Origin of the sequence: Pseudomonas sp. NBRC 111138 (genome assembly GCF_001320835.1) — a bacterium.
GTDB lineage: Bacteria > Pseudomonadota > Gammaproteobacteria > Pseudomonadales > Pseudomonadaceae > Aquipseudomonas > Aquipseudomonas paracarnis.
In genome coordinates this window covers 1-57,671 of the sequence record NZ_BCBO01000068.1, presented here as the reverse complement: position 1 = coordinate 57,671, position 57,671 = coordinate 1, and the positions used below count along the sequence as shown (strand labels likewise).

The window sequence follows — 57,671 nt, the reverse complement described above, 5'->3', positions numbered from 1 at the left end:
CCGCCCGCCGAAGGTGCGTACCAATACCCGCTGTTGATCAAACGCCTGTTGATGTCCGGGACTCGCTACGAGAAAACCCGGGAAATTATCTATCGCGACAAGCTGCGCTACAGCTACCCGACGCTGATCGAGCGCGTCGCTCGCCTGGCCAATGTGTTGACCGAAGCCGGGGTCAAGGCCGGTGACACGGTGGCGGTGATGGACTGGGACAGCCACCGTTACCTGGAGTGTATGTTCGCCATCCCGATGATCGGCGCGGTGATTCACACTATCAACGTGCGCCTGTCGCCAGAACAGATTCTGTACACCATGAACCACGCCGAAGACCGCTTTGTGCTGGTCAACAGTGAGTTCGTGGGGCTCTACCAGGCGATTGCCGGGCAGCTCACTACCGTCGACAAGACCTTATTGATTACCGATGGTGACACCCACACCGCCGAGCTGCCCAACCTGGTAGGTGAGTACGAAACCCTGCTGGCCGCCGCCAGCCCCACCTATGACTTCAAGGACTTCGACGAAAACTCGGTCGCCACCACCTTCTACACCACCGGCACCACCGGCAACCCCAAGGGCGTGTACTTCACCCATCGGCAACTGGTGCTGCACACCATTGGCGTAGCGACCATCATGGGCAGCGTCGACAGCGTGCGGCTGCTGGGCACCAACGACGTGTACATGCCGATCACGCCGATGTTCCACGTACACGCCTGGGGCTTGCCGTATGTGGCGACCATGCTCGGGCTCAAACAGGTGTACCCCGGCCGCTACGACCCGGAATACCTGGTGGAACTGTGGCGCAAGGAGAAGGTGACGTTCTCCCACTGTGTGCCGACCATCCTGCAAATGGTGCTCAACGCCAAGGCTGCGCAGAACGTGGATTTCGGCGGTTGGAAAATCGTCATCGGCGGCAGCGCCCTGAACCGTTCGCTGTACGAAGCCGCCAAGGCCCGAGGCATTCAACTAACCGCCGCGTACGGCATGTCCGAGACCGGGCCGCTGGTATCCTGCGCTCACCTCAATGATGAGTTGATGGCTGGCAGCGAAGATGAGCGCACCACCTACCGCATCAAGGCCGGTGTGCCGGGGCCGTTGGTCGAAGCGGCAATCATGGACACCGACGGTCGTTTCCTGCCCGCCGATGGCGAAACCCAGGGCGAACTGGTGCTGCGCGCGCCGTGGCTGACCGAGGGTTACTACAACGAGCCGCACAAGGGCGCCGAGCTATGGTCCGGTGGCTGGTTGCACACCGGTGATGTGGCTACGCTGGATGCTTTTGGCGTGATTGATATCCGTGACCGCATCAAGGATGTGATCAAGACCGGCGGCGAATGGATCTCCTCCCTGGCCCTCGAAGACCTGGTCAGCCGTCACCCCGCCGTACGGGAAGTGGCGGTGGTAGGCATTGCCGATCCGCAATGGGGCGAGCGCCCCTTCGCCTTGTTGGTGGTGCGTGAAGGGCATGTGATCGATGCGCGAGAGCTCAAGGAACACCTCAAGCCTTTTGTCGAGCTGGGCCATTTGAGCAAGTGGGCGATCCCGAGCCAGATCGCCGTTGTTACTGAAATTCCCAAGACCAGTGTCGGCAAGCTCGACAAGAAACGTATCCGTGTCGACATCATCGAATGGCAGGCCAACAACAGCACGTTCCTGTCCACGCTCTAAACCCTCTCGCCGCGCCCGTTCGGGCGTGGCAATGCTCTATATCAAGCCTTTACTTGTGATTTGCCGAATTTCAGCCATCCTTCCCGCGTCGACCTTCGTCGGCGTGGCGAAAGGGTTGTGGCAGACAGGTTGGTGATGCAAATCACACTTTAGAGGGATCAAGCACTACCCCCCTCTGGCTATAGTCCCTTTCAGAGTTTTTCGCGGATGTTGCGCTTCGAGCCATGGAGGCTCGGTGGCGATGCGGCATTGGAATCGTTGTATCCCGGCCGTTACATCTGAAGAAAGGGCTCACTGCCATAACAATAAAATATGCACATGGAGTAGCGTCGATGACCTCAGTAAACCAGTTCTGGCGCCGGGCAAGACTGCCCCTGGCCGTCAGCCTCGCTTCTACGCTCGCCGGGCCGGCATTCGGCGTCAGTTTCAACATTGGTGAAATCGAAGGGAGCTTTGACTCGTCGCTTTCCGTGGGGGCGAGCTGGTCCACGGCCAAGCCCAATCGTGACCTGATCGGTGCCAACAACGGCGGCAAGGGCCTGTCCCAGACCTCCGATGACGGGCACTTGAACTTCAAGCGCGGCGAAACGTTCTCGAAGATCTTCAAGGGCATCCACGACCTGGAACTGAAGTACGGCGACACCGGTGTGTTTGTGCGGGGCAAGTACTGGTACGACTTCGAACTCAAGGACGAAAGCCGTCCGTTCAAGGACATCAGCGACAACAACCGCAAGGAAGGCGCCAAGTCTTCGGGCGGGCAGATTCTCGATGCATTCGTCTACCACAACTACTCGATTGCCGATGCGCCGGGTTCCGTGCGTTTTGGTAAGCAGGTCGTGAGCTGGGGCGAAAGTACCTTCATCGGCGGCGGCATCAACTCCATCAACCCGATCGACGTGTCGGCGTTTCGTCGTCCGGGGGCCGAGATCAAGGAAGGCTTGATCCCGGTGAACATGTTCTACGTGTCCCAGTCGCTCACCGACAACCTGTCGGCCGAGGCGTTTTACCAACTGGAGTGGGACCAGACCGTGACCGATAACTGCGGCACGTTCTTCTCGCAGCCGGACGTGATCTCCGATGGTTGCAGCAACAACCTGCGGGTACTGAACAAGCGTTCCACCATTCCTGCTGCCGCCCTGCCGACTCTGGGTGCCTTGGGTGTGGACGTGAACAGCGAAGGCGTACTGGTGCGTCGTGGTCCGGACCGTGATGCACGCGACAGCGGCCAGTTCGGCGTCGCTATGCGCTACAACTTCGAACCGCTGGATACCGAATTCGGCGCCTACTTCATGAACTACCACAGCCGTGCGCCGATCTTCAGTGCGCAGGGCGCGCCATCGGCGGCCTACACGCGTCCGCTGGGGCCACTGGGGGCCTTGCGGCCGTTGATCGTGGCGGGTAGCTCGAACTACTTCGTCGAGTACCCGGAAGATATTCGCCTCTACGGCCTGAGCTTCTCCACCACCTTGCCTACCGGCACCGCCTGGAGCGGTGAGTTGAGCTACCGTCCGAATGCGCCGGTGCAGTTGAGCACCACTGACATTCTGTTCGCCGGCGTCACGCCGATCCCCGGCTTTGGCAATGCGTCCGTGCTCAAGGGCACGCCAGGCCAGGACCTGCACGGCTACAACCGCAAGGAAGTCACCCAGTTCCAGACCACTTTCACGCACTTCTTCGACCAGGTCATGGGCGCCAGCCGCCTCACCACCGTCGGTGAAATCGGCGTGACCCACGTGGGTGGCCTGGAAAGCAAATCCCAGGCTCGTTACGGCCGCGATCCGGTGTTCGGCCCAGGCACGCTGCCAGGTGGGTTCTGCAACGCCCTCAACAACTCCACCGCCAACGGCGCCGGCTTGCCCAACGCTGCTGGCCTGAACACCAATTGCAATAACGACGGCTATACCACCGCAACGTCATGGGGCTACCGCGCCCGTGCCATCTGGGAATACCCGGACGTGTTCGCAGGCGTGAACCTCAAGCCCAACGTGGCCTGGTCCCATGACGTCAAGGGTTACTCGCCAGGCCCTGGCGGCAACTTTGAAGAAGGTCGCAAGGCGGTCAGCCTGGGCCTGGATGCCGAATACCAGAACACCTACACCGCGAGCCTGGCGTACACCAACTTCTTTGGTGGCAAGTTCAGCACCGTGGATGACCGCGACTTTGTCGCCTTGAGCTTCGGCGCCAACTTCTAAGCACACTCTTTCCAAGTGGCATGTATTCAGGAAGACCAGAGCATGAAAATAACAAAAAGTCTGTTGCACGTGGGTGTGCTTGGGCTGTCGATCCTGGCGAGTAACGTCATGGCGGCAGTCTCGGCAGATGAAGCCGCCAAGCTCGGCACGACGCTGACCCCGATGGGCGCCGAGATGGCGGGTAACGCGGCCGGCACCATTCCTAAATGGTCGCCATTGCCGACCAATGCCGGCGCGGTGGACGCCCGTGGTTTCCTCGCCAACCCGTATGCCAGCGAGCAACCGCAGTTCACCATCACTGCGCAGAACGTCGAGCAGTACAAAGACAAGCTGGCCCCCGGGCAATACGCAATGTTCAAGCGTTACCCGGACAGCTTCAAGATGCCGGTGTACCCGACCCATCGCGGCGCCACCGTGCCGGCCGAGGTGTTTGCCTCGATCAAGAAAAACGCCACCACCACCAACCTGGTGTCCGGCGGCAACGGCCTGGAAAACTTCGAAACCGCCGTCCCGTTCCCGATTCCCAAGAGCGGCGTCGAGGTTATCTGGAACCACATCACCCGTTACCGCGGCGGCAGCGTGACCCGCCTGGTTACCCAGGCCACCCCGCAAACCAACGGTTCCTATAGCCTGGTGTACTTCCGCGACCAGTTCGTGTTCCGCGACAAGATGAAGGACTTCGATCCGAAAAACCCAGGCAACGTGCTGTTCTACTTCAAGCAGCAAGTGACTGCGCCAGCGCGCCTGGCCGGTGGTGTACTGCTGGTGCACGAAACCCTGGACCAGGTCAAAGAGCCGCGTTCGGCCTGGGTCTACAACGCCGGGCAGCGCCGTGTGCGTCGGGCGCCGCAAGTGTCCTATGACGGGCCGGGTACTGCCGCCGATGGCCTGCGCACCTCCGATAACCTCGACATGTACAACGGTGCGCCGGACCGCTACGACTGGAAGCTGGAAGGCAAGAAAGAGATGTACATCGCCTCCAACAGCTACAAGGTCGACGATCCCAAGCTCAAGTACGCCGACATCATCAAGGCTGGCCACATCAACCAGGACCTGGCTCGCTACGAGCTGCGCCGGGTCTGGCACGTGGTCGCCACCTTGAAGGAAGGCCAGCGCCACATCTACGCCAAGCGTGACTTCTACATCGACGAAGACACCTGGCAAGCAGCGGTGATCGACCACTACGACGGTCGCGGCCAACTGTGGCGCGTTGCCGAAGCCCATGCCGAGAACTACTACGACAAGCAAGTGCCGTGGTACGCCTTGGAAACCCTCTACGACCTGCAGTCCGGCCGCTACCTGGCCCTGGGCATGAAGAACGAAGAGAAGCAGGCCTATGACTTCGGCTTCACCGCCAGCACCAGCGACTTCACCCCAGCGGCCCTGCGCCAGGACGGCGTTCGCTAACTGATCGCTCCCACGCTCTGCGTGGGAGCGCTTCCCGTGACGCTCTGCGTCACGCCTCAAAAGTCGACGCGCAGCGTCGAAGTCTGTATTCCTACGCAGAGCGTGGGAACGATCATTCCTGGATGGGCGCGTTGTTTTTGAGCGCTTCGCGAGCAAGCTCGCTCCTACTTCTTTCCAGGAGGCTGGACGGGATATTTCTTGTCGCAGTTCTTTTTCAGCCATTTGTTGCAAAGATCTACAATCCCGCCGCTTTTACCGCTAGTCTGCGGACATCTGCAATGCCGACAACAGCCTTCTACAAGAGCCCGGCGATGACTGATCTGTCCCGAACCCATGGGCCTGCCAGTGTGGTGATGCCGACCCTGGAAGGCCGCTTCTACCGGCCCCCGCTGCCTGACGGCTACGTGCTGCGCCCGCGCCTGTGCGAACGGCTGAATGCGGGCCTTGATGGGCGACTGTTGCTGGTCAGCGCGCCCGCGGGGTTTGGCAAGAGTTCGTTGGCGGTGGAGTTCTGCCAGGGCTTGCCTGCCCAGTGGCAAAGCCTGTGGTTGGGCCTGAGCCCTCGGGACAGCGACCCCGGCCGTTTCCTGGAGCGGCTGCTCGACGGCTTGCAACAGTATTTCCCGCAACTCGGCGCCCAATCCCTGGGGTTGCTGAAAATGCGCCAGCGTCACCAACCCTTTGCCTTCGAAGAATGGCTCGATGGCCTGCTCGACGAACTGGCAGTGCACCTGTCTGCACGTTCGCCGTTATTGCTGGTGCTGGATGACTATCACCTGGCCCAAGGCCCGGTGCTGGATCGCTGCCTGCAGTTTTTTCTCAATCATTTGCCTGATGGCCTAGTGGTGCTGGTCACCAGCCGGCAGCGTCCGGACTGGCACCTGGCACGCCTGCGCCTGTCGCGGCACCTGTTGGAACTGCATGAGCAAGACCTGCGCCTGACCCATGACGAGTCCCTGGCGGTGCTGGATGGACACGGCGATGCATTGCGCGGCGAGGCGTTGGAAAACCTGATCCGCCGTAGCGAGGGCTGGGTCGCCGGCCTGCGCTTCTGGCTGTTGGCGGCCTCCGAAGCCGGCAGTGAGAGCGCCTTGCCGCAAAGCCTGCACGGTGGCGAGGGTCTGATTCGCGATTACCTGCTCGAAGAAGTCATCGACTGCCTGCCTGCGGAGGTACAAGCGTTCCTGTACGACACCGCACCGCAGGAGCGCTTTTGCAGCGAACTATGCGACGCCGTCCGCGAGGCCCATGACAGCGCAGAAATCCTGCGCTATTTGCAGGCTCATCAAGTGTTCCTGGTGCCGTTGGACGAGCAAGGCCATTGGTACCGCTACCACCACTTGTTCTCCGACCTGCTGCGCACCCGCCGCGAGAAAAGCGCCACCTTGCCGCCGGCCAGTTTGCACTTGCGCGCCTGTCGCTGGTTTAACGCCCAGGGCTTGATCGACGAGGCGGTGGAGCAGGCGCTGCGGGCCGGGCATCTGGATGTGGCGGCGAACCTGGTGCAGAACCTGTCCGAAGAGCAACTGCTGGCAGAGCAGAATGTGGGCATGCTGTTGCGTTGGAAGATGGATTTGCCCGACAGCCTGCTGATCAGCACGCCACGTTTGATCGTGCTGTATAGCTGGGCGTTGGGGCTGGCGTGCCAATTGGATGCGGCACAGGAGCTGTCCAGTTACCTCAGCCGCTTCCTGCCTGCCCCGTCGGCCACCGCGCAAAAATCCATGTTGGCCCAGTGGTTGGCGCTGAGCGGGATTATTGCCCGTGGGCGTGGGGACCGTGAGCTGACCCAGCGCTATTGCCAAGAGGCGTTGGAAAGCCTGCCGCAAAAGCGTTACGGCCAGCGCCTGATGTGCCTTTCGACCCTGTCCAACCTGGCGATCGTCGATGCCGACCTGTGGCGCGCCCGTGGCCTGAACCGCGAATCGTTGGAACTGGCGCAGCGCGTCGGTAACCCCTTGTTTGAAGCCTTGGCCCATTACGACCGGGCCCGGGTACTGCAGGCGCGGGGGGAGATCCTGCGTTCCCTGGATGAAGTCCGTCAGGGCCTGGAGCGCTTGCATGGGCTCGCCTCCCAACGCCTATATGCCGTGCGCGCGCGCCTGTCGCTGTACGAAGGCTACCTGCTGCTGGTGCGTTACCAGCCCGAGGCCGGCCTGGCGCGTTTGCGCGCCGGCCTGGCCGAGGCCCGTGCCTGCCGCGATATCAGCGTGCTGATCGGGCACTGCGTCATCGCCAGCTTCGAAGGGCGGCGTAGGGAGTTTGCCAATGCTTTTGCCGAACTGGCCGAGGCCGAGCGCTTGATGCACATCTGGGATGTGCCGCCGATCTATTACCTGGCGATGATCACCCTGATCAAATGCGAGTTGTGGCTGGCCCAGGGGCGCACTGACCTGGCCGACGCCTGGCTGGCCCGCCTGGGGCAGACCTACAACGGCGAGCACGCCGCGGCGGCCCCCGAGTTTCATCCGCACCTGCCGCAACATATCGAGCTGCAACAAGCTGCGCTCGATGCCACGCGCCATCAGCCCGACAGCGCGCTGCAACGCCTGGAAGCGTTGGCCCAACAGGCCCATGACAGTGGGCGCCAGATGATTGCCCTGATGGCGCTGGTCCAGCAGGTGCAGTTACTTCTGGATAATGGCCTGGAAGCCAAGGCCCGGCCGGTATTCGCCCGTGCCCTGGAAGCCGGTTCGGGCGGTGCGTTGCAGCCGTTTCAACGGTTGTTGGAGGGTTATCCGCAGTGGATACGCGATCAGTTGGGCAAGGATTCCCATGGGCTGCTCAATCAGAGCTTGCTGGCGTTGCTGCCCCAAGCCAGCGCAGTTGAAGCCACACCTCAACAGGAAACCCTCAGCACCCGAGAGCTGGCGGTGCTGCAACTGATTGCCCAAGGCTGTTCAAACCAGGAAATCAGCAACCAGCTGTTCATCTCCCTGCACACGGTGAAGACCCACGCCAGCCATATCAACAGCAAGCTCGGCGTGGAGCGTCGTACCCAGGCGGTGGCGCGGGCCAAGGCCATGGGGTTGTTGGCCTGAGCCCTGGGTTTATGGCGTGGTCGGGCAGCCTTTGAGTGAGGTGTCGACGGTCTGATTGATCAGCGCCGCGAAACGCTTGAGGTTGTTCTGATGCGCCACCACCAACTCGTCGATGCTCGGCCCGGCAGGTGATTGCAAGGTGGTGCGGCAGGTCAAGGCCGGGCGATCGCCATTGACTTGCCTCACGCGCCAGCGCACATCGAGCAATGCGTACTGCCCCGGTACCGAGTCAAACCGCTGCACGTCTACGCGCAAAGCCACGGCTTGCCGGGCATTGCTGTTGGCTAATTGATCCACCAAGGCGCTCCTCAGTTCATCGGCGAGGGTGGCGGCCCACCACTGGGTTTCAAGAATCGCCAGGCCGCTGTCGCCCTGGCGGATAACGATCTGCGCGCGGTCTACCTGAGGCGGCACGCTGATGCTCTCAATGCGCACACCGCCGGCCTCTGCTCGCGTACTCGGGCTCAAGTGCGCCGGGGTCAGGGTGTGAAAGGCGATGGGTTCACTGCGGCAGGCACCGAGCAGCAGCAGGGCGCTCAGCAACGTGATCTTCAACGGCAATGTCATGGCGGCTCCAATGGTCATTTGCGGGGTGGCCCTTGCAGGTCCGTCGGTGCGGCGTTATCGGGGCGGCCGCGAATCAGCGACTCCGGATGCCGGCCCAGGTAATCCGAAAGCTCGCGCAGGGAGCGCGACATGCGCCCCAACTCGTCGAGGGTCTGGGTCAGTTGTTCACGCTGCGGCGAGTCTTCGGCCAAGGTTGAACTGGCCGATTGCAGGGTCTTGCTCACGTCGGCCAAGGTCGTCTGCACACCCGGCAGCGTCTTGGCGTTGAATTGCGCCAGGCCCTTGCGCAGTTCGACCAGGCTGGCGTCGAGGTTGCCGGCAATGCGCTCGACAGGCAGTTGGCTGATCTTGTTGACGATGCCTTCGAACTTCTCTTGCAGTTGTTCCAGGTTGCCCGGGATCGTGGGGATGCCCACGGGGCGCTGGTTCGGGTCGAACGCGACTTTCTCGGCCTTGGGGTAGAAGTCCAGGGCGATGTACAGCTGGCCGGTCAGCAAGTTACCGCTGCGGGCCTGGGCGCGCAGGCCGTTTTCGATGAAGGTGCCGATCAGGCGTACGCCGGCTGCCTCATCGTCAGGGTTATTGTTCATGGCCTTGAGCAACTTGGTGTGGGCCTCGCCGAGCAGTTGCGGGTAGATCACGATGCCGACATTGACCGGGAAGGTGCGTTTCTTCGCATCGAAATCCAGGTTGATCGATACAACCCTGCCGAACTCGACGCCGAGGAACTCCACCGGCGCGTCGACTTTCAACCCACGCAGGGCCTGATCGAAGCGCAGGACCATGTATTGCCCCTTGCCGTTGGGCGGGGCGAGGGCGCTTTGCTGGTCTTCGAACAAGTCAAAGCTGCGACTTTCTTCGGCCGGTTTGTCATTGGGGTTGTAGGGCGGGGCCTGGAAGGCAATCCCGCCCATCAACATGGAGGACAAGGATTCGGTTTTCAGCGCGAAGCCATTGGCACCGACGCTCAAGTCGACGCCGCTGGCATTCCAGAAACGCGTGTTCTCAGTGATGTACACATCATTGGGCGCATGCACAAAGATTTCGACATTCACGCCCTTGCCCTCGTTGTCCAGCTCATAGGCCACTACCTGGCCCACCGGGATCTTGCGGTAATAGACGGGGGAGCCGATATCCAGGGAGCCCAAGGCCTGGGTGTGCAGGGTGAAGCGCTTGCCCGGCTCGCCGTAGGTGATGGGCGGCGGGTTTTCCAAGCCGGTGAAGTGTTTGGCGCGAGTCTCGGACTGGCCAATGTCTGCGCCGATGTAGTCGCCGGACAACAACGTGTCGATGCCCGACACGCCGCCTGCGCCGATGCGCGGGCGCACCACCCAGAATTTTGAATCTTCGCGGGTGAAACTTTCGGCCTGTTTGACCAGCTCGACGGTGGCATTGACGCTTTTCTGGTCATCACTCAGGGCCACGGCGGTTACCTGGCCGATCACCACGTTGCGGTATTTGACCTCGGTTTTGTTGGCAACCAGCCCGCTGCCGGTCTTGAAGTTGAGGACGATGGTCGGCCCTTGTTGCATGACGCTGTGAATCACCAGCGAGATCCCCACCAGTACGGCGACAATCGGCACGATCCAGACCAGCGAGACACTGAAACGACGCGTCTTGATCACGGGTTGCCCCGCAGGGGTGTCAGCCTTGGATGAGCTCATCCGAGGTCTCCTCGTTATGTGGATTTTCCCAGATTAGCCGGGGATCAAAACTCATGGCCGCCAGCATCGTAAACACTACCACCAGGCCAAAAAACAGAATGCCCAGGCGCGGTTCGATCGTGCCTAGGGCTTGAAACTTCACCAGCGCGGCCACCAGGGCAACCACGATGACATCGAGCATCGACCAGTAGCCGATCAGTTCGATAAACCGAAACAGCTTTGAACGCTCCTTGCGCGCCCACTGGCTATTACGCTGCACGGTGACCAGCAGCAGCCCCAGCGACAGGAACTTGATACCCGGCACGGCAATGCTGGCGATGAAAATGATCAGCGCAATGTCCCAGGCGCCATGCTGCCAGAACTCCAGCACGCCACTCATGATGGTGCTGTCTGCGCCCGAGCCGAGCATGGTGGTGTTCATCACCGGCAGTAAGTTGGCCGGGACATAAAAGGCGAGGGCGGTGAGCATGTAGGCCCAGGTTCGGGTCAGGGACTGCACCTTGCGCCGATGCAGTGCGGCGCCACAGCGATCGCACTCGGTGGGCTCACGGCGCATGTCGCAGGGCTGGCCGCAGGTATGGCACAGGCACAGGTTCAGCTCGCGGGCGGTGGGCGGTGAATTCATACGGTGTCCCACAGGTCGCGTACATCGCGCCCGGCAATGCGGATCAGCAACAGGCTCAGGGCGGCCAAGGCGAACAGGCCGGTGCCAGGGATCACATCCAGCATGCCGGCCAGCTTGAACACCGCGACCATCGCGCCCAGCAGGCACACCTCCAGCATGCTCCAGGGTCGGAGTGCTTCGAGCCAGCGCATGCACAGCTTGAACGCCGGCGAGCGCCTGCCGGCCAAGGCGAAACTCAGCACCCAGATCAGCAACAGCAGCTGAAACACCGGCGCGATAATGATGGAAATCGCCGCGACCAAGGCAATGAACGTGATCGGCCCCAGGCTCAATGCAACGACTGAATCCCAGAGCGTCGCGCTGTTTTTCAAGCCCTGCAGGCTGATGCTCATCACCGGATAAAAGTTGGCAAAGGTCCACAGCACTGCGGCGGTCACCGTCAAGGCGAGGCGTTGCTGCACCGACAGGCCGTTATAGCGCTGCAGCACGCCAGCACAACGCACACACAGGGCTTTTTGATGTTTGGCGAGCGTGACTTTCTCGTACACGCAGTCGCAGTGTTCGCAGATGATCTGTTGATTCGCCATGGGTGTTGCTCCAAATGCGACTGACTGCAGCAGGGGATTTCAATGGCGCTTGCGTAGCTTAGCAGCGGATGGACCGCGTAATCGACTCCTTCCAGAGCAGGGCCAAGCTACACCATACTGCACTTGGAACGCGCCAGAGAGCTTGCAGGACACCCATGACTATTGAAAAACAACTGTTGATTCGCGAAACCTTTCCCGTCGGCCCATTGCAGTGCAACTGCACCATCATTGGCGACCCGATCACTAAAAAAGCCATCGTAGTCGACCCCGGTGGCAATCACGAGTTGATCCTGGCGCGCCTTGATGCGCTGGGCCTGAAGGTGGTGAGCATTATCCACACCCATGCTCACCTCGATCATTTCCTCGCCTCCGGCCAATTGAAAGAAAAGACCGGCGCCACGCTGCATCTGCACAAAGATGATCAATTTCTATGGGACAACCTGGAAATGCAATGCCAGATGTTTCGCGTGCCCTACGTCCCGGTACCGTCGCCGGATCGCTGGCTGGAGCATGACGAAGAACTGGCCTGCGGCTGTGGCGTAGCCTTGCACACCCCAGGGCATACGCCGGGCTCGATGAGTTTCTGGTTCGCCGACGCCAAGCTGTTGATCGCCGGCGATACCTTGTTTCGTCGCGGCGTAGGGCGCACGGACTTATGGGGCGGCGACCAGGCGACGATCGTGCGGTCGATCAAGCAGCGCTTGTATACGCTGGACGAGGGCGCGACGGTGGTCACTGGGCATGGGCCGGATACTTTGCTGGGCGATGAGATGCGGGAGAATCCTTTCGTGCGTGCGTGATGGGTTGTCGGCTCTGATACAAGCCGGTACAGACACACAGACACAGGCCCGAGCCAAAGACAGCTATGCTTTACGCACCCCTCCACGGAATTTTTGCCGTTTGTCGCGTTCCAAACTCGGCACAGGTCCATTGCCAATGTCCTCTGCATCACAGAATGCAAAAGTAGGAGCTTCCTTCATGTTCACTCCGCGTCGTCTGCTTGTTGTCGCTACCGCCGTAGCCCTGTTGTCTGGCTGCGCCTCACCTAACCCTTATGACGGCAGCCAGGGACAGGCCAGCAATGGTTCCGAAAGCGGCATGAGCAAAACCGCCAAGTACGGCGGCCTCGGTGCGCTGGCTGGTGCATTGGCCGGTGCGGCCATCGACCATAACAACCGTGGCAAGGGCGCGCTGATTGGCGCAGTCGTTGCGGGTGCCGGTGCGGCGGGCTATGGCTACTACGCTGACCAGCAAGAGAAAAAGCTGCGTGAAAGCATGGCGAACACCGGGGTCGAGGTGCAGCGCCAGGGTGACCAGATCAAGCTGATCATGCCGGGCAACATTACCTTCGCCACCAACTCGGACGCGATCTCCAGCAGCTTCTACCAGCCGCTGAACAACCTGGCCAACTCTCTCAAGCAGTTCAACCAGAACACCATCCAGATCGTTGGCTACACCGACAGCACCGGTAGCCGCCAACTGAATATGGACCTGTCCCAGCGCCGTGCGCAGAGCGTGGCCAACTACCTGACCTCCCAAGGCGTTAATGGTGCCAACCTGAGCGCACGCGGTGCCGGCCCGGATAACCCGATTGCCAGCAACGCCGACGTGAATGGCCGTGCGCAGAACCGTCGCGTCGAAGTCAACCTCGGCCCGATCCCTGGCCAGCAATACGGCCAGCCTGGTCAGCAGCAGGCGCCACAGCAGAACAACCAGTTCCAGGGCAATCCGTACCAGCAATACCAGTAAACCCTGGGCACTAAAAAGGGCGCCGTGCAGTCAATGCACGGCGCCCTTTTTTGATCGTTCTCACGCTCTGCGTGGGAATGCCCGCTCGGACGCTCCGCGTCCCACTGATGGCGCAAAAGTCGAGGCTTGTGCGGTGACGCGGAGCGTCACGGGATGCGTTCCCACGCAGAGCGTGGGAGCGATCATTGCCAGCAACGCCGACGTGAATGGCCGTGCGCAGAACCGTCGCGTCGAAGTCAACCTCGGCCCGATCCCTGGCCAGCAATACGGCCAGCCTGGTCAGCAGCAGGCACCACAGCAGAACAACCAGTTCCAGGGCAATCCGTACCAGCAATACCAGTAAACCCTGGGCACTAAAAAGGGCGCCGTGCAGTCAATGCACGGCGCCCTTTTTTGATCGTTCCCACGCTCTGCCTGGGAATGCCCGCTCGGACGCTCCGCGTCCCACTGATGGCGCAAAAGTCGAGGCTTGTGGGGTGACGCGGAGCGTCACGGGATGCGTTCCCACGCAGAGCGTGGGAACGATCAGGCAGCTTCGATCTACATCAGTCGATGTATTCGAATACCTTGACGATCTTCTGTACGCCCGACACACCTTGCACCAGGTTGGCGGCGCGGGTGGCTTCTGCCTGGGTCAGCAGGCCCATCATGTAGACGATGCCGTTATCGGTGACGATCTTGATTCGCGAGCCTGGCACTGCACTGTCGGTCAGCATCTGGGCCTTGATCTTGGTGGTCAGCAAGGCATCGTTGCTGATGGCCAGCAGAGTGATCGGGTCCATGACCTGCAGTTCGTTGTGGACCTTCTTGACGCGTTGCACGCCGGCAGCGGCTTGCTCGGCCTGGGCCTTGAGATCGGCGCGGGGTGTTTGGCCTGCCAGCAGGACCACGCCGTTGAAGCTGGTCACCACGATGCGCGAGGCACCGTTGCCCAGGTCGGTAGCAGCCTTGGCGACGTTGACCTTGACCTTGGTTTCGATCAGCGAATCATCAATGGTGCTGCCGAAGGTGCGTGTGCCCCGGTCGTCCTGAATAGGAGTGTCCCGTGTAGCGGTGATAGCCGAGCTGCAGCCGCTGATGGCGACGCACAGCGTAATGGCCAAAAGACTGAGGCGATTAACGGTCATTCTTCACTCCCGAACAGTTGGCTGTCGATCAGATCGCACAGGCAGTGGATCGCCAGCAGATGAACTTCTTGGATACGTGCAGTGACATTGGCCGGGACGCGAATCTCCACGTCCTCGGGCAGCAGCAGCGAAGCCATGCCGCCGCCGTCGCGACCGGTCAAGGCTACGACAATCATTTCGCGATCATGTGCGGCCTGGATCGCTTGAATAATATTCGCCGAGTTGCCGCTGGTGGAAATCGCCAGCAATACATCGCCCGGCTGGCCTAGGGCGCGGATCTGCTTGGAGAAGATTTCGTTGTAGCTGTAGTCGTTGGCGATCGAAGTGATCGTCGACGAGTCGGTGGTCAATGCAATGGCCGGCAGGCTCGGGCGCTCGCGTTCGAAACGGTTGAGCAGCTCGGAGGAAAAATGCTGGGCATCGCCGGCCGAACCACCGTTGCCGCACGAAAGCATTTTGCCTTCGTTGAGCAAGGCATTGACCATCACCTGACTGGCTTGCTCGATGTGCGGTGCAAGTACGTCCATCGCCTGTTGCTTGGTGTCGATGCTGGCCTGGAAAAGCTGGCGAATTCGGGATTGCATGTCCATCTGTGTGACCTTAAGTAGCGCGGCTGTTTGGCACAGGTAATGTGCAGCCCGCAATGCAAAGAGCAAAAGTGAGTGGTGAGGGTGCCCGGCGAATCAGCTGTCGAAGGCATTTTTAAGCCAGGTCAGATCAGCTGTGCCTGACGGGGTGCTTTCCATGGCAACCACATCGAAACGGCAGGGGCGGTCAGCCCAGTGATGCTCTTTTTGCAGGAAAAACTGCGCAGCGAGTATCAACTTTTGACGCTTGCGCTCGTCGATACTGGCGAGCGCGCCACCCCATTGTGCGTGTTTTCTGTAGCGGACTTCGACGAATACTACTGTATCGCCGTCAAGCATGACCAGATCAAGCTCGCCGCGTTTACATAACCAGTTCTGCGCCAGAAGGCGCAGACCCTGTTGTTGCAGGTAATCGAGCGCATGCAGTTCGGCATCCTTGCCGCTTTGTGCGCTGGACCGCTGGGGCATCAGCGTGGGGTATCGGGCAGGCGCTGTATTTCGCCGCCGACGAACTTCGCCCACGGCATCTGGCGGTCCACGCGCTGGTTGGCGCTGATGCCCAGGTTGCCCGAGAGGCCGTCGACACGGGTGTCAGGCAGTGCCTTGAGCTGGCCCAGGCGTGGTGCCAGGCGGTAGGCATCGACGCCCATTGCGTAGAGGCGGCCCAGGCTGCCATTGGCTTGCGGCCATTGCGCCGCAACCTGGTTGCGCAGTGGGTCGGTGGTGTTGAGCAACCAGGGGGTTTCGCAGAACATCACGTTGGTCATGTCCAGGTACTGGTTACGGTCACCGCTGGCACTGAACACGTGGGAGGTTGCGTACACCGGCACATCGCCGGCGTATTGGAAGTTCAGGGTCGGCTTGATCTGCTGGGCCAGTTGTGGCGTGACAGCCAGGAAGATGAACTCGATGTCCTGGCGACGCGAAGGCTGGGCGGCTACGTCGGTGCCTACTGTGCTTTGCAGGCTCTTGGCGCGGCCTTCGCTCTTGCGCAGTTGGAACAGATCGGCGATCTGCTGGGCCAGGGCAACAGGCTGATCGACATATTCAACGCCCATGACAGTGCCGCCATTGGCTTCCCAATCCTGGCGGAACGCTTTGTAGACGCGCTCGCCCCATTCGCCACGGGGCACCATGGCGGCGGCACGGTGCAGGCCGTCGGCACGTGCACGGCGCGACACTTCGCGGGCTTCGTCTTCAGCGGCCAGGCCGAACTGGAACAACTGCGCCGGGCCTTGATCGGTCTCGCTGTAGTTCAGGGCGAGGGTGGTGATCGGCAGCTGCGGGCGTGCGCTGAGTTGCTTGACCAGCGGTTTTTCCAGCGGGCCGACCACCAGTTGCACGCCGGCGGCCTGGGCCTTGGCGTAGAAGTCGTCGAGGGAGCCCAGGCGCGAGCTGTCATAGAACTCGATGACCGGTGGCTTCTGCCCGGCTTGTTCAGCCTGGTAGTGAGCCGCCATGAAGCCTTCGCGCAGCGCTTTGCCCACAGCCGCCAGCGGCCCTTCCTGCGGCAGCAGCAGGGCGATCTTGTTCAGGGGCTGGCTGGCCAGTTCCTTGAGCTTGGTCAGCGGCGCTGGCAGTTGCACTGCAGCCGGGTGGCCCGGGTTCTGTGCGCGCCAGGTGTCGATGGCGGCTTGTTGTTGCTCCAGCGTACCGGCGCCCTTGACCGCCTGGGCCAGGGTGATCCAGCCATCGAGTGTCGGGTTGCCAGTGGCTTGCAGCTGTTCGGCTGGCAACGCGGCAATCAATACCCAGATGGCCTCGTGGTTGCTGTTGGCAGCCTCACCCGTCAGCAGGGGCGCCATGGACACCCGCTCGCGAGCGGCGGCGAGGGTCTGCCCATCGGCTTCATAGGCACGTGCATGTACGGTACCGGTGCGGATCTGCTGGTCGGTCGGCAGTTCCTTCAGGCTTTGCAGGCTGGGGTGGTTCAGCGCTGCCAAAGCCGCCTTGGGCTGGTTGCGCCCCATGGCCAGTTCTGCGGCCAGGGTGCTGGCAAATACTTGCGCGGCTGGCTTCAGGGCGTCCAGGGGCACTTGCGCAAGGATCTGCGAGGAGCGGCCGGGGTTGTTCTGCTGGTAAGCCAGGTCCGCCGCGCTCAGGCGCAGCAACGCGGCTTTTTCTGGCGTCTTGGCGTTCGTCGCCTGTTCGAGCAGTTGCTCGATACTGGCATCGGGCGTGCGTGGCAGTTCGCCAAGACTGGAGGAGGGCGAACTGGCGCAAGCAGCCAGCAAGGCAGCGAGGCAGAGGGCGGAGAGCAGCCGCAGGCAAGCGATCATGTAAGTGTTCCTGATACCGATCAAATTAGCGTGGAAGTGTACCCAAGCACTGGCCCAGGCGCGATGTTCATGGCGTTAAACCGTGGATTTAGGTCGTGCAAATGTTGTGTTTAGCTAATGGTGGCTGAAACGGCATCGGCCGTGATGGCATATTTTCAAGGCGTCTACGCGCTACAATGTGGCTTTTGCCAACCATCGAGGTGTGCGCTTTGACTGCTCCAGGTCTTTTGAATTCCACTGCTGGCTCGCTTTTTGTGGTGGCGACGCCCATTGGCAACCTGGACGACATCAGTGCCCGGGCGCTGAAAGTGTTGCGCGAGGTGAAATTGATCGCGGCAGAAGACACGCGGCACTCCCAACGGTTGATGCAGCATTTTGGTATCAGCACGCCATTAGCGGCCTGCCACGAACACAACGAACGTGAAGAGGGTAGCCGCTTTATCACACGTCTTTTGGCGGGTGATGACGTCGCGCTGATTTCCGACGCGGGCACGCCCCTGATTTCCGATCCTGGTTACCACTTGGTCCGCCAGGCCCGTGCCGCAGGTATCAATGTAGTGCCTGTTCCGGGAGCCTGCGCGCTGATTGCTGCATTATCGGCCGCCGGGTTGCCCTCGGACCGCTTTATCTTCGAAGGCTTCCTGCCCGCCAAGGCTGTAGGGCGTCGGGCGCGTCTGCAGGCACTTAAAGAAGAACCGCGCACCTTGATCTTCTATGAGGCTCCGCATCGTATCCTTGAATGCCTGCAAGACATGGAGCTGGTGTTCGGCGGTGAGCGCCTGGCCTTGCTGGCCCGAGAGTTGACCAAGACCTTCGAAACCCTCAAGGGGTTGCCGCTGGAGGAGCTGCGAGCGTTTGTCGAGGGCGACAGCAATCAACAACGTGGAGAATGCGTGGTGCTGGTAGCAGGCTGGACCGCGCCGGAGAATGAAGATGCGGTGGGCAGCGAGGCCATGCGCGTCCTCGATTTGTTGCTCAAGGAAATGCCACTCAAGCGCGCCGCCGCCCTGGCAGCGGAAATTACCGGCGTGCGCAAGAACGTGTTGTATCAGGTCGCGCTCGATAAGCAGAAGGCCGAATAGTTCCTGGGGCAAATCTGTATTTCGTCTGAACGTGATGGCAATGCCGCACTTTTAATACTTGTCCTCAAGCCGCCGTGCCGTTAACCTGCGCGGCGGAGAGTCGATTGGACAGTCGCTGCCCTCTATGAAAATTAGGGGGGGGAGGAAAGTCCGGGCTCCATAGGGCGAAGTGCCAGGTAATGCCTGGGAGGCGTGAGCCTACGGAAAGTGCCACAGAAAATAACCGCCTAAGCACTTCGGTGCCGGTAAGGGTGAAAAGGTGCGGTAAGAGCGCACCGCACGACTGGCAACAGTTCGTGGCTAGGTAAACCCCACTTGGAGCAAGACCAAATAGGGTCCCAAGGCGTGGCCCGCGCTGGGACCGGGTAGGTTGCTAAAGATGTCCAGTGATGGCCATCGTAGACGAATGACTGTTCAAGACAGAACCCGGCTTACAGATCGACTCTCCACCTTTTTTCCTTGCGTTCGAATCTCGTGCGCAAACCCGGTAGTAACGCAAGAATCCCTCCCTGCCAAATCATTGGCAGATGCATCTTCGTAATACCAAAAAAATCTTACTCTTAATAAATTACTTTAACTTTAGCCTCTAGCTCTCTGAGCCATTTGCCGTTGTTGAGTCAAAAACATCGCCAAACTCTCGTTTCTCCTCCTTTTGCACTCCTAAATCTCCGTTCTGTAAGGCTTTTCCTTGAATACGCGCCTTGACGGTGTGGTGGGCGCATTCCTATAGTGTGCGCAAGTGGCGGAAAGTGGCACAAAGTGGGTTTTTTGAACGTAAAACGCTAAAATTTGGAGAAACGCATCTGTGTTTCGCGGAGCTAACGCTATCAGTCTCGATGCAAAAGGCCGTCTCGCCATGCCGAGCCGGTATCGTGACGAGCTCATTTCGCGAAGTTCAGGGCAGTTAATCATCACGATTGACGCCGTTGACCCCTGTTTATGTGTTTACCCTCTCGATGAGTGGGAGTTGATTGAAACCAAGTTGCGCGCGCTGCCTTCATTGCGTGAAGAAAACCGCCGCCTCCAGCGTTTGCTGATCGGTAATGCCGTCGACCTTGAGCTCGATGGCAGCGGTCGTTTCCTGGTGCCGCCGCGACTGCGCGAGTACGCCAGGCTCGACAAGCGCGCAATGCTGGTAGGCCAGCTGAACAAGTTCCAATTGTGGGACGAAGATGCCTGGGATGCTGTGTCTGCAGCGGACCTGGCTGCTATTCAACAACCGGGCGCCATGCCTGATGAACTGCGTGATTTGATCCTGTGACTATTGATAGCGGCTTTAACCACATCACCGTACTGCTTGACGAAGCCGTTGAGGCTCTCGCCGTACGTGCCGATGGCTGCTATGTCGATGGCACATTCGGCAGGGGCGGGCATAGCCGGTTGATACTCAGCCAGCTCGGGTCCGACGGCAAACTCCTCGGGTTCGACAAAGACCCTCAAGCGATTGCCACCGGGCAAGCGCTAGCGGCCGAAGACGGCCGCTTTGTCGTTGTGCAGCGCAGCTTTGCCGAGCTGGGCGCCGAAGTCGGCGAGCGCGGTATGGCGGGCAAGGTGGCCGGGGTTCTGCTCGACCTGGGCGTGTCTTCGCCACAGCTCGACGACCCGGAGCGCGGCTTCAGCTTCATGAACGACGGCCCCCTCGATATGCGTATGGACCCCACTCGTGGGGTCAGTGCCGCACAGTTCATCGCCACCGCGCCGGTAGAAGAAATCGCCCGTGTGTTCAAGGAATACGGTGAAGAGCGCTTCGCCGGTCGAATGGCGCGTGCCGTGGTCGAGCGCCGCGAAATCCAGCCGTTCGAACGCACCGCTGACCTGGCCGAAGTGCTCAAGGTCGCCAACCCTGCCTGGGAAAAGGGCAAGAGCCCGGCCACCCGCGCATTCCAAGGGTTGCGCATTCACGTTAATAACGAATTGGGCGATCTGGAAGCCGGCCTCGAAGCCGCTCTGGATGCTTTGGAAGTGGGCGGTCGCCTGGTGGTGATCAGCTTCCACTCCCTGGAAGACCGCATCGTCAAACTCTTCATGCGTCGTCTGGTAAAGGGCGAGTCCGATAACCTGCCGCGTAACCTGCCGGTGCGTTTCGAAGCCTTCGTGCCGAAAATCAAAATCCATGGCAAAGCGCAGTTCGCTTCCGAAGCCGAACTCAAGGCCAACCCACGTTCCCGTAGCGCCGTCATGCGTGTTGCGGAGAAATTGCGGTGAGCAAGCTTTTCGCCAAGCCCCTCCCGGGCGGTAGCTTCTTTATGTTGCTGCTGTTTGTCGGCGTGCTGGTGTCCGCGATAGCGGTGTCCTACAGCGCCCACTGGAACCGTCAGTTGCTCAATACCCTTTACGGGGAATTGAGCGTGCGCGACAAAGCCCAGGCAGAATGGGGCCGGTTGATTCTTGAGCAAAGCACCTGGACGGCCCACAGCCGTATCGAAGTGCTGGCTACCGAACAGTTGAAGATGCACATCCCAGGCGCGGCTGAAGTTCGCATGGTGGCGCCATGATGAAACTCGAAGGGGCACTCTACCCATGGCGCTTTCGCCTGATGCTCGGCTTGCTGGCATTGATGGTGGGCGCGATCGTCTGGCGCATCTTCGACCTTCAGGTCGTCGACCGCGACTTCCTGATCGGCCAGGGTGACGCTCGCAGCCTGCGGCACATCCCGATTCCTGCACACCGGGGCCTGATCACCGACCGTAACGGCGAGCCTCTGGCCGTCAGTACCCCGGTGACCACCCTGTGGGCCAACGCCAAAGAGCTGCAAGTTGCCAAGGACAAGTGGCCTGAACTGGCCGCTGCCCTCGGGCAGGACCGCAAGGCCCTGACCGAACGCCTGGAAGCCCAGGCCAATAAAGAATTCATCTACCTGGTTCGTGGGCTTACCCCTGAGCAAGGCCAGCAAGTGCTCGATCTCAAAATTCCCGGCGTCTACGGCATCGAGGAATTTCGGCGTTTCTACCCGGCCGGTGAAACCACCGCGCACATGGTGGGTTTCACCGACATCGATGACCACGGCCGCGAAGGGGTCGAACTGGCCTATGACGAATGGCTGGCTGGGGTTCCGGGCAAGCGCCAGGTCATCAAGGATCGGCGCGGCAGGCTGATCAAGGACGTCCAGGTCACCAAGAACGCCAAGGCTGGCAAGCCCTTGGCGTTGTCGATTGACCTGCGCCTGCAATACCTGGCCAACCGCGAACTGCGTAACGCGATCATCGAGAACGGCGCCAAGGCCGGCAGTCTGGTGATCATGGATGTGAAGACTGGCGAGATCCTTGCCATGGTCAACCAGCCGACCTACAACCCGAACAACCGTCGCAACCTGCAGCCGGCGATGATGCGTAACCGCGCGATGATCGACGTGTTCGAACCCGGTTCCACCATGAAAGCCATCTCCATGAGCGCTGCCCTGGAAACCGGCCGCTGGAAACCCAGCGACAAGGTCGAGGTTTACCCAGGCACCTTGCAGTTGGGCAAGTACACCATTCGTGACGTGTCCCGCACCGAGGGGCCAGTGCTGGACCTGACCGGCATCCTGATCAACTCCAGTAACGTCGGCATGAGCAAGGTTGCTTTCGATATCGGCGGCGAGACCATCTATCACCTGGCGCAAAAGATCGGCCTGGGGCAACCCACCGGCCTCGACTTCCCGGGCGAGCGGGTCGGTAACCTGCCGAACTACCGCGAGTGGAGAAAAGCCGAGACTGCCACGCTTTCCTATGGCTACGGCCTGTCGGTGACCGCCATCCAGTTGGCCCACGCGTTCTCGGTATTGGCCAATAACGGCCGTATGGTTCCGCTGAGCCTGATCCACGTCGACGAAGCGCCAAAAGCCACCCAAGTGATCCCGGAGAACGTCGCCAAGACCATGCAAGGCATGCTGCAACAAGTGATCGAGGCACCGCGTGGCGTATTCCGCGCCCAGGTGCCGGCGTACCACGTTGCTGGCAAGTCCGGTACGGCGCGTAAGACCTCGGTGGGCATCAAGGGCTATGCCGAAAACTCCTACCGTTCGTTGTTCGCCGGCTTCGGCCCGATGAGCGACCCACGCTATGCCATCGTCGTGGTCATCGACGAGCCTAGTAAAGCCGGCTACTTCGGCGGCCTGGTTTCGGCGCCGGTGTTCAGCAAAGTGATGTCCGGCACCCTGCGCTTGATGAATATCACGCCGGACAACCTGCCGCCGACGCAACAAGCCAACGCTGGTCCACCGGCTGCCGCTGTTAAAGCCAATGGAGGGCGCGGCTGATGTCTCTTAGCCTGAACAAGATTTTTGCCCATGCCGGCCACGATCTGCTGATTCGTGAGCTGACGCTGGATAGCCGTAATGTACGCGCCGGTGACCTGTTCCTGGCGGTACCTGGCGGCAAGCTCGATGGCCGTGCGCATATCGCCGATGCCCTGCAACGCGGTGCGGCTGCGGTCGCCTATGAAGTGGAAGGCGCCACCGTGCTGCCGATCACCGATGTGCCGTTGATTCCGGTCAAGGGCCTGGCAGCGCAGTTGTCCGACATCGCCGGGCGTTTCTACGGTGACCCGAGCCGTCAACTCAACCTGGTGGGCGTGACTGGCACCAACGGCAAGACCAGTGTGACCCAGTTGGTTGCCCAGGCTTTGGACCTGCTGGGTCAGCACTGCGGCATCGTCGGCACCCTGGGCACCGGTTTCTATGGCGCGCTGCAAAGCGGCCTGCACACCACGCCAAACCCGATTGCCGTACAAGCGACCCTGGCCGACCTGAAAAAGGCCGGTGCCAAGGCGGTAGCCATGGAAGTGTCTTCCCATGGCCTGGACCAAGGGCGCGTCACCGCACTGGCTTTTGACGTGGCCGTGATGACCAACCTGTCCCGCGATCACCTCGACTACCACGGCACCATGGAGGCGTACGCCGCCGCCAAGGCCAAGCTGTTTGCCTGGAATGACCTGAAGTGCCGGGTGGTCAACCTCGACGACGCATTCGGCCGCCAACTGGCGGGCGAAGGGAGCGACGCGCGCCTGATCAGCTATAGCCTGCAAGATGCCAGTGCCTACCTGTATTGCCGCGAAGCCCAATTCAATGATGAAGGCGTGCGCGCCACATTGGTGACGCCGCAGGGCGAGCACCACTTGCGCAGCACCTTGCTCGGGCGGTTCAACCTGAGCAACGTGCTCGCCGCTATCGGTGCACTGCTGGGCCTGGACTACGCCCTGGATGAAATCCTGCGGGTATTGCCGAAGCTGGAAGGCCCGGCCGGTCGCATGCAGCGCCTGGGTGGCGGCACGCAACCGTTGGTGGTGGTCGATTACGCCCACACCCCGGATGCCCTGGAAAAAGTCCTCGAAGCGCTGCGCCCACATGCCAAAGGCAAACTGCTTTGCCTGTTCGGTTGCGGCGGTGATCGCGATCGCGGCAAGCGCCCGTTGATGGCCGAAATTGTCGAGCGCTTGGCCGATGGCGTACTCGTCACCGACGATAACCCGCGCAGCGAAGACCCGAGCCAGATTTTCGACGACATCCGTGTCGGTTTCAAAGACGCCTCCAACGTCACTTTTGTGGCTGGTCGCGGCGCCGCCATTGCCCAGTTGATCGCCAGTGCCGGCGCGGACGACGTAGTGGTGCTCGCGGGTAAAGGTCACGAGGACTATCAGGAAATCAACGGTGAACGCCATGCCTTCTCCGATCTGGTCGAGGCGGATCACGCCCTGACCGCCTGGGAGGTCGCCCATGCTTAAGGCGATGACGTTCAGCGAACTGGCCCAGGCTCTGTCGGCCCGTGTGCTGTCGAACGACTGCACATTCACCGGCGTCAGTATCGACAGTCGTAACATCCAGCCGGGGCAGCTGTTTGTCGCCCTGGCCGGCCCGCGTTTCGATGGTCACGACTACCTCAACGACGTTGCCGCCAAAGGTGCCGTCGGTGCCTTGGTACAGCGTGAAGTGGCCGATTCTGCCTTGCCGCAATTGCTGGTAGCCGACACCCGCCTGGCCCTGGGCCAACTGGGTGCGCTTAACCGTGCTGCTTTTGATAAGCCGGTGGCGGCCATTACCGGTTCCAGCGGCAAGACCACGGTCAAGGAACTGCTTGCTGGCGTCTTGCGTACGCGCGGGCCGGTACTCGCGACCCGTGGCAACCTGAACAATGATTTCGGCGCACCGCTGACCCTGCTCGAACTGGCCCCGGAACACACGGCGGCAGTGATTGAACTGGGGGCTTCGCGCATCGGCGAAATCGCCTACACCGTGGCGCTGACCCAGCCTCACGTGGCGATCATCAACAACGCCGGTACCGCCCATGTCGGTGAGTTCGGCGGCCCGGAAAAAATCGTCGAAGCCAAGGGCGAAATCCTTGAGGGCCTCGACGCCTCGGGCACTGCGGTACTGAACCTGGATGACAAGGCGTTCGAGACCTGGCGTGTACGCGCCGCCGGTCGCAAGGTCCTGACGTTTGCAGTGCTGAATGCTGCAGCCGATTTTCACGCCTCCAACATCAATGTCGATGCCCGTGGCTGCCCGTCCTTCACCTTGCACACCCCGCAAGGTGATGAGCACGTGCAGTTGAACCTGCTGGGCAACCACAACGTCGCCAACGCCTTGGCCGCCGCCGCTGCCGCCCATGCCCTGGGTGTGTCGCTGTTCGGTATTGCCACCGGCCTGGGCGCGGTGCAGCCGGTCAAGGGCCGCACCGTGGCGCAACTGGCTGGCAACGGCATGCGCGTGATTGATGACACTTACAACGCCAACCCGTCCTCCATCAATGCCGCTGTGGACCTGCTCAAAGGCTTTGATGGGCGCAAGGTGCTGGTGCTGGGCGATATCGGCGAATTGGGCGATTGGGCTGAACAGGGCCACCGTGAAGTCGGCGCCTATGCCGCCGGCAAAGTGGACGCGCTCTACGCCGTTGGCACAAACATGGCCCATGCGGTCAACGCTTTCGGCCCTGGCGCGCGGCATTTCCCGAGCCAGGCCGAGCTGATCCAGGCGTTGACGGCGGCTGAACATGACAAACACACAACCATTTTGATCAAGGGATCGCGCAGCGCGGTGATGGAAAACGTCGTCGCAGCCTTGTGTGGCTCAAGTACGGAGAAACATTAATGCTGCTGCTGCTGGCTGAGTATCTGCAACAGTTCCACAAAGGCTTCGCGGTCTTCCAGTACCTGACCCTGCGCGGGATCCTGGGTGTGCTGACCGCGCTGTCTTTGTCACTGTTCCTGGGGCCGTGGATGATCCGCACCCTGCAGAACCTGCAAATTGGTCAATCGGTTCGTAACGACGGCCCGCAGTCGCACCTGTCCAAGTCCGGCACGCCGACCATGGGCGGTGCGCTGATCCTGTCGTCCATCGGCGTCAGCACCTTGCTCTGGGCCGACCTGCATAACCGCTACGTGTGGGTGGTGTTGCTGGTGACCCTGCTGTTCGGTGCCATCGGCTGGGTGGATGACTACCGCAAAGTGATCGAGAAAAACTCCAAGGGGCTGCCAAGCCGCTGGAAGTATTTCTGGCAGTCGGTGTTCGGCCTCGCTGCGGCGATCTTCCTGTACACCACCGCGCCGAGTGCCGTGGAAACCACCTTGATCATCCCGATGCTCAAGGATGTGAGCATCCCGCTGGGTGTGGGCTTTGTGGTGCTGACCTACTTCGTGATCGTCGGCTCCAGCAACGCGGTGAACCTGACCGACGGCCTCGACGGCCTGGCGATCATGCCGACGGTGATGGTGGGCGGTGCGCTCGGCATCTTCTGCTACCTCTCGGGTAACGTGAAGTTCGCTGAATACCTGCTGATTCCCTATGTACCGGGCGCCGGTGAGTTGATCGTGTTCTGCGGCGCCTTGATCGGTGCCGGCCTGGGGTTCCTGTGGTTCAACACCTACCCGGCACAAGTCTTCATGGGCGACGTCGGCGCACTGGCGCTGGGCGCAGCCTTGGGCACCATCGCGGTGATCGTTCGCCAGGAAATCGTGCTGTTCATCATGGGCGGTGTGTTCGTGATGGAAACCCTGTCGGTGGTCATCCAGGTGGCGTCCTTCAAGTTGACCGGGCGCCGCGTGTTCCGCATGGCGCCGATTCACCACCACTTTGAACTCAAGGGCTGGCCTGAGCCACGCGTGATTGTCCGCTTCTGGATCATCACCGTGATTCTGGTACTGGTCGGCCTTGCCACCCTGAAACTGAGGTAGAAACGAGTGTCCTTGATCGCTTCAGACCACTTCCGCATCGTTGTCGGCCTCGGCAAGAGCGGCATGTCCCTGGTTCGCTTCCTGGCGAACCGGGGCACGTCGTTTGCCGTGGCCGATACGCGGGAAAATCCACCGGAGCTGGTCACGCTGCGCCGTGACTACCCGCACGTGGAAGTGCGTTGTGGCGAGCTGGATGTCGAGTTTCTGTGTCGTGCCGACGAGCTCTACGTGAGCCCGGGCCTGGCCCTGGCGACACCGGCCCTGCAAGCAGCTGCGGCCCGTGGCGTGAAGCTGTCTGGCGATATCGACCTGTTCGCACGCAACGCGAAGGCGCCGATCGTGGCCATCAGCGGTTCCAACGCCAAAAGCACCGTTACCACTCTGGTCGGCGAGATGGCAGCGGCGGCGGGCAAGCGTGTGGCCGTCGGCGGCAATCTTGGCGTGCCGGCTCTGGACCTGCTCAGCGACGACGTCGAGCTGTATGTGATGGAATTGTCGAGCTTCCAGCTGGAAACCACCCACGACCTGGGCGCTGAAGTGGCGACGGTATTGAACGTCAGCGAAGACCATATGGACCGCTACAGCGGCCTGCCGGCTTATCACCTGGCCAAGCACCGAATCTTCCGGGGCGCCAGGCAATTTGTCGTCAACCGCCAGGATGCCCTGAGCCGTCCGCTGATGGGCGAGGGCATGCCCTGCTGGACCTTCGGTTTGGGCAAACCGGACTTCAAAGGCTTCGGCATTCGTGAAGAGAACGGCGAGAAGTACCTGGCGTTCGAATTCCAGAACCTGATGCCGGTACGCGAACTGAAAATCCGTGGCGCACACAACCAGTCCAATGCCCTGGCGGCCTTGGCACTCGGTCACGCGGTTGGCCTGCCATTCGACGCCATGCTCGCCAGCCTGCGCACGTTTGCCGGGCTTGAGCATCGCTGCCAGTGGGTGCGCGACCTCAATGAAGTCAGCTATTACAACGACTCCAAAGCCACCAACGTCGGTGCAGCCCTGGCGGCCATCGAAGGCCTGGGTGCCGATATCGACGGCAAGCTGGTGCTGATCGCCGGTGGTGATGGCAAGGGCGCCGACTTCAAGGACCTTAAAGCGCCAGTCGCCGCCCATTGCCGCGCCGTGGTGCTGATGGGCCGCGATTCGGACCTGATCGCCGCCGCCCTCGGTGACGCTGTACCGCAAGTACGCGCAGCTTCCCTGGATGATGCCATTGCCCAGAGCAAAGCCCTGGCCCAGCCTGGCGATGCGGTGTTGCTGTCGCCCGCGTGCGCCAGCTTCGACATGTTCAAGAACTATGAAGAGCGCGGCCAACTGTTCGCTCGCGCCGTGGAGGCTTTGGCATGAGCCTCAACCTGAGAAACATCATCAAGCCATACCCGTCGCCGATCATTACCGGGCGCGGCATTGACCTTGATTTCCCTATGCTCGCCGGTTGCCTGGCGCTGCTCGGCCTGGGCCTGGTGATGATCACTTCGGCGTCCTCCGAAGTGGCTGCCGTGCAGTCGGGCAACACGCTGTACATGATGATCCGCCACCTGGTGTACCTGGTGATCGGCCTGGGCGCCTGCATCGTCACCATGATGATTCCGATTGCCACCTGGCAGCGTCTGGGTTGGCTGATGCTGATCGGTGCGTTCGGCTTGCTGGTCATGGTGATCGTCCCGGGCATTGGCCGCGAGGTGAACGGTTCGATGCGCTGGATCGGCTTCGGCGCGTTCAACGTGCAGCCTTCGGAAATCGCCAAGGTGTTCGTGGTGATCTACCTCGCCGGTTACCTGGTGCGCCGTCAGAAAGAAGTACGCGAAAGCTGGATGGGCTTCTTCAAGCCGTTCATCGTGCTGCTGCCCATGGCTGGCCTGCTGCTGATGGAGCCCGACTTCGGGGCCACGGTCGTGATGATGGGCGCCGCCGCCGCGATGCTGTTCCTGGGTGGGGTCGGGCTGTTCCGCTTCACCTTGATGGTGGTGCTGGCAGTCGCGGCCGTGACCATCCTGGTGCAGGCGCAACCCTACCGGATGGCGCGTCTGATTACTTTTACCGACCCCTGGTCCGACCAGTTCGGCTCCGGCTACCAGTTGACCCAGGCGCTGATTGCCTTCGGTCGAGGCGAGTGGCTGGGTGTGGGCCTGGGCAACAGTGTGCAGAAGCAGTTCTACCTGCCGGAAGCCCACACCGACTTCGTGTTCTCGGTATTGGCCGAAGAGTTGGGTGTGGTGGGCTCGCTGTGCACCGTGGCTCTGTTTGTATTCGTCTGTGTGCGCGCCATGTACATCGGCTTGTGGGCCGAGAAGGCCAAGCAGTTCTTCGCCGCCTACGTTGCCTATGGGTTGGCCTTCCTGTGGATCGGCCAGTTCCTGATCAACATCGGCGTGAACGTCGGCCTGCTGCCGACCAAGGGCCTGACCTTGCCGTTCCTCAGTTACGGCGGCAGCTCGTTGGTGATTTGCTGCGCCTGTCTCGGGTTGTTGCTGCGTATCGAGTGGGAGAGTCGCACCCACCTGGGCAGCGAAGAGATGGAGTTCAGCGAGAGCGACTTCGCCGAGGAGCCGACTCATGGGCGCTAACGTGCTGATCATGGCGGGCGGTACCGGGGGGCATGTGTTCCCGGCCCTGGCCTGCGCCCGTGAATTCCAGAACCGTGGCTACACCGTGCACTGGCTGGGTACGCCCCGTGGCATCGAAAACGAATTGGTGCCCAATGCCGGTTTGCCGCTGCATTTGATCAACGTCACCGGGTTGCGCGGCAAGAGCAAGTTGTCATTGCTCAAGGCGCCGTTCGTGTTGCTCAAGGCGGTCATGCAGGCGCGCAAGATCATTCGCGAGTTGAAGCCGGTGTGTGTGCTTGGCTTTGGTGGTTATGTGACCGGCCCTGGTGGCGTTGCGGCGAAACTCGCGGGCGTGCCGGTGATCGTCCATGAACAGAACGCCGTCGCCGGTACCGCCAACCGCCTGCTGGTGCCATTGGCCGCGCGGGTGTGTGAAGCCTTTCCGAAAACCTTCGCCGCCTCCGACAAGCTTCGCACCACCGGTAACCCGGTGCGTACCGAACTGTTCATGGCCATTGCGCGTGACGCGCTGGCCGGGCGCAAGGCTCACCTGCTGATCCTGGGCGGAAGCCTGGGTGCCGAGCCACTGAATAAATTGCTGCCTGAAGCCGTTGCGCAACTTCCTGAGGATGTGCGCCCGGAGATCTTCCACCAGGCCGGCAAGAACCACGATGAAGTCACCGCCGCGCGTTATCGCGAGGCCGGTGTAGAGGCCAATGTACAGCCCTTCATCAAAGACATGGCCCAAGCCTATGGCTGGGCCGACCTGGTGGTCTGCCGCGCTGGTGCGCTGACCGTCAGTGAACTGGCGGCCGCCGGTCTGCCGTCCTTGCTGGTGCCTTTGCCCCACGCCATCGACGATCACCAGACCCGCAACGCCGAATATTTGGCCGGGGAGGGCGCTGCCTTCCTGCTGCCGCAAAGAACGACTGGCGCCGCCGATTTGGCCGCACGCCTGACCGAGGTTTTGATGCAACCGGAACGACTCAACAGCATGGCGAGCACCGCAAGCCGCCTGGCCAAACCTGACGCAACCCGCACCGTGGTCGATATCTGCCTGGAGGTGGCCCATGGTTGAGAATCAGAAAGCCATGCCGCAACCCGAGATGCGCCGCATCCGTCGTATTCACTTCGTCGGTATCGGTGGCGTGGGCATGTGCGGGATTGCCGAAGTGTTGCTGAACCTGGGCTACCAGGTGTCCGGCTCGGACTTGAAAGAGTCGCCGGTCACCGAGCGCCTGAAGTCCTTTGGCGCACAGATCTTCATCGGCCACCGTGCCGAGAACGCCGCCGAGGCTGACGTGCTGGTGGTGTCCAGCGCCGTGAATACGTCCAACCCGGAAGTGGCCACCGCCCTTGAGCGCCGTATCCCTGTGGTACCGCGTGCCGAGATGCTTGCCGAGCTGATGCGCTATCGCCACGGCATCGCCGTGGCCGGTACCCATGGCAAGACCACCACCACCAGCCTGATCGCCTCGGTGTTCGCCGCCGGTGGCCTGGACCCGACCTTCGTCATCGGTGGCCGCCTGAATGCAGCTGGCACCAATGCCCAACTGGGTACCAGCCGCTACCTGATCGCCGAAGCCGATGAAAGTGACGCGAGCTTCCTGCACCTGCAACCGCTGGTTGCCGTCGTCACCAACATCGACGAAGACCACATGGCGACCTACGACGGCGACTTCAACAAGTTGAAGAAAACCTTCGTCGACTTCCTGCACAACCTGCCGTTCTACGGGTTGGCGGTGGTGTGCCTGGACGACCCGGTGGTGCGTGAAATCCTGCCCCAGGTCAAACGCCCTACCGTGACCTACGGCTTCAGCGAAGACGCCGACGTGCGCGCAATCAATGTGCGCCAGGAAGGCATGCAAACCTTCTTCACCGTGCTGCGCCCCGATCGCGAGCCTCTGGACGTGTCGGTGAACATGCCGGGCAATCACAACGTGCTGAACTCTTTGGCGACCATCTGCATTGCCACCGATGAAGGCGTCAGCGATGAAGCCATCGTCGAGGGCCTGTCGCGCTTTGCCGGTGTGGGCCGTCGCTTCCAGGTCTACGGCCAACTGCCGGTCGAAGGCGGTGACGTGATGCTGGTGGACGACTACGGGCACCACCCGACCGAAGTTGCGGCCGTTATCAAGGCCGTGCGCGGTGGTTGGCCGGAGCGCCGGCTGGTGATGGTGTACCAGCCGCACCGCTACAGCCGCACCCGCGACCTGTACGACGATTTCGTCAATGTACTGGCCGATGCCAACGTGCTGCTGCTGATGGAAGTCTACCCGGCCGGTGAAGAACCGATCCCGGGCGCTGACAGCCGCAAGCTGTGCAACAGCATCCGCCAGCGCGGCCAGTTGGACCCGATCTACATCGAGCGTGGTGTGGACCTGGCGCCTATCGTCAAGCCGCTGCTGCGTGCCGGCGACATTCTGCTGTGCCAGGGGGCCGGTGATATCGGTGGCCTTGCGCCCAAATTGCTGGCGAGCCCGCTGTTTGCAGCCGCCGCCAAGGGGAAGTCGAAATGACCACTGATTACGGCTCCCTGTTTTCCACCCTTGCGCCTGCCGACTTCGGTCGCGTGGCCGTGTTGTTCGGCGGCAAGAGCGCCGAGCGCGAAGTGTCGCTCAAGTCCGGCAATGCGGTGCTTGAGGCGCTGCAAAGTGCTGGCGTGAATGCCTTCGGTATCGATGTGGGCGATGACTTCCTTGCCCGCCTGCAGGCCGAGAAGATCGACCGTGCCTTTCTCATTCTTCACGGCCGCGGCGGTGAAGACGGCAGCATGCAGGGCCTGCTCGAATGCGCCGGCATCCCTTACACCGGCAGCGGCATCCTCGCGTCGGCCTTGGCGATGGACAAGTTGCGCACCAAGCAGGTGTGGCACAGCCTGGGCATTCCGACCCCACGTCACGCCGTACTGTGCAGTGAAGACGATTGTATTTCTGCGGCCAAGGAACTGGGCCTGCCTTTGATCGTCAAACCAGCCCATGAAGGCTCCAGTATCGGCATGGCCAAAGTGAACTCGGCCGCCGAATTGATCGACGCATGGAAAGCGGCAAGTACCTACGATTCGCAAGTGTTGGTGGAACAGTGGATTTCCGGTCCCGAGTACACCATCGCCACCCTGCGTGGCCAGGTATTGCCGCCCATCGCTTTGGGCACGCCCCACACCTTTTATGACTACGACGCCAAGTACCTGGCTTCCGATACTCAGTACCGGATCCCGTGTGGGCTCGAAGCAACCAAGGAACAGGAATTGATGGACCTCACGGCGAAAGCCTGTGAGGCGCTGGGTATCGCCGGTTGGGCGCGGGCAGACGTGATGCAGGATGACCAAGGGAATTTCTGGTTCCTTGAAGTCAACACCGCACCGGGCATGACCGACCACAGCCTGGTTCCCATGGCAGCCCGTGCCGCCGGTCTGGATTTCCAGCAGTTAGTGCTGGCGATCCTGGCCGACAGCATTGAGCCAAGAGGCTAAACACATGAACGGCGCATCGCTTCGTCATCAGCCCCCACAAGCACCGAGCCGCAAGCCGGTGCCACGGGGTGCAAGCCGAATGGTGGCTAAAGAGCCGATGTCGGCGCGCCTGCCAAAAGCCAACTTTGGTTTTATCAAGGCGCTGTTCTGGCCGGTGCTGCTGGTGGTGCTGGGCTTTGGCACGTACGAAGGCGCGCAGCGTCTGTTGCCGTATGCCGACCGGCCGATCACCAAGATCAGCGTGCAGGGCGACTTGAGCTACATCAGCCAGCAAGCGGTACAGCAGCGCATCGGCCCATACCTGGCGGCGAGCTTCTTTACCATCGACCTGGCCGGCATGCGCTCGGAGCTGGAACAGATGCCGTGGATCGCCCACGCCGAAGTTCGCCGGGTATGGCCGGACCAGGTCACGATCCGCCTGGAAGAACAACTGCCCGTGGCCCGTTGGGGCGATGAAGCGCTGTTGAACAACCAGGGCCAGGCGTTCACTCCGCGTGAGCTGGCCAACTATGAACACCTGCCGCAGCTGTTCGGGCCGCAGCGGGCGCAGCAGCAAGTGATGCAGCAGTACCAGGCCTTGAGCCAGATGCTGCGGCCACTGGGCTTCTCCATTGCACGCCTGGAATTGCGTGAGCGGGGCAGCTGGTTTTTGACGACCGGGGCAGGCAGTTCCGGCCCGGGCATCGAGTTGTTGCTGGGACGCGACCGCTTGGTGGAAAAGATGCGCCGCTTTATTGCCATCTATGAAAAAACCTTGAAAGAACAGATTACGAACATTGCGAGCGTCGACCTGCGTTACGCCAACGGCCTGGCCGTCGGCTGGCGTACACCGGCTGCGCCCACGGCAGCACAACCCGCTGTCGCGAAGAATTAAGAAGAGGCAGGACCCATGGCAAACGTGCAAAGCGGCAAAATGATCGTCGGTCTCGATATCGGCACCTCCAAGGTGGTGGCGCTGGTGGGCGAGGTCGGGGAAGACGGCGCGATCGAAATCGTCGGTATTGGCACGCATCCGTCCCGGGGCCTGAAGAAGGGCGTGGTGGTGAACATCGAGTCCACCGTGCAATCGATCCAGCGCGCCATCGAAGAAGCGCAGCTGATGGCCGGTTGCCGGATTCACTCGGCGTTCGTCGGCGTGGCTGGCAACCACATCCGCAGCCTGAACTCCCACGGCATCGTGGCGATCCGCGACCGTGAAGTCAGCTCGGCCGACCTTGAGCGCGTCCTCGACGCTGCCCAGGCCGTGGCGATCCCGGCGGACCAGCGCGTGCTGCACACCCTGCCGCAGGACTACGTGATCGACAACCAGGAAGGCGTGCGCGAGCCCCTGGGCATGTCGGGCGTTCGCCTGGAAGCCAAGGTCCACGTGGTGACCTGCGCCGTCAACGCCGCACAGAACATTGAAAAATGCGTGCGCCGCTGCGGCCTGGAAATCGACGACATCATTCTCGAGCAGTTGGCCTCGGCCTACTCGGTCCTGACCGACGACGAAAAAGAACTGGGCGTGTGCCTGGTGGACATTGGCGGCGGCACCACCGACATCGCGATCTTCACCGAGGGTGCGATCCGTCACACCGCCGTGATCCCGATTGCCGGCGACCAGGTCACCAACGACATCGCCATGGCGCTGCGCACACCGACCCAGTACGCCGAAGAAATCAAGATCCGCTACGCCTGCGCCCTGGCCAAGCTGGCCGGTGCCGGCGAGACCATCAAGGTGCCAAGCGTGGGTGATCGTCCACCTCGCGAGCTGTCGCGCCAGGCCCTGGCCGAAGTGGTCGAGCCACGCTACGACGAACTGTTCACCCTGATCCAGGCTGAACTGCGCCGCAGCGGCTACGAAGATTTGATCCCGGCCGGCATCGTGCTGACCGGTGGCACCTCGAAGATGGAAGGCGCGGTCGAGTTGGCCGAGGAAATCTTCCACATGCCGGTGCGCCTGGGCGTGCCCCATGGCGTGAAGGGCCTGGGCGACGTGGTGCGTAACCCGATTTATTCCACCGGTGTGGGCTTGCTGTTGTACGGGCTGCAAAAGCAGACCGACGGCATTTCCCTGTCGGGCCCGAGCATCCGTGACAGCTACCGCAGCGACGACGAGGCGAAAGCGCCATTGTTCGAGCGGCTGCAGGCTTGGGTAAAAGGCAATTTCTAAAGATTTACCGCGACACCGCAGCACCCGCAATAAGCAGTAGGCGAAAAAACTAGAGAAAATGAAAGGAGAGGGAACATGTTCGAACTCGTAGACAACATCCCCGCTAGCCCGGTTATCAAAGTAATCGGTGTCGGCGGTGGCGGCGGCAACGCTGTCAACCACATGGTCAAGAGCAACATTGAAGGCGTTGAGTTCATCTGCGCCAACACTGATGCCCAGGCGCTCAAAAGCATCGGCGCTCGGACCATCCTGCAATTGGGCACCGCGGTGACCAAAGGCCTTGGCGCTGGCGCCAATCCGGAAGTCGGCCGTCAAGCCGCCCTGGAAGACCGCGAGCGTATTGCCGAAGTGCTGCAAGGCACCAACATGGTGTTCATCACCACTGGCATGGGCGGCGGTACCGGTACCGGTGCGGCCCCGATCATTGCCGAAGTGGCCAAGGAAATGGGGATTCTGACCGTTGCTGTCGTGACGCGTCCGTTCCCGTTCGAAGGCCGCAAGCGCATGCAGATCGCCGACGAAGGTATCCGTCTGCTGTCTGAAAGCGTCGACTCGTTGATCACCATCCCCAACGAGAAATTGCTGACCATCCTGGGCAAGGATGCCAGCCTGCTGTCCGCCTTCGCCAAGGCTGACGATGTACTGGCCGGTGCCGTTCGCGGTATCTCCGACATCATCAAGCGCCCAGGCATGATCAACGTCGACTTTGCCGACGTACGTACTGTGATGAGCGAAATGGGCATGGCGATGATGGGCACTGGCTGCGCCAGCGGTCCGAACCGTGCACGCGAAGCCACCGAAGCGGCCATCCGCAACCCGTTGCTCGAAGACGTGAACCTGCAAGGTGCACGCGGCATCCTGGTGAACATCACCGCCGGTCCTGACCTGTCCCTGGGTGAGTACTCCGACGTGGGTAGCATCATCGAAGCCTTCGCGTCCGAGCACGCCATGGTCAAAGTCGGTACCGTTATTGATCCGGACATGCGCGATGAGCTGCATGTAACCGTGGTTGCTACCGGCCTGGGTGCAAAAATCGAGAAGCCTGTGAAGGTCATCGACAACACCCTGCACACCAGCCAGGCCAGCCAGGCAGCTGCCGCTCCAGCCCCTGCTCGCCAGGAACTGCCGTCGGTCAACTACCGTGACCTGGACCGTCCGACCGTGATGCGCAACCAGGCTCAGGCCGGTGCTGCGGCGTCCCGTAGCCCGAATCCGCAAGATGACCTGGACTACCTGGACATCCCGGCATTCCTGCGTCGTCAGGCCGATTAATGGAATGTATCAGGGCTATGAAGGTGATTGGTGTTCAGCAAAGGTCTGGTCTGCTATTATCGCCAGCCTTTGTTGATACCAGTTCGCAATTTGCGCTGAAGCGGTCCAAGCCATGATTAAACAACGCACCCTGAAGAATATTATTCGTGCCACAGGTGTAGGTCTGCACTCCGGGGAGAAGGTATACCTGACCCTCAAGCCTGCACCTGTCGACACCGGCATCGTGTTTGTGCGTGCCGACCTGGACCCTGTGGTGCAGATTCCTGCTCGCGCGGAAAACGTTGGCGAAACCACTATGTCGACCACATTGGTCAACGGTGACGTCAAAGTGGACACGGTGGAGCACTTGCTCTCGGCCATGGCTGGCCTGGGCATCGATAACGCCTACGTCGAGCTCTCCGCGTCCGAAGTCCCGATCATGGATGGCAGCGCTGGCCCCTTCGTATTCTTGATTCAATCTGCCGGCCTGGAAGAACAGGACGCAGCCAAGAAGTTCATTCGCATTCTGCGGGAAGTGACAGTAGAAGACGGCGACAAGCGCGCCACCTTCGTCCCGTTCGAAGGCTTTAAAGTGAGCTTTGAGATCGATTTCGATCACCCGGTATTCCGTGACCGCACCCAAAGTGCAAGCGTGGATTTTTCCAGCACTTCGTTCGTAAAAGAAGTCAGCCGCGCCCGCACCTTTGGTTTCATGAGTGACATCGAGTACCTGCGCAAGCACAACCTCGCACTCGGCGGCAGCGTGGAAAATGCCATTGTGGTCGACGCGGATGGTGTACTGAACGAAGACGGCCTTCGCTATGAAGACGAATTCGTGAAGCACAAGATCCTCGATGCAATCGGTGACCTCTACCTGCTGGGCAATAGCCTGATAGGCGAGTTCAAAGGCTTCAAGTCGGGCCACGCCCTTAACAACCAGCTGCTGCGCAAGTTGATTGAGCAGACAGACGCTTGGGAAGTCGTGACCTTCGAAGATGCCAGCACCGCACCGATCTCTTACATGCGTCCCGTTGCGGCGGTGTAAGTAACAACTCTCTTTCTTTAGTTTTGAAAGGCTGCCTTCGGGTGGCCTTTTTTTATGCCCGGCGAAGATCCAAATGTGGGGGCTGGCTTGCCTGCGATAGCGGCCTGCCAGTTAGCTTATAGGTAGCTGACCCACCGCCATCGCAGGCAAGCCAGCTCCCACACCTGACCTGATCAGTTTGAGGTTTTTGAAACATCCACTATCCGGTTACGGCCGCTGTGCTTGGCCTGATACAACGCCTGGTCAGCCTTGAGCAGCAGGTCTTCAAGGGAAATACGGCTGTGCTTCTGCCAGGTACTCAGGCCGATGCTTACGGTGATCGGTTGCTCATCCCCGGCCACTCTCGGCAAGTGCTGGACCCCCTTGCGGATATGCTCGGCGATCACCCACGCGCCCTTGGCGTCGGTATTGGGCAGCACCACCGCGAACTCTTCACCGCCATAACGCGCCGCCAGGTCGGCAGGGCGGCGGATATGGCTGGCGATCACATGCGCGACTGCACGCAACGCCTCATCGCCGCCCTGGTGACCATGGCGGTCGTTGAAGGCCTTGAAGTGGTCCACATCGATCATCAGTACGCTCAACGACTCGGTGGAGCGTTGTGCTCGGTCCCATTCCAGCCGCAAGCGTTCGTCCAGCGTGCGACGGTTGGCCAGGCCGGTAAGGGCGTCGGTGGCTGCCAGTTCTGACAGCACCTGTTCAGCCCGATGGCGGCGGCGCAACTCCATGCACAGTGCCCAAGTCAGCCACAACAGGCCCACGCACAACACTCCGGTCGCGATGCTGACCAGCCACGCCGCACGCCGCCAGGGTGCGAACATTTCATCGCTGGACAAGGCCACCGCCACGATCAGCGGCAAGTTGCCCACATTCGAAAAACTGTAGAGCCGTGCCTGGCGATCGACACTGGAGATACTTTGGAAGCTGCCGTCCCGTTCGCGCAGCATGCGCGCCACATTCGGGCGCTGGCTCAGGTCCTTGTCAACGATATCTGCTTCCAGCAGAGGCTCTTGCGCCAGCAGGATGCCTTGGTGGTTGAGCAGGTTGATGGTGCTGTTGCTGCCGATGTTCAAGCTGCTGAACAACTGATGAAAGTACGACAGGCGCATGGACGCGACCGCCACTCCCAGGAAACGCCCATCCGGTGACGAAACGCGACGGCTGAACGCGATGCGCCAGGGGTCGGCACACTGGCAGCGCGCCATGAACGGGCGGCTGATATACAAGCCCAGGTCGGGGTTGGTGCGGTGCGCCTGAAAATAGTCCCGATCGGCAAAGTTACCCAGCTTTGGCGTGAGCAGGGACGAATCGGCAATCACCTCGCCGGCCGGGTCCAACAGCAGGATATCGCCCTTGTAGGGCGCCGCTGCGGAACGATCAAACAGCACCAAGTGCCTGATGCTCTCTGAAACGTCTTGCAGGTCGGTGCGCTCGGTGGCGCTGATCAAGCCTTTGAGGGCCATGTCGTAAAGTTCGACATTGCGCAGCACGTCCGCGTCGATCAATTGAGTGATGGTATTGGCGGTGCGCTTGGCCGTCTGCAGGGTATTGGCATGTTCACGAATCAGCAGCGCAGTGACGACCCCCACGATCAGCAACACCGTGAGCGTACTGCCCAGGATCAGCAGGCGCTCCGGGCGGCGGTTGGGGCGGGTAAGGCTTGAACTCATCGGGCACACTTCTGCGTTGAGAATGCCCTTAGCGTAGTAGCAACTCTTAAATATGGCTGTAGGAGCGAGCTTGCTCGCGAAAACTCACAGACGCCGCGTTTATTCAGGAAGCACGCGTTATCGTTAACGTTTTTCGCGAGCAAGCTCGCTCCCACCTGTACTCAGAACACGTTGATCGGGTAATCCACGATCACACGGTATTCATCCACATCGCGGTCCACTGCAGAGTAGCCATTGCTGCCGCGATTGGTCGCCCATTGCAGGCGCACGGCCAAGTCCTTGGCCTTGCCGCCCTGCACCACATATTTCAGGTCGATATCGCGCTCCCAGTGCTTGGCGTCCTTGCCATCGGCGCTGTACCAGTTGCTGTAGCCACGACTGTTGGGGTCGACCTTGGTCAGGTCGGTCTTGCCGCTGATGTAGGACACGGCGGACGTCAGGCCGGGCACGCCGAGGCCGGCGAAGTCGTAGGCGTACTTGAGCTTCCAGGAGCGCTCGTTGGGCCCGTTGAAATCCGAGTACTGCTGGGAGTTGTCCAGGTACACGCTGTCGCCCTGGGTGATGTAGTCGAACGGCGTGTTGCCATTGACCCGCTGATAAGTCGCCGTGACGCTGTGGTTGCCCACGCCCACGGTGAAATGCAGGCTGTAGGTGTTGTTGTCGATATCCCCCAGCAGCGATTGGCCGGTGTCCTGGGTATGGTAGTAGTGCAGGCCGGGCGTCAGGCTGACCAGGTTGTTCAGGGCATAGGTGTATTCCACGTCGTAGTAATACTGGTGCCAGACGTCCTTGAGTTCGGAGGCGTACAGGTTGCTGGTCAGCCCCTCGATCCCGCTGAACGACACGCCAGCCCAGTCCAGATGCTGGCTGTCGGTGTTGGCGGGCAGTGTGCCGTAGCTGGTGCCGATGCGCCGATGGCCGCTCTGGTTGTAGAGCTTGGTAAAACTGGCCTGGCCACCTTCGATCATCCAGCCGTCAAAGCTGTGGTTGGTCAGGCTCACGCCACGGAAAGTCTGCGGCAACATGCGCGTCATGCCGCCGGCGATCACCGGGTTGTTGAGGAACAGGTCGCCGGCTTTCAGTTCGGTGTCGAAGGCGCGCAGCTTCAAGGTGCCGCCAGCCGTCGAGAACGAACCCGGCGCTTTGCCGTTGCCGCTGCCATACGGAAGGATGCTGGAACCATCCGTACCACCACCGCCGTCGAGCTTGAGGCCGAGCATGGCATTGACGTCCAGGCCGAAGCCGACGGTGCCCTGGGTGTAGCCGGATTCGAAGGTGCCGATAAAGCCCTGGCCCCATTCCTTGCTGTCATCGGTATGAATATCGCGCCGGTCGCGGTTCATGTAGTAGTTGCGGGTGTTGATCGTGAGGTGTGAACCCTCGACGAAACCTTCGACGGGCGGGGCGTCTGCCGCGTGGGCAAGGGGGATGATCGTTGCTGCGATTGCGAGGAATAACGGGGTGAACGTCAGCGAGTTCTTCACCGGTGGAGCTCCTTTGGTCAATCATGAACGGCCAGTGTCGTGGGGGTGTGCCCGGCCTTTTTTCACGGCAAAAAAAAGCCGCTGAAGTCAGCGGCTTTAAGACAGATTCCCAGTGTAGAGCCCTGGAAATAAGTCGAGGGAAATTCGGGTGAGTGGTCAGCTGCCTTTGCCGTCGCGCTCATCGATGCGTCAAAGTAACGCAGGCGAGCGGTGCGATACAGAGTGTAACAAGATAATAACTATTGCCCAAACCGCAACAGTGAGGGCCATGGGATCTTCTGTGGGAGCTGGCTTGCCTGCGATGCAGACACCTCGGTATGCCAGGCCTACCGTGGTGATGCTATCGCAGGCAAGCCAGCTCCCACATTTTGACCGAGTTGTTTAGATCGGCAGGGTGATACCAAACGTATTGCCACCGCCTTCACTACGCACAAACACATCCCCCCCATGCATCAACGCAATCGCCTTGACGATGGCCAGCCCCAGCCCATGATTGGCCCCGCTGTTGCTGCGCGATGCATCCACCCGATAGAAGCGTTCGAACAGGCGTGGCAAGTGTTCGCTGGCAATGACCTCGCCGGGGTTGGTCACGCCAATCGTCACCTGGTGTGCCTGCACTTCAATGTGCACGTCGATGACGTGCCCCGGCGCCGTGTGTTGCACGGCATTGCTCAGCAGGTTGATCAGTGCGCGACGCAGGTGGGCCTTTTCGATCTGCACCACGGCATCGCCGTGCACGCGCACTTCGACCTGGGCGTCTTCGAGGATGAAGTCCAGGTAGTCGAGGGTGGTGGCCACTTCATCGGCCAGGGCGCTTTCGATCAGCTTGGTGGCCTTGCTGCCCTGGTCGGCGCTGGCGAGGAACAGCATGTCATTGATGATCGAGCGCAGCCGTTCCAGTTCTTCCAGGTTCGATTGCAGCACCTCGAAATACTGCTCCGCCGACCGACCGCGAGTGAGGGCCACCTGGGTCTGGCCGATCAGGTTGGTGAGCGGCGAACGCAGTTCATGGGCGACGTCGGCGTTGAACGATTCCAGGCGCGAATACGCCTGCTCGACACGGTCGAGGGTGGCGTTGAACGAATTGACGAACTGGCTCAATTCCGGCGGCAGCGGCGACAGGTGCAGGCGCCCGGAGAGTTTCGGCGGTGCAAGCTTTTGCGCCTCATCCGAGAGTTTGCCCAGGGGCTTGAGGCCGATACGCGCGACCCAGAACCCCAACAGTGCCGCCAGTACCACACCGACCAGCGCCAGGCTGACCAATGCCACCAGCAAGTGATGCTGGGTGGCGCGGAAGTTCTCCGTGTCGATGGCAATCATGAAGCGCAGCGCCGGGCGCTGGTCCTTGGCTGCAAACTGGCTGACCAGCACCTTGAAGGGATAATCGTGACCCGGCAGGCGCAGGTCGCGCTTACCCGTGGCGCCCTCGGCAAAGGCACGAATCTGCGCATCCGGCTCACCGTATTCGTAGCTCGGGTCGCTGCTGACCACCCAGAAACGGATGCGCTTGTCTTCTTCCCCCAACAGCTTGAGCTTGGACCTGATCTTGGCCCAATGCTCCGGCGTGCCGAAGCGATTGATCGACGACTCCAGCACGCTGTAGCGCGCATCCAGCTCGGCACCTGGCAACAACCCCAGGCCACGGTCGACCTGCTGGTACAGCGCGCCGCCGATCAACAGAAAGATCAGCAGCGCCACCAGGGTGAACATGCCACTCAGGCGCAGGGCGATGGAATTAGCGACCACTGTGGTTTTCCTGCATGCGGTTCTCCAGCACATAGCCCATGCCACGAATGGTGTGCAGCAGCTTGTGTTCGAACGGCCCGTCGAGCTTGGCGCGCAGGCGCTTGATCGCCACTTCCACCACGTTGGCATCGCTGTCGAAATTGATGTCCCAGACCATCTCGGCAATCGCAGTCTTGGACAGGATCTCGCCCTGGCGCCGCGCCAATACGCTGAGCAGCGAGAACTCCTTGGCGGTCAGGTCCAGGCGCAGGCCGTTGCGGCTGGCCTTGCGACTGATCAGGTCGATCCACAGGTCTGCGACGGTGACCTGCACCGGTTCATGGCCGCCGCTGCGGCGGGTCAGGGCTTGCAGGCGGGCCACCAGTTCCAGGAACGAAAACGGCTTGCCCAGATAATCGTCGGCGCCTTCGCGCAGGCCGCGGATGCGGTCTTCAACGCGCTCGCGAGCGGTGAGCATGATCACCGGCGTCTGCTTGCGGGCGCGTAAGGCACGCAACACACCGAAGCCATCCAGGCCGGGCAACATCACATCGAGCACGATCACCGCGTACTCATTCTCCAGCGCCAGGTGCAGACCCTCGACGCCTTCACGTGCCACGTCGACGGTATAGCCTTGCTCCGTCAGGCCGCGGTGCAGGTAGTCTGCGGTTTTTTCTTCATCTTCAATAATCAGGACGCGCATGACCGCCTCAGTGTGTGGTCGCCAGCGCCAGCGCTGGTTTGGGCCTGTGGAAAAGCCGTTCGAGGTACAAGTATATGACCGGAGTGGTGAACAGCGTCAGCGCCTGGCTCACCAGCAAGCCACCGACCACCGCGATGCCCAGCGGCTGGCGCAGTTCCGCCCCAGGGCCTGCGCCGAGCATCAACGGCACCGCGCCGAGCAACGCAGCAAGGGTGGTCATGATGATCGGCCGGAACCGCGTGACGCAGGCTTCATAAATCGCATCTTCGGGTGGCAGCCCGCGTACCCGCTGCGCCTCCAGGGCGAAGTCGATCATCAAGATACCGTTTTTTTTCACGATGCCGATCAGCAGCACCAGGCCGATCAAGGCCATGATCGAAAAGTCCTGTCCCAGCAGCCACAGCATGAACAGCGCACCGAGGCCCGCCGAGGGCAGGGTGGAAATGATCGTCAGCGGGTGCACAAAACTCTCATACAGCACACCCAGAATAATGTAGACCGCTACCAGCGCCGCGAGGATCAGCCAGGGTTGGCTGGCCAGCGAGCTCTGGAACGCCTGGGCCGCACCCTGGAAGTTGCCGATGATTGTGCTCGGCATCCCGATTTCGTTCTTGGCTTGGTCGAGCATGATCACTGCGTCGCCCAGGGCCACGCCGGGCGCGAGGTTGAATGACAGGTTGGCGGCGGGGAACATGCCGTCATGGCTGATGGACAACGGCCCGACTGTGGGCGGGTCGACTTTGGCCAAGGCCGACAGCGGCACCATTTCATTGGTCAGTGGCGAGCGCAGGTAAAAATAGTCGAGGCTTTCGGCCTTGCCGCGCTGTTGGCTGTCCAGTTCAAGTATCACTTGGTACTGGTTGATCTCGGTCTGGAACTCGTTGATCTGGCGCTGGCCGAAGGCGTCGTACAACGCCTGGTCGACATCGGTGGCGGTCAGCCCGAAACGTGCGGCGGCCTGGCGGTCGATGCTGATATGGGTGATGCTGCCGCCCAGTTGCAGGTCGTTGGACAGGTCGCGAAACGCCGGGTTGGCGCGCAGTTTTTCGGTGAGGCGTTGGGTCCAGGTGTTCAGCGTCGGGCCGTCGTTGCTCTTGAGCACATATTGGTACTGGGCGCGGCTGGGGCCGGAGCTCAGGTTGATGTCCTGACCGGCGCGCAGGTACAGCACGATGCCCGGCACCTTCGCCAGTTGCGGGCGGATGCGGTCGATGAACTGGCTGGCGGACACATTGCGCTCACTGCGGTCTTTCAAGGCGATCCAGAAGCGGCCGTTGGCGATGGTCTGGTTGCTGCCGGTAACGCCCACCGAATGGGAAAACGCCTGCACCGCCGGGTCGGCCTTGACGATCTCGGCCAGGGCCTTGTGCTTGGCGACCATGTCCTTGTACGACACATCGGCCGCCGCTTCGCTGGTGCCGAGCACGAAACCGGTGTCCTGCACCGGGAAGAATCCCTTGGGAATGAACACATAGCCGACCACCGCCAGGGCCAGGGTTACCACGAAGATCGCGGCCATGCTGCGTTGGTGCGCCAGGGCACGGCGCAGGTTGCGCGCATAGCCGGCCAGCAGGCGTTCGCTGAAGCTGGGTTTGGCGTGGGCAGGGTGGGTAGGGGCACGCATGAACAAGGCGGCCAGCGTCGGTGCCAATGTCAGCGAAACCACCACTGAAATCAGAATGGTCGCGGTGGCCGTCAACGCAAACTCCTTGAACAACCGACCGACCACCCCGCCCATGAACAGCAGCGGAATAAACGCCGCCACCAGCGAGAAGCTGATGGATACCACGGTAAAGCCAATTTCACCCGAGCCCTTGATCGCTGCTTCGCGCTTGCCCAGGCCTGCCTCCAGGTGCCGATGGATGTTCTCCACCACCACAATCGCATCGTCCACCACAAAGCCCACGGCGATCACGATGGCCACCAGGGTCAGGTTGTTCAGGCTGAACCCCATCACATACATCAGGGCGAAACTGGCCACCAGCGAGACACCCAGCACCGCAGACACAATCAGCGTCGCCGACAGTTGACGCAGGAACAACGCCATCACCGCCACCACCAGCAGGATGGCGATCAGCAGGGTCATTTCCACTTCATGCAGTGAGGCGCGGATAGTCTTGGTGCGATCGGTCAACACGCTGACCTGCACCGAGGCCGGCAACATGCCTTGCAGGCGCGGCAGCTCGGCTTGAATGCGGTCGACGGTGTCGACGATGTTGGCGCCGGGCTGGCGCGAAATCACCAGGTTCACCCCAGGCGTATCGCCGGACCAGGCTTGTACGTAGGCGTTTTCCGAGCCGTTGACGACGTTGGCGATATCGCGCAGTTGAACTGGCGCACCGTTCTTGTAGGAAACGATCAGTTGGCCGTATTCCTCAGGGTGAAACAGCTGGTCGTTGGTCGACAGAGTGGACACGCTGTTTTCGCCATAGATCGCGCCCTTGGCCAGGTTGAGGCTCGACTGCTGGATGACCAGGCGTATATCGGCGAGCGTCAGGCCAATGGCCGCGAGCTTGTCAGGGGAGGCCTGCACGCGAATCGCCGGGCGTTGCTGGCCGGTGATATTGATCTGGCCGACGCCGTCGATCTGGCTGATCTGGCGCGCCAGCAGGGTTTCCACGTAGTCGCTCAGCTCGGTGCTGGGCATGCTGCTGGAGCTGACGCTGAGGATCAACACCGGGCTGTCTGCCGGGTTGACCTTCCTCCAGGTAGGCAAGCTCGGCATGTCGCTGGGCAGCTTGCCGGACGCGGTGTTGATCGCGGCCTGGACTTCCTGGGCGGCGGTGTCGATGCTTTTTTCCAGGGTGAACTGCAGGGTCAAGAGGCTGGAGCCCAAGGCGCTACTGGAGGTCATCTGGGTCATGCCGGGGATGGCACTGAACTGCACCTCAAGAGGCGTGGCCACCGATGAGGCCATAGTGTCCGGGCTGGCGCCAGGAAGTTGCGCGGTAACCTGGATGGTCGGGAATTCCGCTTCCGGCAGTGGCGCGACGGCCAGGTTCGGGAAGGCAATAATCCCCAGCAACACCAACGCGAAGGTCAACAGCAGGGTGGCGACCGGGTGATCAACGCACCAGGCTGAGGGCGACCGGCTTGCGCTCATGGCTGCACCTGGGCGTCGGCGGTGTGGATCACTTGCGGCGGCTCCTTGAGCACCTCCACCTGCGCACCGGCCTTGAGCCGAGATTGCCCATCGCTGACCAGCACATCGCCGGCCCGCACGCCTTTGATGATATTGATATCGCTGTTCTGGTAGGCGACTTGCACCGGTACCACCTCGACTTTGTCAGCGTTTACGCGGTACACGAAATGTGACTCCAGCCCACGCTGCACCACGGTCGGCGGTACCACCAGGGCGTTCTTGTCGAGGGCCGTCTGGATTTTGATGGTCACCAGTTGTCCCGGCCATAGCTTATGCGCCGGGTTGCTGAACTCGGCCTTGGCCCGCAGGGTGCCGGTGGTGGAACTGATCTGGTTGTCGATCAGGCTCAGGTGGCCTTCGCCGAGCAGGTCGCCGGTCTGGCCATCGGTGTCGGCGCCCAGGTAGGCGTCGACGGTGGCCCGGGTGGGGGCGGCGATCAGGCCCTGCAAGGTTGGCAGCATCTGCTGTGGCAGCGAGAACTCAACGGCAATCGGGTCGAGTTGGGTGACGGTAAACAGCCCCTGGGTGTCGCTCATGCGCAGGAAGTTGCCTTCGTCCACGTTGCGGATGCCCACGCGGCCACTGACCGGGGAGCGAATCTGGGTATAGGAAAGTTGTACTTGAGCCGCATCAATGGCCGCCTGGTTGCCCTGCACCGTGGCCTTGAGCTGGTTGACCAGTGCCTGTTGCTGGTCATAGGTCTGTTTCGACACACCGTCGTCGATGCTCAGCGCCTTGTAACGCTTGAGATTGACCAACGCCACTTGCAACTGTGCCTGGCTTTCGCCCAATTGCGCCTTGGCCTGGTCGAGGCTGGCGCGGATCGAGCGGTCGTCGATGGTAGCCAACAGATCGCCAGCTTTCACCGACTGGCCTTCCTTGACCAGCAGTTGTGTGAGGATGCCGTCGATTTGCGGGCGAATCACCACGCTGTGCAACGACAGCACTGAGCCTATGCCGCTGACAAACCTGGGAACGTGCTGTTGCGCGACGCTCACTACCCGTACCGGGATCGCCGTGGGCGCTGCCAGGCGGGGCTTGGCAGGCCGTGTTACTGCCCAGGCGGCCACCGCCAATACCAAGAGGATGCCCACCATCAGGGCCGTGTTTCGTTTTATCTGCATGGGAGGCGCCGGGGCGCAGTTGCACGGTTTAAGCTGCAAGCTGCCAGTTGAAGGTTGGGTAGCTGCTTTATAGCCCGGTAATACGGTCAGCACGGTGACGCCAAACTGACAGCCGCGACAGCTAGCGCTTTTTACTTGTGGCTTGAAGCTTACCGCTTGCCGCTTTGCCCCCGTATACTGGCGCTTTTACGCCTATCGCTGCGCCGGAGCCCCTATGACTTCCCCAACCCAACCCCCTGTCGACGCGGCTGACCTCGTCGATTCGGCCACCGCCGACGGCGTTGAAAAAGCCGAGATCCCGGCGTTCAAGTTCCCCTTCAAACCGGGTGAGCTGGCTGGCGCCAAGAATGCCAGCCAGCCCTGGTACAAAGGCGGCGCCAAGAACGGCCATACCAAGACGCCAGGCATGGCGCCTCCGGGCACTCGCCGCTCCATGGGTAAACGCTAAGATTAAAGCGTTGCGTGCGTTATAGGCAGTTGCCTACATCGCCCGTGGACATTTCTGCTTGTAGGTCCGCGACCGATTCTTGAAAGCTTGCACAGCGTTTGCTTCGTCCCGATGACGCTCATCGGGGCGTGGTGAGTCAGCTTTCCGGAAAAGGACATTCCCGTGGCCCTGATACACCTTTGTGCGGTGCTTGCCCTCTTGCTCTCGACAAGTGTCGTTGCCGCCGACGTTCAACCGCGGCGTGAAATCCGTTTCGCCGTCGCTGCACATTTTCCGCCTTTTCAAAGCCGCAATTCCCAAGGGCAATTGGTGGGGCTGAACATCGAACTGGGCAATGCCCTGTGCGAGCAGCTCAATGTGCGCTGTACCTGGGTTGACCAGATCGTCATGGAAAATTTCCCCGCCCTTGAGGCCAGGCAGTTCGACGCGATCATGGGCATGGCGCCCACCTGCAGTCGACGGCGACGGGTGAGTTTCACCCGTGATCTCTACCCGATCACCACTCGGCTGGTGGCGCGTAAAACCTCGGGCCTGCGCCCTAATCGACGGTCGCTCAGGGGCAAGCGTGTCGGGGTGCTGGTGCGCAGTAATCGGGAAGCTTTTGCCCTGTCGCAGTGGGCGCCGGCAGGGGTAATCATCAGGAGTTTCTGGCTCAACGACCAACTGGTGCAGAGCCTGGTTTCGGGCGATATTGACGCGACCCTTCAAGGCGCCGTGGAGATCCGAGAGGCCCTGCTAGACACGCCCCAGGGCTTGGACTTCAATTTCATGGGGCCGCCTGTGTCGTCTGGCCTGCTGGGTAATAGCGTGGCGATTGCGGTGCGAAAAACCGATACCGCGTTGCGTAATGAGCTTAATCACGCGTTTGAGCAACTGATGCACAATGGCGAATACCAACGCATCCTCCAGCCCTATCGCCTCGATGTGTTGCCTGCCCATCCATGAGCGCTAATGTGTGAGTGCAACTCTGTTCCCGAGAGGCGCCTATCTACCTGACACTCCGAGCTCCAAATGTGGGAGCTGGCTTGCCTGCGATGACGGCCTGACAGCCTGCGACTATCTAGCTGACACCCCACAGTTGGATCGAGGGGCGTCAGGGAAATTGTCGTCGAATGGTAGGCCGTCGCGGGAGCAAGCTCCCTCGCCACAGGTCCAGCGTCGCGCTGAAGTTGAGTAGATACCTACGCCAAAATAAGGCCGTAGTAGCCTAAGCCGCCCTCAACGAGATAAACGCATAATTGGCCGGCACCTCAGTGGCAATGCGCGCCCCGGCATCCAGCACCTGTTCAGCGATGTCCATTCCCGACACATGAAACACCCATTCATTGGCCATTGCCGGCAGTTCAACCGCCTGTTCAATGGCCTGGGCAAACGCCTGCATGTCCGGCAGGTACGCGGTAAACCCGTCGCCCTTGAGTGCGGTCGTGCGAATGCCGAGCAACGCGCATATCGCTTCTTTGGTCTGCACGTCATCACGGTCGGCCTGGCGTGAACGGCGAATCAGTTCGGCCAGTTGCGCATCCATCAACTCACCACCGACGATCAGCGCAGGGCCTTGCTCCCAGGATTCCGGCGGGCAGTCCTTGGCGCTTGGGTTCAGTGGGATATGCGGGTTGATCTCCATCGGGTAGATGCGGCACACCAGCGGGCGCCGTTCGTAGATGCGGCAGCGGTTGTCTTCGTCAAGATTCCGGCAGCGTCCGGCGTTATAGGCGGCAAAGGTAATTGCCACAAACGCCTCGGTATTGCCGCTAGGCACGACCACTGAGCGGCGCTCAGCGTGTTCCCGTTGTTGCAGGGGCAGGCCCAGGCCATTGCCGAGAAAGCCCTCGACCAGAACGATGACGTTGCCGCCGTCCGCCGCCCAGCTGCGGGCTTCTTCGAGGGTCAGGGGTACGTGATGGTCGCTGCAGCATTTACCGCAACCGACGCAGGAAAAGTGTGTGTTCATGGCGGATCTGTCACCAGGCAAGGTCAGAGGGCACGCTTGAGGGGTGACGGGTTTTTACCTCTATCTACCGCTCAAGGGCTCTGGAAGCAAGTTATGCGCCAGTGAGGATCAGCCCTTGGATACGATGTCGCGCAGCACAAATCGCATGCCCGCACTTTCATACAGTTGCCGGGCGCGCAGGTTGCTCTCCAGCACCTTGAGGTCCACATAGGGTTCACCGCGCTGCTTGAATACCTGGAAGCTGTGCAGCAGCAAGGCGCGGCCCAGCCCTTGGCCTTGGGCGCAGGGGTGTACGGCCAGGTTCTTGATAAAGGCGCTGGTCCAGCATTGGGCCACTGCGAGGACACCGTCGTGGTTACTGGCCACCAGACACAGCGTCGGGTCGTACTCGGCATCGGTGACGAACTGCTGGCGCCACTCCTCCAGGTGGCCGACACGGCCGCCGCCCTGGTCCTGGGTCATGCGCAGCACGGCATGGATCGCCGGGGCGAGTTCATCGCGATAATGATCCAGCCGGGTATCCGCTGGCCACTGCGGGGCGGGCAGGCTGCCGGTGAGGTCGCGACGCAGCAGCTGGTAATACTCGCCCAAGGCTTACAGGCCCTTTTGCGCCACGGTTTGTGCGGCGACGACCAGGCATTTGGTCAATTCTGGGGATGAGAATTTGGTGAGTACTGAGTCGGCACCGGCCAGGCGTGCTTTTTCGCTGTTCATCGCGCTGTCCAGGGAGGTGTGCAACAGCACGTAGAGGTCCTTGAAATCCGGGGTTTCGCGCAGGGTGCGGGTGAGGGCGTAGCCGTCCATCTCAGACATCTCGATGTCCGACACCACTACGTTGATCTGTTCAACCGTGCCTTGCAGCTCCAGCAACACGTCGATGGCTTCCTTGGCGCTGCGTGCGGTGTGGCAGGTCAGGCCGAGGTTGCGCAGGGTGTGGACCGATTGCTGCAAAGCCACCTGGCTGTCGTCCACCACCAGGATGCGGGCGTTGCCCAGCACTTCGGCTTCTTCCATGGTCAGGTCGGTCGGCGCCGCTTCAATCGGTGCCGGGGCGATGCCATGGATGACTTTCTCGATATCCAGCACCTGCACCAGCCCACCTTCCACCTGGGTCACCCCGGTGATAAACGCCCGATTGCCGCCGGAGCCGTAGGGAGGCGGGCGGATATCGGTGGTCAGGCAATGCACGATCTTGCTCACCGCCTGCACGTGCAGGCCCTGTTTGGAACGGCTGACATCGGTGACGATCAGGCAGCCGCCATCCGGGTCTTGCAAGGGCATTTCACCCAGGGCGCGGCTCAAGTCGATCACCGACAACGAGGCGCCGCGCAAGGTGGCGATGCCTTTGACGTGCGGGTGGGACTCCGGCAGCTTGGTCAACGGCGGGCAGGGGATGATCTCGCTGACTTTCAACAGGTTGATGGCCATCAGCTTGCCGCTGCGCAAGGTAAAGAGCAGAAGCGAGAGTGAGTCTGCGCGGGCTTTGGTGGTGGACATAAAAACCTTCTGTGGATCAGGGATGACGATCTATACACCGTTATCGACCTTGTCCTCGAAAACTGTAGGAGCGAGCTTGCTCGCGAAGAACTTCAAAGCGCCGCGTTAAAACAGATTTTGCGCGTTATCGTTGACGTTTTTCGCGAGCAAGCTCGCTCCTACAGTGGGGTGGGGTGTCAGCCCTTCCAGGCCTGTGGGTTCACCAGATCCTGCGGGCGTTGGCCCAGCAGGGCGCTGCGCAGGTTGTCCACGGCGCGGTTGGCCATGGCTTCGCGGGTTTCACCGGTGGCCGAACCAATATGCGGCAGGGTCACCGCATTGCTCAGCTGGAACAACGGCGATTCAGCCAGCGGTTCCTTTTCGTACACATCCAGCCCGGCACCACGAATGCGCTGGGTTTGCAGGGCTTCGACCAGCGCAGGCTCATCCACCACTGGCCCACGGGAGATATTGATCAGGATTGCGCTGGACTTCATCAACCCCAGCTCCCGGGTGCTGATCAGGTGATGGGTCTTGTCGCTCAACGGCACCACCAGGCAGACGAAATCCGCCTCGGCCAGCAACTGCTCCAGGCTGCGAAACTGCGCGCCCAGTTCCTGCTCCAGCGCGGTCTTGCGGCTATTGCCGCTGTAAAGGATTGGCATATTGAAGCCCAGGCGCCCACGCCGGGCCACGGCCGCGCCGATATTGCCCATGCCGACAATGCCCAGGGTCTTGCCGTGCACATCGCAACCAAACAAAGGCGCGCCCACGCTGGCTTTCCATTGGCCGGCCTTGGTCCAGGCATCCAATTCGGCCACGCGGCGGGCGCTGCTCATCAGCAACGCAAAGGCCAGGTCGGCAGTGCTCTCGGTGAGCACATCGGGGGTGTTGGTGAGCAGGATCCCGCGCTCATTGAAGTACGGCACGTCGTAGTTGTCGTAGCCCACCGACACACTGGACACCACTTCCAGCTTGCTCGCGCTTTCAAGCTGCTCGCGGCCCAGCTTGCGACCCACACCGATCAAACCATGGACGTGGGGCAGGGCTTCGTTGAACTGTGCATTGATGTCACCCAGCTTGGGGTTGGGCGCGATCACCTCGAAATCCTGTTGCAGGCGTTCGATCATCGGCGGGGTGATACGGCTGAAGGCCAGGACAGTCTTTTTCATGACAGAACTCCACTCAACATGTGGGAGCTGGCTTGCCTGCGATGACGGTGTGTCAGCCACTATTGTATTGGCTGATCCACCGTCATCGCAGGCAAGCCAGCTCCCACAATAAATTTTTAGGGGGTGGGAAGCAGCATTTCAAAATCAGTTCGCCATCCGCACACCACCGCTCAACTCATACGCCACCAACTCCGCCTGGTGCGCCGCCAGAATTTCCGGCAACGAACCGCGCAGGTATTCCACCCAGGTCTTGATCTTCGCATCCAGGTATTGGCGCGAAGGATAGATGGCGTACAGGTTCAATTCCTGGGACCGGTAGGTCGGCATCACCCGCACCAGTGTGCCGTTGCGCAGCCCTTCGATGGCGGCGTACACCGGCAGCAGGCCGACGCCCATGCCGCTGGTGATCGCGGTTTTCATCGCATCGGCCGAGTTCACCAGGAAGGGCGAGCTGTTGATCGCCACGCTTTCCTGGCCTTCAGGGCCGTTGAAGGTCCATTTGTCCAGCTGGACCACCGGGCTGACCAGGCGCAGGCACGCATGGTTGAGCAAGTCCTGGGGCCGCTGTGCGCAGCCCTTGGCCTTGACGTAGTCCGGCGAGGCGCAGGCGATGCTGTAGGTGATGCCCAGGCGCTGGGAAACGAAACCTGAGTCCGGCAGTTCGCTGGCCAGCACGATGGACACGTCGTAGCCCTCGTCGAGCAAATCCGGCACGCGGTTGGCCAGGGTCAGGTCGAAGGTCACGTCGGGATGGGTGCGGCGATAGCGGGCAATGGCGTCAATAACGAAATGCTGGCCGATGCCGGTCATGGTGTGCACTTTCAACTGCCCGGCCGGGCGCGCATGGGCGTCACTGGCTTCGGCCTCGGCCTCCTCGACATAGGCGAGGATCTGCTCGCAGCGCAGCAAATAGCGTTTGCCGGCTTCGGTCAGCGCGATGCGCCGGGTGGTGCGGTTGAGCAAGCGGGTTTGCAGGTGGGCCTCAAGGTTGGAGACCGCGCGCGAGACGTTGGCCGTGGTGGTGTCCAGTTGCACGGCGGCGGCGGTGAAGCTGCCGGCTTCGGCCACACAACTGAAGGCGCGCATGTTTTGCAAAGTGTCCATGGAGTGTTCTCAAGGGAGATAGCAAATTGTGACAGAAAGTTACGCTTTCAGTGATCCCTACCAACGGATTATCGCCTGAACGGTAACAAAGATTCACAGGAATGCCAGCTTATCGTCCTCCCTGGCGCCGCCTAGAATTGCGCCACCTCTCCCGCAACACCCTCTCAGGAATTCGCTTGCCGTGCCGCGTCGCATCAGCAGAGAGCTGAAGACTCTCAGTGTTTGGGCTTTAACGTCAGTCATCAGCGGTTGCATCGGAACCGGAGGAATCGCCCCGCAAGGCCAGGCGATCAACGCCAATAGCCTGGCCACCGACGCCGCGATCCAGAGCGCCGACCGCGACGCCCACTGGCCCACCGCCCAATGGTGGCAGGCCTACGGCGACCCGCAGCTCAACCGTTGGGTCGAACTCGCCACCCGCAACAGCCCCAGCCTGGCCGTGGCCGCCGCCCGCGTACGCCAAGCTCGGGCGCTGGCCGGCGTGGCCGAGTCGGCCGAGTCGCTGCAGATCAACAGCGACACCACCCTCAAGCGTCACAACTGGCCGAAGGATCAGTTCTACGGCCCCGGCCAATTGAGCGGCGCCAACACCTGGGACAACAATTCGTCCCTGGGCCTGAGCTACGCCCTCGACCTGTGGGGCCGGGAAAGCAACACGACCGAACGTGCGGTCGACCTGGCGCACATGAGCGCCGCCGAAGCGCGCCTGGCCCAGCTCGAACTGCAAAACAACGTGGTGCGCGCCTATATCCAGCTGTCGTTGCAGTACGCCAACCGTGACATCGCGGCCGCCACCCTGGCCCAGCAACAGCAGATCCTGGACCTGGCCAACAAACGCCTGGCCGCTGGGATCGGTACTCACTTTGACGTCAGCCAGGCCGAAACCCCGCTGCCGGAAACCCATCGCCAACTGGATGCCCTGGACGAGGAAATCGCCCTGAGCCGTAACCAACTGGCGGCGTTGGCCGGCAAAGGCCCGGGGGAGGGCGCGCAATTGCAGCGCCCGACCCTGGCCCTCGCCGCGCCGTTGAAATTGCCCTCCAGCCTGCCGGCGCAATTGCTCGGCCAACGCCCGGACGTGGTCGCCAGTCGCTGGCAGGTAGCGGCCCAGGCACGGGGTATCGATGTGGCTCATGCAGGCTTCTATCCCAACGTCGACCTGGTCGGCAGCCTTGGCTACATGGCCACTGGGGGCGGCATGCTGGAATTCCTGGCCGGCAAGAAATTCAACTACAACGTCGGCCCGGCGATCACCTTGCCGATCTTCGACGGCGGCCGCCTGCGTGCGCAATTGGGTGAAGCCAGTGCCGGCTACGACATCGCGGTGGCCCAGTACAACCAGACCCTGGTCAATGCGCTCAAGGGCATCAGCGACCAGTTGATCCGCCGCGAGTCCATGGACAAACAGTCGGCCTTCGCCGCGCAGTCGGTGGCCTCGGCGCAGAAAACCTACGACATCGCCATGGTCGCCTATCAACGTGGCCTCACTGACTACCTCAACGTGCTCAACGCCCAAACCTTGTTGTTTCGCCAGCAGCAGATCGAACAACAGGTGCAGGCGGCACGCCTCAGCGCCCATGCCGAGCTGGTGACCGCCTTGGGCGGCGGCCTCGGTGCGGGCGATGATGTGCCCACGGCTGCCAAGACACTCCCAAGCAAGACTTCGGCGGCGCTCGCCGTGTTTGATCACTGAGTAGGCCTTGATGACTCCCTTGCCTGCACCGCTGCGCTGGCTGTATTCCCTTGAGTGGCGCCGTGGTTTCTTCGACTGGGCACGCAGTGATGGCGTGACCTGGGTGTATATCTTCAAAGTGCTGGTCGCTGCGTTCCTGACGCTGTGGCTGGCCATGCGCCTGGAACTGCCGCAACCGCGCACGGCGATGATCACCGTATTTATCGTGATGCAGCCCCAGAGCGGCCAGGTGTTCGCCAAGAGTTTCTACCGTTTCCTAGGGACCTTGGCAGGCTCGGCGGTGATGGTGCTGTTGATCGCCTTGTTTGCGCAGAACACCGAACTGTTCCTGGGGGCGCTGGCGATCTGGGTCGGCATTTGCACCGCCGGTGCCACGCGCAACCGCAACTTTCGCGCCTATGGGTTCGTGCTCGCCGGCTACACCGCGGCGATGGTCGGGCTGCCGGCCCTGGCCCACCCGGACGGCGCCTTCATGGCGGCGGTGTGGCGGGTGCTGGAAATCTCCCTGGGGATACTGTGCTCGACACTGGTCAGCGCCGCCATCCTGCCGCAGACCTCCAGCGCCGCCATGCGCAACGCGCTGTACCAGCGCTTCGGCGTGTTCGCATTGTTCGTGACCGACGGCCTGCGCGGGCGCAGCCAGCGCGAAGGCTTCGAGGCCAGCAACGTGCGCTTTATTGCCGAAGCCGTGGGCCTGGAAGGCTTGCGTAGCGTCACCGTGTTTGAGGACCCGCACATGCGTCGGCGCAACGGGCGGCTCAGTCGCCTCAACAGCGAATTCATGAGCATCACCACACGCTTCAACGCCTTGCACCAATTGCTCGAACGCTTGCGCGCCGATGAGGCCGACCATGTGGTGGCAGCGATCAAACCCGGCCTGCAAGACCTGGCCGAAGTGCTCGACAGCTTCTCTGGCCGCGCCCTCACCAGCCCCGATGCCGCGCGCCTGGTCAACCAACTGAGCGCCTACAAGGACGGCCTGCCCGCCAAGGTGCGCAGCCTGCGGGCGAGCTTCCAGGAGGACAACCCGACGGACGCCGAGCAGTTGGATTTCCACACTGCCTACGAGCTGCTGTACCGTTTCGTCGACGACCTGCACAACTACGCGCAAACCCACGCCTCCCTGGCCGAGCATCGCCATGCACGGGAGGATTGGCACGAAGCCTACACGCCAAAGACCAACTGGTTGGCCTGTGCCGCTGCCGGGGTGCGCGCCTCGTTTATCCTGGTTGTGCTGGGCAGTTACTGGGTGGCCACGGCCTGGCCCAGCGGCGCCACCATGACCCTGATCGCGGCGGCCACGGTGGGCCTGTCTGCTGCCACGCCCAACCCCAAGCGCATGGCGTTCCAGATGGCCTGCGGCACCTTGATCGGCGCCTTGGTCGGCTTTGTCGAAATGTTCTTTGTGTTCCCCTGGATCGACGGTTTCCCGCTGCTGTGCGTGATGCTCGCGCCGGTGATCATCTTCGGGGCCTTTCTGTCTTCACGCCCGCAATACGCCGGTGTGGGCGTGGGCCTGCTGATCTTCTTCAGCACCGGTTCGGTGCCGGACAACCTAACGGTCTACAACCCTTACACCTTTATCAACGACTACATCGCCATGGTCATCGGCATGCTGGTGTGCGCGGCGGCGGGTGCGATCATCCTGCCGCCCAACAGCCGCTGGTTGTGGCGCCGCCTGGAGCAAGACCTGCGTGAGCAAGTGGTGTATGCCATCAGCGGCAAGCTCAAGGGCCTGGCGTCGAGCTTTGAAAGCCGCACCCGCGACCTGCTGCACCAGGCGTATGGCCTCGCGGCCGGCGAGCCGCAGGTGCAGCGCGATTTGCTGCGCTGGATGTTCGTGGTGCTGGAGGTCGGCCACGCGATCATCGAGCTGCGCAAGGAGCAGGCGATTTTGCCGGTGCACCCGGCGTATGCCGAATCGCAGCCGTGGCGCCAGGCGATCCGCGTGATGGGGCGCTCGCTGGTGCGGCTGTTCCTGCAACCCAGCGCCAGCAACCTGGAGCGCGGGTTGATTGCCGTCGACCATGCGATCAGCCGTGTGCAGGCCACCGACGAACCCTTCGCCCCGCACTTCGACACCTCGGCCCTGCGCCGTGTGAAGAGCTACCTGCACTTTATTCGCACCTCGTTGCTCGACCCGCAATCGCCTCTGGCCGCCCTCAAAGGAGCCCCGAATGCCTCGTGAAATTGCATTCCACGGCATCTATATGCCGACCATGACCCTGATGTTCTTGATCGCAGCCGGGCTGGCCTGGGCGATTGATCGCTTCCTGGCCGGGTTCGACCTGTACCGTTTCTTCTGGCACCCGGCGCTGCTGCGCCTGAGCCTGTTCGCTTGCCTGTTCGGCGCCCTGGCGCTGAGCGTCTACCGTTGAGAATGCCCCGATGAAAAAGTTTTTCAGCCTGCTCGCCACCTTGCTGGTTCTGGCGTTGGCGATCTGGATTGGCCGCACGTTGTGGGTGCACTACATGCAAACGCCGTGGACCCGCGATGGTCGGGTGCGCGCCGACATTATCAATGTGGCGGCTGACGTCACCGGCGAAGTGGTGGACGTACCGGTACGCGATAACCAGTTGGTGAAAAAAGGCGACCTGCTGATGCAGATCGACCCCGAGCACTACCGCATTGCCGTCAAGCAAGCGCAATCGCTGGTGGCCTCCCGCAAGGCCACCTGGGAAATGCGCAAGGTCAACGCGCACCGCCGCGCCGACCTCGACGCCCTGGTGATCTCCAAGGAAAACCGCGACGACGCCAGCAACATCGCCGACTCGGCCCTGGCCGATTAT

The 57,671-nt window shown here is 61.4% G+C and carries 48 protein-coding genes, 1 other RNA gene and 1 pseudogene (1 of these 50 running past the window's edge); 31 read left to right on the top strand and 19 right to left on the bottom strand.

The window, feature by feature from the left end:
- From APH41_RS12525 to APH41_RS12510, 4 genes are all read left to right on the top strand, one after another.
- Positions 1-1,662, top strand: partial view of a fatty acid--CoA ligase gene (locus APH41_RS12525; RefSeq protein ID WP_034126327.1) — the 3' portion only. Its footprint begins 21 nt before the window's first position; 1,662 of the gene's 1,683 nt are visible here — the last part of the coding sequence; its start codon lies off the left edge, out of view; it ends in the stop codon at positions 1,660-1,662.
- A 332-nt stretch (positions 1,663-1,994) separates the two neighbouring features.
- A complete protein-coding gene (locus tag APH41_RS12520; protein WP_003188640.1) occupies positions 1,995-3,854 on the top strand; it encodes a DUF1302 domain-containing protein in 1,860 nt (619 codons plus the stop codon).
- A 42-nt stretch (positions 3,855-3,896) separates the two neighbouring features.
- Positions 3,897-5,261, top strand: a complete 1,365-nt coding sequence (locus APH41_RS12515; protein ID WP_034126328.1) for a DUF1329 domain-containing protein — start codon at positions 3,897-3,899, stop codon at positions 5,259-5,261.
- Positions 5,262-5,572: 311 nt separating this feature from the next.
- A complete protein-coding gene (locus APH41_RS12510; protein WP_054919308.1) occupies positions 5,573-8,302 on the top strand; it encodes a LuxR C-terminal-related transcriptional regulator in 2,730 nt (909 codons plus the stop codon).
- A gap of 9 nt (positions 8,303-8,311) precedes the next feature.
- Here the strand turns inward: APH41_RS12510 and APH41_RS12505 are convergent, their stop codons facing one another.
- The 4 genes from APH41_RS12505 to APH41_RS12490 are packed head-to-tail and all read right to left on the bottom strand — an operon-like array spanning position 8,312 to position 11,745.
- On the bottom strand, positions 8,312-8,869 hold the full coding sequence (locus APH41_RS12505) for a membrane integrity-associated transporter subunit PqiC (protein ID WP_054919306.1): 558 nt from the start codon (positions 8,867-8,869) through the stop codon (positions 8,312-8,314).
- Between the two features lie 14 nt (positions 8,870-8,883).
- Positions 8,884-10,533, bottom strand: coding sequence for an intermembrane transport protein PqiB (locus APH41_RS12500; protein ID WP_054897006.1), 1,650 nt, complete (start codon positions 10,531-10,533; stop codon positions 8,884-8,886).
- Positions 10,514-11,158 carry a paraquat-inducible protein A gene (locus APH41_RS12495; protein ID WP_054919304.1) on the bottom strand — a complete coding sequence of 215 codons (645 nt, stop codon included), beginning with the start codon at positions 11,156-11,158 and terminating at the stop codon, positions 10,514-10,516. Before APH41_RS12495 ends, APH41_RS12500 begins: the two co-directional genes overlap by 20 nt.
- Complete coding sequence (locus tag APH41_RS12490; RefSeq protein WP_054919303.1) at positions 11,155-11,745, bottom strand: paraquat-inducible protein A; 591 nt, start codon at positions 11,743-11,745, stop codon at positions 11,155-11,157. Before APH41_RS12490 ends, APH41_RS12495 begins: the two co-directional genes overlap by 4 nt.
- Before the next feature lie 155 nt (positions 11,746-11,900).
- On the opposite strand from APH41_RS12490, the gene APH41_RS12485 reads away from it, so the two are divergent.
- The 3 genes and pseudogenes from APH41_RS12485 to APH41_RS28120 all read left to right on the top strand — a co-directional run.
- Positions 11,901-12,545 (top strand): MBL fold metallo-hydrolase, encoded by a 645-nt coding sequence (locus tag APH41_RS12485; RefSeq protein WP_054919299.1) that lies wholly within the window; start codon positions 11,901-11,903, stop codon positions 12,543-12,545.
- Between the two features lie 178 nt (positions 12,546-12,723).
- Positions 12,724-13,494 (top strand): OmpA family lipoprotein, encoded by a 771-nt coding sequence (locus tag APH41_RS12480; protein ID WP_019816951.1) that lies wholly within the window; start codon positions 12,724-12,726, stop codon positions 13,492-13,494.
- Positions 13,495-13,678: 184 nt separating this feature from the next.
- Positions 13,679-13,837: pseudogene (locus APH41_RS28120) on the top strand (cell envelope biogenesis protein OmpA); the annotation flags it as partial.
- Positions 13,838-14,039: 202 nt separating this feature from the next.
- Here the strand turns inward: APH41_RS28120 and APH41_RS12475 are convergent.
- The 4 genes from APH41_RS12475 to APH41_RS12460 form a co-directional block, all read right to left on the bottom strand.
- Positions 14,040-14,621, bottom strand: coding sequence for a BON domain-containing protein (locus APH41_RS12475; protein ID WP_003188655.1), 582 nt, complete (start codon positions 14,619-14,621; stop codon positions 14,040-14,042).
- Positions 14,618-15,211: a phosphoheptose isomerase gene (locus APH41_RS12470; RefSeq protein ID WP_007904374.1), complete on the bottom strand. Its 594-nt coding sequence runs from the start codon at positions 15,209-15,211 to the stop codon at positions 14,618-14,620. Before APH41_RS12470 ends, APH41_RS12475 begins: the two co-directional genes overlap by 4 nt.
- 93 nt (positions 15,212-15,304) lie before the next feature.
- Positions 15,305-15,676, bottom strand: coding sequence for a YraN family protein (locus APH41_RS12465; RefSeq protein ID WP_054898902.1), 372 nt, complete (start codon positions 15,674-15,676; stop codon positions 15,305-15,307).
- Positions 15,676-17,487 carry a penicillin-binding protein activator gene (locus tag APH41_RS12460; protein ID WP_054919296.1) on the bottom strand — a complete coding sequence of 604 codons (1,812 nt, stop codon included), beginning with the start codon at positions 17,485-17,487 and terminating at the stop codon, positions 15,676-15,678. Before APH41_RS12460 ends, APH41_RS12465 begins: the two co-directional genes overlap by 1 nt.
- Before the next feature lie 176 nt (positions 17,488-17,663).
- Between APH41_RS12460 and rsmI the strand changes: the two genes are divergently transcribed.
- From rsmI to lpxC, 18 genes are all read left to right on the top strand, one after another.
- A complete protein-coding gene (gene rsmI, locus APH41_RS12455) occupies positions 17,664-18,569 on the top strand; it encodes a 16S rRNA (cytidine(1402)-2'-O)-methyltransferase (RefSeq protein ID WP_087149550.1) in 906 nt (301 codons plus the stop codon).
- Positions 18,570-18,665: 96 nt separating this feature from the next.
- Positions 18,666-19,019: RNase P RNA component class A (rnpB, locus tag APH41_RS12560), an RNA gene on the top strand.
- 355 nt (positions 19,020-19,374) lie between these two features.
- Positions 19,375-19,830, top strand: coding sequence for a division/cell wall cluster transcriptional repressor MraZ (mraZ, locus tag APH41_RS12450; RefSeq protein ID WP_004371993.1), 456 nt, complete (start codon positions 19,375-19,377; stop codon positions 19,828-19,830).
- Positions 19,827-20,774, top strand: coding sequence for a 16S rRNA (cytosine(1402)-N(4))-methyltransferase RsmH (gene rsmH / locus APH41_RS12445; protein WP_054919293.1), 948 nt, complete (start codon positions 19,827-19,829; stop codon positions 20,772-20,774). Before mraZ ends, rsmH begins: the two co-directional genes overlap by 4 nt.
- Positions 20,771-21,064, top strand: coding sequence for a cell division protein FtsL (gene ftsL, locus APH41_RS12440; RefSeq protein ID WP_003188663.1), 294 nt, complete (start codon positions 20,771-20,773; stop codon positions 21,062-21,064). The genes rsmH and ftsL overlap by 4 nt, the downstream gene beginning before the upstream one ends.
- Entirely contained in the window at positions 21,064-22,806 is a 1,743-nt protein-coding gene (locus tag APH41_RS12435; RefSeq protein ID WP_177333564.1) for a penicillin-binding protein 2, read from the top strand. Before ftsL ends, APH41_RS12435 begins: the two co-directional genes overlap by 1 nt.
- The gene (locus APH41_RS12430; RefSeq protein WP_054919287.1) at positions 22,806-24,269 is read left to right on the top strand and encodes a UDP-N-acetylmuramoyl-L-alanyl-D-glutamate--2,6-diaminopimelate ligase; all 1,464 of its coding nucleotides are present in this window, start codon (positions 22,806-22,808) and stop codon (positions 24,267-24,269) included. Before APH41_RS12435 ends, APH41_RS12430 begins: the two co-directional genes overlap by 1 nt.
- Positions 24,262-25,632, top strand: coding sequence for a UDP-N-acetylmuramoyl-tripeptide--D-alanyl-D-alanine ligase (gene murF / locus APH41_RS12425; protein WP_054919285.1), 1,371 nt, complete (start codon positions 24,262-24,264; stop codon positions 25,630-25,632). The genes APH41_RS12430 and murF overlap by 8 nt, the downstream gene beginning before the upstream one ends.
- A complete protein-coding gene (gene mraY / locus APH41_RS12420) occupies positions 25,632-26,714 on the top strand; it encodes a phospho-N-acetylmuramoyl-pentapeptide-transferase (protein WP_003188670.1) in 1,083 nt (360 codons plus the stop codon). Before murF ends, mraY begins: the two co-directional genes overlap by 1 nt.
- A gap of 6 nt (positions 26,715-26,720) precedes the next feature.
- On the top strand, positions 26,721-28,067 hold the full coding sequence (murD, locus tag APH41_RS12415; protein ID WP_054919282.1) for a UDP-N-acetylmuramoyl-L-alanine--D-glutamate ligase: 1,347 nt from the start codon (positions 26,721-26,723) through the stop codon (positions 28,065-28,067).
- A complete protein-coding gene (gene ftsW / locus APH41_RS12410) occupies positions 28,064-29,287 on the top strand; it encodes a putative lipid II flippase FtsW (RefSeq protein WP_003188673.1) in 1,224 nt (407 codons plus the stop codon). The genes murD and ftsW overlap by 4 nt, the downstream gene beginning before the upstream one ends.
- Entirely contained in the window at positions 29,277-30,347 is a 1,071-nt protein-coding gene (murG, locus tag APH41_RS12405; protein WP_003188675.1) for an undecaprenyldiphospho-muramoylpentapeptide beta-N-acetylglucosaminyltransferase, read from the top strand. The genes ftsW and murG overlap by 11 nt, the downstream gene beginning before the upstream one ends.
- Complete coding sequence (gene murC / locus APH41_RS12400) at positions 30,340-31,788, top strand: UDP-N-acetylmuramate--L-alanine ligase (RefSeq protein WP_003188677.1); 1,449 nt, start codon at positions 30,340-30,342, stop codon at positions 31,786-31,788. The genes murG and murC overlap by 8 nt, the downstream gene beginning before the upstream one ends.
- The gene (locus APH41_RS12395; protein ID WP_014716974.1) at positions 31,785-32,741 is read left to right on the top strand and encodes a D-alanine--D-alanine ligase; all 957 of its coding nucleotides are present in this window, start codon (positions 31,785-31,787) and stop codon (positions 32,739-32,741) included. The genes murC and APH41_RS12395 overlap by 4 nt, the downstream gene beginning before the upstream one ends.
- Before the next feature lie 4 nt (positions 32,742-32,745).
- On the top strand, positions 32,746-33,615 hold the full coding sequence (locus APH41_RS12390) for a cell division protein FtsQ/DivIB (RefSeq protein WP_019816943.1): 870 nt from the start codon (positions 32,746-32,748) through the stop codon (positions 33,613-33,615).
- A 15-nt stretch (positions 33,616-33,630) separates the two neighbouring features.
- A complete protein-coding gene (ftsA, locus tag APH41_RS12385) occupies positions 33,631-34,893 on the top strand; it encodes a cell division protein FtsA (RefSeq protein WP_003188682.1) in 1,263 nt (420 codons plus the stop codon).
- Between the two features lie 75 nt (positions 34,894-34,968).
- Positions 34,969-36,165 carry a cell division protein FtsZ gene (gene ftsZ / locus APH41_RS12380; RefSeq protein ID WP_003188685.1) on the top strand — a complete coding sequence of 399 codons (1,197 nt, stop codon included), beginning with the start codon at positions 34,969-34,971 and terminating at the stop codon, positions 36,163-36,165.
- Positions 36,166-36,277: 112 nt separating this feature from the next.
- On the top strand, positions 36,278-37,189 hold the full coding sequence (gene lpxC, locus APH41_RS12375; RefSeq protein ID WP_003171886.1) for a UDP-3-O-acyl-N-acetylglucosamine deacetylase: 912 nt from the start codon (positions 36,278-36,280) through the stop codon (positions 37,187-37,189).
- Positions 37,190-37,362: 173 nt separating this feature from the next.
- On the opposite strand, the gene APH41_RS12370 is transcribed toward lpxC, so the two are convergent.
- The 6 genes from APH41_RS12370 to APH41_RS12345 all read right to left on the bottom strand — a co-directional run bounded on the left by APH41_RS12370 (position 37,363) and on the right by APH41_RS12345 (position 47,037).
- Positions 37,363-38,859 carry a diguanylate cyclase gene (locus APH41_RS12370; RefSeq protein ID WP_054898815.1) on the bottom strand — a complete coding sequence of 499 codons (1,497 nt, stop codon included), beginning with the start codon at positions 38,857-38,859 and terminating at the stop codon, positions 37,363-37,365.
- A 161-nt stretch (positions 38,860-39,020) separates the two neighbouring features.
- Positions 39,021-40,343: an OprD family porin gene (locus APH41_RS12365; RefSeq protein ID WP_034126341.1), complete on the bottom strand. Its 1,323-nt coding sequence runs from the start codon at positions 40,341-40,343 to the stop codon at positions 39,021-39,023.
- Positions 40,344-40,724: 381 nt separating this feature from the next.
- The gene (locus APH41_RS12360; RefSeq protein ID WP_054898816.1) at positions 40,725-42,089 is read right to left on the bottom strand and encodes a heavy metal sensor histidine kinase; all 1,365 of its coding nucleotides are present in this window, start codon (positions 42,087-42,089) and stop codon (positions 40,725-40,727) included.
- A complete protein-coding gene (locus APH41_RS12355; RefSeq protein ID WP_054919280.1) occupies positions 42,079-42,771 on the bottom strand; it encodes a heavy metal response regulator transcription factor in 693 nt (230 codons plus the stop codon). Before APH41_RS12355 ends, APH41_RS12360 begins: the two co-directional genes overlap by 11 nt.
- A gap of 7 nt (positions 42,772-42,778) precedes the next feature.
- Positions 42,779-45,874: a multidrug efflux RND transporter permease subunit gene (locus APH41_RS12350; protein WP_054919274.1), complete on the bottom strand. Its 3,096-nt coding sequence runs from the start codon at positions 45,872-45,874 to the stop codon at positions 42,779-42,781.
- Entirely contained in the window at positions 45,871-47,037 is a 1,167-nt protein-coding gene (locus tag APH41_RS12345; RefSeq protein ID WP_054919269.1) for an efflux RND transporter periplasmic adaptor subunit, read from the bottom strand. The genes APH41_RS12350 and APH41_RS12345 overlap by 4 nt, the downstream gene beginning before the upstream one ends.
- Positions 47,038-47,251: 214 nt before the next feature.
- Here APH41_RS12345 and APH41_RS12340 point away from each other — a divergent pair, with 214 nt between their 5' ends.
- Both APH41_RS12340 and APH41_RS12335 read left to right on the top strand, forming a co-directional pair.
- Positions 47,252-47,485 (top strand): hypothetical protein, encoded by a 234-nt coding sequence (locus APH41_RS12340; RefSeq protein ID WP_034126350.1) that lies wholly within the window; start codon positions 47,252-47,254, stop codon positions 47,483-47,485.
- A 162-nt stretch (positions 47,486-47,647) separates the two neighbouring features.
- Positions 47,648-48,430, top strand: coding sequence for a transporter substrate-binding domain-containing protein (locus APH41_RS12335; RefSeq protein WP_034126351.1), 783 nt, complete (start codon positions 47,648-47,650; stop codon positions 48,428-48,430).
- A gap of 262 nt (positions 48,431-48,692) precedes the next feature.
- On the opposite strand, the gene APH41_RS12330 is transcribed toward APH41_RS12335, so the two are convergent.
- The 5 genes from APH41_RS12330 to APH41_RS12310 all read right to left on the bottom strand — a co-directional run bounded on the left by APH41_RS12330 (position 48,693) and on the right by APH41_RS12310 (position 53,188).
- Positions 48,693-49,436 carry a YkgJ family cysteine cluster protein gene (locus APH41_RS12330; protein ID WP_054919267.1) on the bottom strand — a complete coding sequence of 248 codons (744 nt, stop codon included), beginning with the start codon at positions 49,434-49,436 and terminating at the stop codon, positions 48,693-48,695.
- A 108-nt stretch (positions 49,437-49,544) separates the two neighbouring features.
- A complete protein-coding gene (locus APH41_RS12325) occupies positions 49,545-50,027 on the bottom strand; it encodes a GNAT family N-acetyltransferase (protein ID WP_034126353.1) in 483 nt (160 codons plus the stop codon).
- A 3-nt stretch (positions 50,028-50,030) separates the two neighbouring features.
- On the bottom strand, positions 50,031-50,933 hold the full coding sequence (locus tag APH41_RS12320; protein WP_014716988.1) for a chemotaxis protein CheV: 903 nt from the start codon (positions 50,931-50,933) through the stop codon (positions 50,031-50,033).
- Between the two features lie 176 nt (positions 50,934-51,109).
- Positions 51,110-52,084: a D-glycerate dehydrogenase gene (locus APH41_RS12315; protein ID WP_054898821.1), complete on the bottom strand. Its 975-nt coding sequence runs from the start codon at positions 52,082-52,084 to the stop codon at positions 51,110-51,112.
- A 144-nt stretch (positions 52,085-52,228) separates the two neighbouring features.
- Complete coding sequence (locus tag APH41_RS12310) at positions 52,229-53,188, bottom strand: LysR family transcriptional regulator (RefSeq protein WP_034126355.1); 960 nt, start codon at positions 53,186-53,188, stop codon at positions 52,229-52,231.
- Between the two features lie 181 nt (positions 53,189-53,369).
- Here APH41_RS12310 and APH41_RS12305 point away from each other — a divergent pair, with 181 nt between their 5' ends.
- From APH41_RS12305 to APH41_RS12290, 4 genes are all read left to right on the top strand, one after another.
- Complete coding sequence (locus APH41_RS12305) at positions 53,370-54,881, top strand: efflux transporter outer membrane subunit (protein ID WP_054919264.1); 1,512 nt, start codon at positions 53,370-53,372, stop codon at positions 54,879-54,881.
- 10 nt (positions 54,882-54,891) lie between these two features.
- Complete coding sequence (locus APH41_RS12300) at positions 54,892-57,069, top strand: FUSC family protein (protein WP_034126357.1); 2,178 nt, start codon at positions 54,892-54,894, stop codon at positions 57,067-57,069.
- Entirely contained in the window at positions 57,059-57,259 is a 201-nt protein-coding gene (locus APH41_RS12295; protein ID WP_005784982.1) for a DUF1656 domain-containing protein, read from the top strand. Before APH41_RS12300 ends, APH41_RS12295 begins: the two co-directional genes overlap by 11 nt.
- A gap of 10 nt (positions 57,260-57,269) precedes the next feature.
- A partial coding sequence (locus APH41_RS12290) for a biotin/lipoyl-binding protein (RefSeq protein WP_156359047.1) occupies positions 57,270-57,671 on the top strand: 402 nt, incomplete at its 3' end.

Excerpts from the sequence above, each read along its gene's own strand:
- APH41_RS12355 (WP_054919280.1), bottom strand. The coding sequence starts at position 42,771 with ATGCGCGTCCTGATTATTGAAGATGAAGAAAAAACCGCAGACTACCTG.
- APH41_RS12470 (WP_007904374.1), bottom strand. The coding sequence starts at position 15,211 with ATGGACATGCAATCCCGAATTCGCCAGCTTTTCCAGGCCAGCATCGAC.
- APH41_RS12485 (WP_054919299.1), top strand. The coding sequence starts at position 11,901 with ATGACTATTGAAAAACAACTGTTGATTCGCGAAACCTTTCCCGTCGGC.
- APH41_RS12295 (WP_005784982.1), top strand. The coding sequence starts at position 57,059 with ATGCCTCGTGAAATTGCATTCCACGGCATCTATATGCCGACCATGACC.
- murG (WP_003188675.1), top strand. The coding sequence starts at position 29,277 with ATGGGCGCTAACGTGCTGATCATGGCGGGCGGTACCGGGGGGCATGTG.
- APH41_RS12395 (WP_014716974.1), top strand. The coding sequence starts at position 31,785 with ATGACCACTGATTACGGCTCCCTGTTTTCCACCCTTGCGCCTGCCGAC.
- APH41_RS12495 (WP_054919304.1), bottom strand. The coding sequence starts at position 11,158 with ATGAATTCACCGCCCACCGCCCGCGAGCTGAACCTGTGCCTGTGCCAT.
- APH41_RS12505 (WP_054919306.1), bottom strand. The coding sequence starts at position 8,869 with ATGACATTGCCGTTGAAGATCACGTTGCTGAGCGCCCTGCTGCTGCTC.
- ftsW (WP_003188673.1), top strand. The coding sequence starts at position 28,064 with ATGAGCCTCAACCTGAGAAACATCATCAAGCCATACCCGTCGCCGATC.
- ftsA (WP_003188682.1), top strand. The coding sequence starts at position 33,631 with ATGGCAAACGTGCAAAGCGGCAAAATGATCGTCGGTCTCGATATCGGC.
- APH41_RS12345 (WP_054919269.1), bottom strand. The coding sequence starts at position 47,037 with ATGCAGATAAAACGAAACACGGCCCTGATGGTGGGCATCCTCTTGGTA.
- APH41_RS12310 (WP_034126355.1), bottom strand. The coding sequence starts at position 53,188 with ATGGACACTTTGCAAAACATGCGCGCCTTCAGTTGTGTGGCCGAAGCC.
- APH41_RS12315 (WP_054898821.1), bottom strand. The coding sequence starts at position 52,084 with ATGAAAAAGACTGTCCTGGCCTTCAGCCGTATCACCCCGCCGATGATC.
- APH41_RS12460 (WP_054919296.1), bottom strand. The coding sequence starts at position 17,487 with ATGATCGCTTGCCTGCGGCTGCTCTCCGCCCTCTGCCTCGCTGCCTTG.
- APH41_RS12435 (WP_177333564.1), top strand. The coding sequence starts at position 21,064 with ATGAAACTCGAAGGGGCACTCTACCCATGGCGCTTTCGCCTGATGCTC.
- murF (WP_054919285.1), top strand. The coding sequence starts at position 24,262 with ATGCTTAAGGCGATGACGTTCAGCGAACTGGCCCAGGCTCTGTCGGCC.
- murC (WP_003188677.1), top strand. The coding sequence starts at position 30,340 with ATGGTTGAGAATCAGAAAGCCATGCCGCAACCCGAGATGCGCCGCATC.
- ftsZ (WP_003188685.1), top strand. The coding sequence starts at position 34,969 with ATGTTCGAACTCGTAGACAACATCCCCGCTAGCCCGGTTATCAAAGTA.
- APH41_RS12390 (WP_019816943.1), top strand. The coding sequence starts at position 32,746 with ATGAACGGCGCATCGCTTCGTCATCAGCCCCCACAAGCACCGAGCCGC.
- rsmI (WP_087149550.1), top strand. The coding sequence starts at position 17,664 with ATGTGGCTTTTGCCAACCATCGAGGTGTGCGCTTTGACTGCTCCAGGT.
- APH41_RS12490 (WP_054919303.1), bottom strand. The coding sequence starts at position 11,745 with ATGGCGAATCAACAGATCATCTGCGAACACTGCGACTGCGTGTACGAG.
- mraY (WP_003188670.1), top strand. The coding sequence starts at position 25,632 with ATGCTGCTGCTGCTGGCTGAGTATCTGCAACAGTTCCACAAAGGCTTC.
- APH41_RS12475 (WP_003188655.1), bottom strand. The coding sequence starts at position 14,621 with ATGACCGTTAATCGCCTCAGTCTTTTGGCCATTACGCTGTGCGTCGCC.
- APH41_RS12330 (WP_054919267.1), bottom strand. The coding sequence starts at position 49,436 with ATGAACACACACTTTTCCTGCGTCGGTTGCGGTAAATGCTGCAGCGAC.
- APH41_RS12300 (WP_034126357.1), top strand. The coding sequence starts at position 54,892 with ATGACTCCCTTGCCTGCACCGCTGCGCTGGCTGTATTCCCTTGAGTGG.
- APH41_RS12520 (WP_003188640.1), top strand. The coding sequence starts at position 1,995 with ATGACCTCAGTAAACCAGTTCTGGCGCCGGGCAAGACTGCCCCTGGCC.
- APH41_RS12510 (WP_054919308.1), top strand. The coding sequence starts at position 5,573 with ATGACTGATCTGTCCCGAACCCATGGGCCTGCCAGTGTGGTGATGCCG.
- APH41_RS12370 (WP_054898815.1), bottom strand. The coding sequence starts at position 38,859 with ATGAGTTCAAGCCTTACCCGCCCCAACCGCCGCCCGGAGCGCCTGCTG.
- APH41_RS12320 (WP_014716988.1), bottom strand. The coding sequence starts at position 50,933 with ATGTCCACCACCAAAGCCCGCGCAGACTCACTCTCGCTTCTGCTCTTT.
- APH41_RS12465 (WP_054898902.1), bottom strand. The coding sequence starts at position 15,676 with ATGCCCCAGCGGTCCAGCGCACAAAGCGGCAAGGATGCCGAACTGCAT.
- APH41_RS12350 (WP_054919274.1), bottom strand. The coding sequence starts at position 45,874 with ATGAGCGCAAGCCGGTCGCCCTCAGCCTGGTGCGTTGATCACCCGGTC.
- APH41_RS12340 (WP_034126350.1), top strand. The coding sequence starts at position 47,252 with ATGACTTCCCCAACCCAACCCCCTGTCGACGCGGCTGACCTCGTCGAT.
- APH41_RS12480 (WP_019816951.1), top strand. The coding sequence starts at position 12,724 with ATGTTCACTCCGCGTCGTCTGCTTGTTGTCGCTACCGCCGTAGCCCTG.
- APH41_RS12500 (WP_054897006.1), bottom strand. The coding sequence starts at position 10,533 with ATGAGCTCATCCAAGGCTGACACCCCTGCGGGGCAACCCGTGATCAAG.
- APH41_RS12515 (WP_034126328.1), top strand. The coding sequence starts at position 3,897 with ATGAAAATAACAAAAAGTCTGTTGCACGTGGGTGTGCTTGGGCTGTCG.
- lpxC (WP_003171886.1), top strand. The coding sequence starts at position 36,278 with ATGATTAAACAACGCACCCTGAAGAATATTATTCGTGCCACAGGTGTA.
- APH41_RS12430 (WP_054919287.1), top strand. The coding sequence starts at position 22,806 with ATGTCTCTTAGCCTGAACAAGATTTTTGCCCATGCCGGCCACGATCTG.